This is a genomic window from Bacillus yapensis, from assembly GCF_005280205.1.
Taxonomy (GTDB): Bacteria; Bacillota; Bacilli; order Bacillales; family Cytobacillaceae; genus Robertmurraya; species Robertmurraya yapensis.
The window spans coordinates 1-40,775 of the sequence record NZ_SUND01000026.1 but is presented as its reverse complement, the minus strand read 5'-3'; the positions used below and the strand labels follow the sequence as shown (position 1 = coordinate 40,775).

42 protein-coding genes and 1 rRNA gene are annotated in these 40,775 nt (G+C 39.0%); 29 read left to right on the top strand and 14 right to left on the bottom strand.

Features of this window, described 5'->3' with window-relative positions; translation table 11 throughout:
* Positions 1-150: 150 nt before the first annotated feature.
* Genes FAR12_RS21990 through FAR12_RS21980 form a run of 3 tightly spaced genes read left to right on the top strand, consistent with a single transcriptional unit; the run spans position 151 to position 2,427 of the window.
* Positions 151-513, top strand: a complete 363-nt coding sequence (locus FAR12_RS21990; RefSeq protein WP_126410908.1) for a DsrE family protein — start codon at positions 151-153, stop codon at positions 511-513.
* Between the two features lie 16 nt (positions 514-529).
* The gene (locus FAR12_RS21985; protein ID WP_126410907.1) at positions 530-1,246 is read left to right on the top strand and encodes a sulfurtransferase TusA family protein; all 717 of its coding nucleotides are present in this window, start codon (positions 530-532) and stop codon (positions 1,244-1,246) included.
* 17 nt (positions 1,247-1,263) lie between these two features.
* On the top strand, positions 1,264-2,427 hold the full coding sequence (locus FAR12_RS21980; RefSeq protein WP_126410906.1) for a cobalamin-independent methionine synthase II family protein: 1,164 nt from the start codon (positions 1,264-1,266) through the stop codon (positions 2,425-2,427).
* A gap of 27 nt (positions 2,428-2,454) precedes the next feature.
* On the opposite strand, the gene FAR12_RS21975 is transcribed toward FAR12_RS21980, so the two are convergent.
* The gene (locus tag FAR12_RS21975; RefSeq protein WP_126410905.1) at positions 2,455-3,018 is read right to left on the bottom strand and encodes an MFS transporter; all 564 of its coding nucleotides are present in this window, start codon (positions 3,016-3,018) and stop codon (positions 2,455-2,457) included.
* A gap of 172 nt (positions 3,019-3,190) precedes the next feature.
* On the opposite strand from FAR12_RS21975, the gene FAR12_RS21970 reads away from it, so the two are divergent.
* From FAR12_RS21970 to FAR12_RS21955, 4 genes are all read left to right on the top strand, one after another.
* Entirely contained in the window at positions 3,191-3,370 is a 180-nt protein-coding gene (locus tag FAR12_RS21970; RefSeq protein WP_126410904.1) for a hypothetical protein, read from the top strand.
* A gap of 417 nt (positions 3,371-3,787) precedes the next feature.
* Positions 3,788-4,288 (top strand): DoxX family membrane protein, encoded by a 501-nt coding sequence (locus FAR12_RS21965; RefSeq protein WP_126410903.1) that lies wholly within the window; start codon positions 3,788-3,790, stop codon positions 4,286-4,288.
* 59 nt (positions 4,289-4,347) lie between these two features.
* The gene (locus FAR12_RS21960) at positions 4,348-4,848 is read left to right on the top strand and encodes a DoxX family membrane protein (protein WP_126410902.1); all 501 of its coding nucleotides are present in this window, start codon (positions 4,348-4,350) and stop codon (positions 4,846-4,848) included.
* A gap of 108 nt (positions 4,849-4,956) precedes the next feature.
* Positions 4,957-8,130 (top strand): DEAD/DEAH box helicase, encoded by a 3,174-nt coding sequence (locus FAR12_RS21955; protein ID WP_126410901.1) that lies wholly within the window; start codon positions 4,957-4,959, stop codon positions 8,128-8,130.
* A gap of 29 nt (positions 8,131-8,159) precedes the next feature.
* On the opposite strand, the gene FAR12_RS21950 is transcribed toward FAR12_RS21955, so the two are convergent.
* From FAR12_RS21950 to FAR12_RS21940, 3 genes are all read right to left on the bottom strand, one after another.
* Complete coding sequence (locus FAR12_RS21950) at positions 8,160-8,342, bottom strand: YfhD family protein (RefSeq protein WP_126410900.1); 183 nt, start codon at positions 8,340-8,342, stop codon at positions 8,160-8,162.
* Positions 8,343-8,430: 88 nt separating this feature from the next.
* Entirely contained in the window at positions 8,431-8,559 is a 129-nt protein-coding gene (locus FAR12_RS21945) for a YfhE family protein (RefSeq protein WP_126410899.1), read from the bottom strand.
* A gap of 72 nt (positions 8,560-8,631) precedes the next feature.
* Positions 8,632-9,513 (bottom strand): TIGR01777 family oxidoreductase, encoded by an 882-nt coding sequence (locus FAR12_RS21940; protein ID WP_126410898.1) that lies wholly within the window; start codon positions 9,511-9,513, stop codon positions 8,632-8,634.
* Positions 9,514-9,617: 104 nt separating this feature from the next.
* On the opposite strand from FAR12_RS21940, the gene recX reads away from it, so the two are divergent.
* Positions 9,618-10,427 carry a recombination regulator RecX gene (gene recX, locus FAR12_RS21935; RefSeq protein ID WP_126410897.1) on the top strand — a complete coding sequence of 270 codons (810 nt, stop codon included), beginning with the start codon at positions 9,618-9,620 and terminating at the stop codon, positions 10,425-10,427.
* A gap of 43 nt (positions 10,428-10,470) precedes the next feature.
* On the top strand, positions 10,471-10,791 hold the full coding sequence (locus FAR12_RS21930; RefSeq protein WP_126410896.1) for a YfhH family protein: 321 nt from the start codon (positions 10,471-10,473) through the stop codon (positions 10,789-10,791).
* A 33-nt stretch (positions 10,792-10,824) separates the two neighbouring features.
* Here FAR12_RS21930 and FAR12_RS21925 read toward each other — a convergent pair whose 3' ends face one another.
* Both FAR12_RS21925 and FAR12_RS21920 read right to left on the bottom strand, forming a co-directional pair.
* The gene (locus tag FAR12_RS21925; RefSeq protein WP_126410895.1) at positions 10,825-10,983 is read right to left on the bottom strand and encodes a YpzG family protein; all 159 of its coding nucleotides are present in this window, start codon (positions 10,981-10,983) and stop codon (positions 10,825-10,827) included.
* Positions 10,984-11,010: 27 nt separating this feature from the next.
* A complete protein-coding gene (locus tag FAR12_RS21920; RefSeq protein WP_126410894.1) occupies positions 11,011-11,187 on the bottom strand; it encodes a small, acid-soluble spore protein K in 177 nt (58 codons plus the stop codon).
* A 143-nt stretch (positions 11,188-11,330) separates the two neighbouring features.
* Between FAR12_RS21920 and FAR12_RS21915 the strand changes: the two genes are divergently transcribed.
* A complete protein-coding gene (locus FAR12_RS21915) occupies positions 11,331-11,594 on the top strand; it encodes a YfhJ family protein (protein WP_126410893.1) in 264 nt (87 codons plus the stop codon).
* 224 nt (positions 11,595-11,818) lie between these two features.
* Here the strand turns inward: FAR12_RS21915 and FAR12_RS21910 are convergent, their stop codons facing one another.
* Entirely contained in the window at positions 11,819-12,799 is a 981-nt protein-coding gene (locus tag FAR12_RS21910) for a metal-dependent hydrolase (protein ID WP_126410892.1), read from the bottom strand.
* A gap of 146 nt (positions 12,800-12,945) precedes the next feature.
* Here FAR12_RS21910 and mutY point away from each other — a divergent pair, with 146 nt between their 5' ends.
* Positions 12,946-14,037, top strand: coding sequence for an A/G-specific adenine glycosylase (gene mutY, locus FAR12_RS21905; RefSeq protein ID WP_126410891.1), 1,092 nt, complete (start codon positions 12,946-12,948; stop codon positions 14,035-14,037).
* Positions 14,038-14,488: 451 nt separating this feature from the next.
* On the opposite strand, the gene FAR12_RS21900 is transcribed toward mutY, so the two are convergent.
* A complete protein-coding gene (locus FAR12_RS21900) occupies positions 14,489-14,677 on the bottom strand; it encodes a hypothetical protein (protein WP_126410890.1) in 189 nt (62 codons plus the stop codon).
* Between the two features lie 114 nt (positions 14,678-14,791).
* Here FAR12_RS21900 and fabL point away from each other — a divergent pair, with 114 nt between their 5' ends.
* The 10 genes from fabL to FAR12_RS21850 all read left to right on the top strand — a co-directional run bounded on the left by fabL (position 14,792) and on the right by FAR12_RS21850 (position 24,684).
* Positions 14,792-15,538, top strand: coding sequence for an enoyl-[acyl-carrier-protein] reductase FabL (gene fabL, locus FAR12_RS21895; protein ID WP_170972297.1), 747 nt, complete (start codon positions 14,792-14,794; stop codon positions 15,536-15,538).
* Between the two features lie 72 nt (positions 15,539-15,610).
* On the top strand, positions 15,611-15,814 hold the full coding sequence (locus FAR12_RS21890) for a gamma-type small acid-soluble spore protein (RefSeq protein ID WP_126410888.1): 204 nt from the start codon (positions 15,611-15,613) through the stop codon (positions 15,812-15,814).
* A gap of 190 nt (positions 15,815-16,004) precedes the next feature.
* Positions 16,005-16,256, top strand: coding sequence for a YgaB family protein (locus FAR12_RS21885; protein ID WP_126410887.1), 252 nt, complete (start codon positions 16,005-16,007; stop codon positions 16,254-16,256).
* Positions 16,257-16,420: 164 nt separating this feature from the next.
* Positions 16,421-16,951 carry a nucleoside tri-diphosphate phosphatase gene (gene ntdP, locus FAR12_RS21880; RefSeq protein WP_126410886.1) on the top strand — a complete coding sequence of 177 codons (531 nt, stop codon included), beginning with the start codon at positions 16,421-16,423 and terminating at the stop codon, positions 16,949-16,951.
* Between the two features lie 80 nt (positions 16,952-17,031).
* Positions 17,032-18,780 carry an ABC transporter ATP-binding protein gene (locus FAR12_RS21875; protein WP_126410885.1) on the top strand — a complete coding sequence of 583 codons (1,749 nt, stop codon included), beginning with the start codon at positions 17,032-17,034 and terminating at the stop codon, positions 18,778-18,780.
* A 228-nt stretch (positions 18,781-19,008) separates the two neighbouring features.
* Positions 19,009-19,995, top strand: a complete 987-nt coding sequence (locus FAR12_RS21870; RefSeq protein ID WP_126410884.1) for an ABC transporter ATP-binding protein — start codon at positions 19,009-19,011, stop codon at positions 19,993-19,995.
* Positions 19,995-20,966 carry an ABC transporter ATP-binding protein gene (locus tag FAR12_RS21865; RefSeq protein ID WP_126410883.1) on the top strand — a complete coding sequence of 324 codons (972 nt, stop codon included), beginning with the start codon at positions 19,995-19,997 and terminating at the stop codon, positions 20,964-20,966. The genes FAR12_RS21870 and FAR12_RS21865 overlap by 1 nt, the downstream gene beginning before the upstream one ends.
* A 39-nt stretch (positions 20,967-21,005) precedes the next feature.
* Complete coding sequence (locus FAR12_RS21860) at positions 21,006-22,616, top strand: ABC transporter substrate-binding protein (RefSeq protein ID WP_126410882.1); 1,611 nt, start codon at positions 21,006-21,008, stop codon at positions 22,614-22,616.
* Positions 22,617-22,758: 142 nt separating this feature from the next.
* Complete coding sequence (locus tag FAR12_RS21855) at positions 22,759-23,763, top strand: ABC transporter permease (protein WP_126410881.1); 1,005 nt, start codon at positions 22,759-22,761, stop codon at positions 23,761-23,763.
* 15 nt (positions 23,764-23,778) lie between these two features.
* Positions 23,779-24,684 carry an ABC transporter permease gene (locus FAR12_RS21850; protein ID WP_126410880.1) on the top strand — a complete coding sequence of 302 codons (906 nt, stop codon included), beginning with the start codon at positions 23,779-23,781 and terminating at the stop codon, positions 24,682-24,684.
* A 32-nt stretch (positions 24,685-24,716) separates the two neighbouring features.
* On the opposite strand, the gene FAR12_RS21845 is transcribed toward FAR12_RS21850, so the two are convergent.
* A complete protein-coding gene (locus FAR12_RS21845; RefSeq protein ID WP_126410879.1) occupies positions 24,717-25,799 on the bottom strand; it encodes an FUSC family protein in 1,083 nt (360 codons plus the stop codon).
* A 289-nt stretch (positions 25,800-26,088) separates the two neighbouring features.
* Between FAR12_RS21845 and FAR12_RS21840 the strand changes: the two genes are divergently transcribed.
* Positions 26,089-26,373: a hypothetical protein gene (locus tag FAR12_RS21840; RefSeq protein ID WP_126410878.1), complete on the top strand. Its 285-nt coding sequence runs from the start codon at positions 26,089-26,091 to the stop codon at positions 26,371-26,373.
* A gap of 82 nt (positions 26,374-26,455) precedes the next feature.
* Here the strand turns inward: FAR12_RS21840 and FAR12_RS21835 are convergent, their stop codons facing one another.
* Together FAR12_RS21835 and FAR12_RS21830 are read right to left on the bottom strand one after the other, a co-directional pair.
* Positions 26,456-30,928: a glutamate synthase-related protein gene (locus tag FAR12_RS21835; RefSeq protein ID WP_126410877.1), complete on the bottom strand. Its 4,473-nt coding sequence runs from the start codon at positions 30,926-30,928 to the stop codon at positions 26,456-26,458.
* 435 nt (positions 30,929-31,363) lie between these two features.
* The gene (locus FAR12_RS21830) at positions 31,364-32,659 is read right to left on the bottom strand and encodes a glutamate-1-semialdehyde 2,1-aminomutase (protein ID WP_170972294.1); all 1,296 of its coding nucleotides are present in this window, start codon (positions 32,657-32,659) and stop codon (positions 31,364-31,366) included.
* Positions 32,660-32,810: 151 nt separating this feature from the next.
* Here FAR12_RS21830 and FAR12_RS21825 point away from each other — a divergent pair, with 151 nt between their 5' ends.
* Positions 32,811-33,218: a potassium channel family protein gene (locus tag FAR12_RS21825; protein ID WP_126410876.1), complete on the top strand. Its 408-nt coding sequence runs from the start codon at positions 32,811-32,813 to the stop codon at positions 33,216-33,218.
* Between the two features lie 67 nt (positions 33,219-33,285).
* Positions 33,286-33,756, top strand: coding sequence for a thioredoxin-dependent thiol peroxidase (gene bcp / locus FAR12_RS21820; protein WP_126410875.1), 471 nt, complete (start codon positions 33,286-33,288; stop codon positions 33,754-33,756).
* Positions 33,757-33,793: 37 nt separating this feature from the next.
* Here bcp and FAR12_RS21815 read toward each other — a convergent pair whose 3' ends face one another.
* Complete coding sequence (locus FAR12_RS21815) at positions 33,794-35,794, bottom strand: bifunctional diguanylate cyclase/phosphodiesterase (RefSeq protein ID WP_126410874.1); 2,001 nt, start codon at positions 35,792-35,794, stop codon at positions 33,794-33,796.
* 437 nt (positions 35,795-36,231) lie between these two features.
* Here FAR12_RS21815 and FAR12_RS21810 point away from each other — a divergent pair, with 437 nt between their 5' ends.
* Positions 36,232-36,813, top strand: coding sequence for a hypothetical protein (locus tag FAR12_RS21810; RefSeq protein WP_126410873.1), 582 nt, complete (start codon positions 36,232-36,234; stop codon positions 36,811-36,813).
* Between the two features lie 135 nt (positions 36,814-36,948).
* Here FAR12_RS21810 and FAR12_RS24040 read toward each other — a convergent pair whose 3' ends face one another.
* Positions 36,949-37,077, bottom strand: a complete 129-nt coding sequence (locus FAR12_RS24040) for a hypothetical protein (protein WP_281275709.1) — start codon at positions 37,075-37,077, stop codon at positions 36,949-36,951.
* A gap of 165 nt (positions 37,078-37,242) precedes the next feature.
* On the opposite strand from FAR12_RS24040, the gene FAR12_RS21805 reads away from it, so the two are divergent.
* Positions 37,243-38,193 carry a D-2-hydroxyacid dehydrogenase gene (locus FAR12_RS21805; RefSeq protein WP_126410872.1) on the top strand — a complete coding sequence of 317 codons (951 nt, stop codon included), beginning with the start codon at positions 37,243-37,245 and terminating at the stop codon, positions 38,191-38,193.
* A gap of 114 nt (positions 38,194-38,307) precedes the next feature.
* Positions 38,308-38,745 carry a peroxide-responsive transcriptional repressor PerR gene (perR, locus tag FAR12_RS21800; RefSeq protein WP_170209270.1) on the top strand — a complete coding sequence of 146 codons (438 nt, stop codon included), beginning with the start codon at positions 38,308-38,310 and terminating at the stop codon, positions 38,743-38,745.
* Between the two features lie 119 nt (positions 38,746-38,864).
* Here the strand turns inward: perR and FAR12_RS21795 are convergent, their stop codons facing one another.
* Positions 38,865-39,221: a YgzB family protein gene (locus tag FAR12_RS21795; protein WP_126410870.1), complete on the bottom strand. Its 357-nt coding sequence runs from the start codon at positions 39,219-39,221 to the stop codon at positions 38,865-38,867.
* 152 nt (positions 39,222-39,373) lie between these two features.
* Here FAR12_RS21795 and FAR12_RS21790 point away from each other — a divergent pair, with 152 nt between their 5' ends.
* Together FAR12_RS21790 and FAR12_RS21785 are read left to right on the top strand one after the other, a co-directional pair.
* Positions 39,374-40,249 (top strand): nucleotidyltransferase-like protein, encoded by an 876-nt coding sequence (locus tag FAR12_RS21790; protein WP_126410869.1) that lies wholly within the window; start codon positions 39,374-39,376, stop codon positions 40,247-40,249.
* Between the two features lie 311 nt (positions 40,250-40,560).
* Positions 40,561-40,775 (top strand): 16S ribosomal RNA (locus tag FAR12_RS21785); the annotation flags it as partial.

Below are 40,775 nucleotides of genomic sequence, written 5' to 3'. Positions count from 1 at the left end.
AAAATTCACTGCCATTAACTAAAGTAATAGAAAAATTAACACACAAAAATAGAGAAAGGTGAATTTGAGTACCCTCAAATTCACCTTTCTCATTATTTGAAGCTAGTTATGTCCCAGCCTCGTTTAAAAATATATTTTGGAGGAATGAATATGTCAGGGAAATTTTTAGTAAGTGTAACAAATGCGAAAAATGATACAGATAAAGCAACAGTTGCTTTCGTTGTGGCAAATGCAGCGGTCGCTTCAGGACAAGAGACAGTCGTGTTCTTGAATGTAGAAGGAGCATATCTTGCTTCAAAGGGTTATGCAGAGGATATCCATGAAGAAGGCTTTGCGCCATTAAAGCAGCTAATGGATCAATTTTTAGAAGCTGGTGGAATTCTTTGGGTATGTAGTCCGTGTTTTAAAAAGCGTGGATTTGAAGAGGAAGACTTACTAGAAGGAGCAAAGATTGTTGGCGGAGCAAAAGTGGTTGAGTTCTTAAGTCAAGGAGCTGCTTCGATTACATATTAAGCGAGGGGAGAAGCGTATGTACAAGTCCCAAGCAGTGTGTGATGGTGGAGATTTAGATTGTGGGTCAGGCTTATTGTTAATTATTAAAAAAAGCATGGACCCACTTGCTGAAGGTGAAATTCTCGAGGTTCGTAGTCGAGAAAAAACAGTAGAAGAAGACTTACCGGCTTGGTGTCGGATGGTTAAACATAGTTTTCTAGGTTCTGAGCCAGGTGATAATACTACCTGCTATTTTATCCGAAAGGGGAACGGAGCTCAGAGCGATTTGATAAAGGATTTAGAAGCAGCCAAAGGGTATCAATGGAGTGTGCGCGTACAAGGGAATGAGAATTTGACTGCTAAGATTCATGCTCGAAATCATACCTTATTAGCTGGTCAGCCAGCTGATTTTAGTGCAAAGGTAGAAGCTCCAAGTGCGATTGACTTTTTCCTAGGGTCTCTAGCTTCATGTCTTATTGTTGGATTTAAAGCTCAAGCCTCAAAGCGGAATGTGACAATAGACAATGGTGAGCTAACATTAAAAGCTAGCATCGATAATGTTCTCTATCATATGGAGCTTGAGGATGAGGGCAGTCCGAAAATCAGTAAAATCTCAGGAACCTATTATCTCTCATCCCCAGCAGATGAAGGACTTTTAGAAGAGATTTGGAACAATACACTGAAGCGTTCTCCTATTTACCAAACCTTGAGAGAGACTGTGGAAATAGATATTAAGCTCAGTATTGTTTTTTAGTTGGGAGAGGAAATAAGGTGAGTCATAATCATTTTCTAACGAGTGTTATAGGAAGTTGGCCAAGAACGAAGGAAGTACAAAAGGCGATGCGTGATAAAAAGGCTGGACGAATATATGAAACCGAATTTAATAAAATTGCAGATGAGTCCATTTTGAGAATCCTCAAATGGCAAGAAGAAGCGGGGATTGATTACGTTTCTGATGGTGAACAAAGAAGAGATAATTATATCTCCTTTGTTGCGGAACATTTAAACAATGTACGCATGCTCTCTGTTTCGGAATTGCTCGATTATATTGAGGACAAAGCAAGCTTTGAAGAAATACTAGGAACGCTTGATGTTCCGGCTTTTTCAATGACGAATCCTGCTGCAACAGGCAAAATAAGCCGTAAAAAACCACTTGCATTGAACGATTATTTATTTTTAAAAAGACATACGGATAAAGCAGTGAAGGTATCGTTGCCTGGTCCTTATTTATTAACAAGATCGATGTGGGTAGAAGGTCTATCTAAGGATGCCTATCCAACGAAGGAAGATCTAGCGGTCGATATAGTCCAGGTGTTACGGGAAGAACTAGAGGATTTAATCGCTGCAGGTGTGGATTTCGTTCAGTTTGATGAACCAGTTTTAACAGAGGTTGTTTTTACTAAGAAGAACGCGAATCGTACCTTTATGTGCGGGGCGCTAACGGCGAAAGCAGATGCAGAGGAAGAAATAGCGTTTGCATTGGATTTAATGAATCAGGTAACGAAAGAGATGCTTGGTCGTGGCACAAAAATAGCTGTTCATGTTTGTCGAGGGAACTGGAGCAAGGAGGAGGAAGTTCTTCTGCGCGGGCCTTACTATCCGTTAGTTCCTTATCTGGCGAATGTAGACGTGGACCAGTTGGTTCTTGAATATTCTACTCCTCGTGCCGGAGAAATTGAGGTTATTCGTGAATTCGGTGACAAGGAATTAGGCTTTGGTATCGTGAATCCACGAACGGATGTTGTCGAGACGGTCGAAGAGATGGTGGAGCGAGTCCAGGCTATTCGAAAATTTCTTCCTGATCATAAAATCTACTTAAATCCTGATTGCGGGTTCGGTACATTCGCACAGCGTCCAATGAACGGTGATGAGATTGCATTTTTGAAATTAAAGAACATGGTAGAAGCAGCTAGAGTGCTTCGTAGCCTACCATAAAAAATAACCTCAATTTGAGGTTATTTTTTATGGTTCATCCACTAGCGACAGCTCTGGAAATAAATTATATTCGGCCAATTTCATCCCAAATTTATCGGATTTTTCCCGAAAATAAGCATTGTCATCTAATCTTGCACGATTTCCATCCTTGAAAACTAATTCAAATTCAGAGTAGCTTCCGGTTTCTGTACGATAATGAATGACTCTATCAATGTCTTCCCATTGGTAGGTATGCTTCTTAAATTCGAACAGAGAGCTATAGGAAATTTTTTCGTTGGATAATGAAACAAATGACTGAGAACCAATATAGAAGGTAAACAATCCAAAACATAAAAAGATGATACTTAAGGCAATCGATAATTTTCGTATATTTAAAAAGAAAAGGAGAATCGAGGCGATGAAGAGAAAACCGCAACCTACGGCAAATGAAGTAAAATTCTCTTGTGGAGTCGATACATACCAGGTGTCTTCTTTATAATGGATAACATCTCCTACAGTTTGTGGAACAAAAAAATAGAAAATAGGCGAAAGTATAGCTATTATAATGGCGATGGTAAAATAGATATGTCTTGTTTCATAGTTTTTTTCCATTCGAAAACCTCCTTCCAAATTAATCCTTTTTTATAATTGAAGCAAAAATCATACCTTTTGTATACTGAAAATTGTTAATTTTTATCAAATGATAGGAACGCATTTAATAATAGAAGGAAAGAGAGTATGATTGAGTAAAATATCTCGTTTCATTTGGATGGAGTGGTAAGAGATGAAAACTTTTCGAATTACGTGGTACGCAGTTGTGGAGGATGATTCTGTATTAGAAGGACGTAGCCTCATTTCAGCGGAAACAGAGGAAGATGCAATAAATGAACTCATTTCCAAAAAAGCAAACGAATATCGACTAAAACCATATATGATCAAAATTCAGTCAATCCTTGAGGTATAAGAGGAAACTGCGTTTTATCCACAGGGATATCCACAAAAATATGTGACAGCTACAACGTTTGTTAAAGTTACTCACACAATTAACAAGTGAAGAATGAATTTTTATACACAGAGAACGAGGTTGGTTCAAACCTACAAAATCATTGATATTTAAATGGTTATTAACATTACCCACAGCCCTGTGGGTATCTTTGTTCACAATTCTGACATCTATAAAAGAAAAATTGTGAAATAAATGTGACAGCTATTGTATTCACTATTTGTAAGGTATATATTATAAGTGTAAAGAGAAAGTGAAAAACTTCACAAAGTAAATTAATTCTCTTTACCACAGAATAAGCGGGCCAGCTTAAATAAGAACTTATAATAAAATTTTTTACAATGACATGTGAATAATTTCACAAAGGAGAGATTTATCATGAAATGGTTTAATAACCCTAAAATAGCAGTTGCTTGGACAGTATTGAGAGTATGGTTAGGAATTCAATGGATTGAAGGTGGCTTAGGCAAGATAACTGGCGGAGGATTCGATGCTAGTGGCTTTATAAAAGGTGCAATTGCTGGAGCAGGTGGCGAACATCCAACCGTACAAGGCTGGTACGCAGCATTCCTTGAAGGAGTAGCATTACCAAACGCAGAAATTTTCAGCTTCTTAGTACAATGGGGCGAAGTTTTAGTAGGACTTGGACTTATTCTCGGAGTTGCGACAATCCCAGCGTTAATCGCAGGTGCGTTTATGAACTTAAACTTCATGTTAGCAGGAACAACTAGCACAAACCCAATTTTATACACAGTAGCAATGATTCTACTATTCGCAGGAACAGCAAGCTACTATTACGGAGTAGACAGATTCGCAGTACCATTCCTTAAAAAGCAATTAAACAAAAACGAAAATAATGACGTTTTAGCAAACAATTAATAATCAAACAAAATTTTTTACAATAATATGTGATTTAATTCACAAAGGAGAGATATATCATGAAATGGATGAAAAACCCAAAAGTAGCAGTTGCTTGGACAATATTGAGAGTATGGTTAGGCATTCAATGGATTGAAGGTGGCTTAGGCAAAATAACTGGCGGAGGATTCGATGCTAGTGGCTTTATAAAAGGTGCAATTGCTGGAGCAGGTGGAGAACATCCAACCGTACAAGGCTGGTACGCAGCATTCCTTGAAGGAGTAGCATTACCAAACGCAGAAATTTTCAGCTTCTTAGTACAATGGGGCGAGGTTTTAGTAGGACTTGGACTTATTCTCGGAGTTGCAACAATCCCAGCGTTAATCGCAGGTGCATTCATGAACTTGAACTTCATGTTAGCAGGAACAACTAGCACAAACCCAATTTTATACACAGTAGCAATGATTCTCTTATTCGCAGGAACAGCAAGCTACTACTACGGAGTAGACAGATTTGCAGTACCATTCCTTAAAAAGCAATTAAACAAAAACGATGACAATGAAGTTTTAGCACATAACTAACATTATTTTAAAACAAGAGGGCGGAGCCAAAAGGTTTCGTCCTCTTGTTTTGCCTTCAAATCGTCTATAATATATAGATATGATTGCCTCGGGAAGGAGTCCTGCATTTTGGCTATCAAATTAAGTCCGAAAATTATTAAAGAAATGTGTGGAGAAATCTCCTTCAAGCGAGGAGAAGCGTTTTATCGTGGGAATAAAGTTCAATTTCAATCCTATACACCTCATTCTTCCGAAGCGATCGTCAAAGCTGGAGAAGATTTTTATGTAAAAATAGAAACGAACAAAAACGGTGAAATTCAAACGAGCTGTAGTTGTCCAACACTTGCGTCTTTTCAAAAGGATTGTCAGCATATCGCGGCAGTCTTGATTGCGATTTATGAAAAACAACAAAGTAGAGTAGACTCTTTTAACAAGCCTGAGGACTCAAGCTTAGCAGAAGGACTGCTAACGATTTTTCAGGAGCAACCGAAACGTTCTAGTGGGCATCAGCTCCATTTTGAAGATAGGCAAGTTCTAAATGCAAGATTTATTTGTAAAGTGCTGCAAATGGACAATGGTGAGCGAATGTTTGGTATTAGTATTGAGATTGAAGAGACGTCTGTCTTCAATATTCGCCGTTTCTTGGAGGATGTGAGAGATGGGAATCAAAGTGTGTTATCACCGATCTTCACCTATGATCCGCGCATCCATTGTTTTGACCGCTCGGTGGATGAAATTCTTCATCAACTCATGCAAAACAATCATAAAAAGAATCCTTCATCCTATAAAAGCACATTAGCCATTCCAGCATCCGGATGGAAGAGGCTAGTGCCTTTACTCGTAAAAGAACCCAACGGAAGAATCGAGTATTATGGAGAAGCGTTTGAGGGACCAAAATTAGCGGTGGAAACACTCCCGTTACACTTTGATTTTCAAACTGAATCAAGTGGCTACCACCTTTCAATCAAGGGCTTTGAGCAGATTGTCATCATGGATTCATATGATTGTGTTCTTTATTGTGGGAACGTGATTCCTTTAGAACATGCCGATTGCAAGAGACTGTTAAGCTTAAAGGAAATGCTCGATAGTTCTGGAAGGAATCGAATACCTATTCCAAAAGACCAAATGGATTTTTTCCTAGAAAAAGTATTGCCTGGTTTGAAAAAGCTAGGAGTTGTAACAATTGCGGATGAAATAGCAAAAAGGCTCGTTCAAACTCCGCTTATACCTAAGCTTTATTTAGATCGCGTGAAAAACCGTTTGCTTGCTGGCTTAGAATTTCATTATGGAAACATCATGATTAATCCGGTCTCCAATGATAAGGAATTTGCTCGAGCGTTGCTTGTTAGGGATGACCGAAAAGAGGATGAAATTCTTCAATTAATGGACGAGAGTGAATTTGCGAAAACAGATGGAGGATATTTTTTACAAAACGAAGATCTTGAGTATGAGTTCTTGCATCATATCCTGCCAAAGCTACAGAAGCTTGTTCAGGTATATGCAACGACAGCGATTCGCAATCGGATTTTTAAAGAGAATTCTCACCCGAATATCAAAGTAAAAGTGAAAAAAGAACGGACCAATTGGCTTGAATTTAAATTTGAAATGACCGGCATTCCAGAAAACGAGATTCGGGATTTGCTGCAAGCCTTAGAAGAAAAACGAAAATATTATCGATTGGGTGACGGTTCGCTTCTTACGTTAGAAACGAAAGAGTTTGAAGAAATGGACCGATTTTTAAGGTCACTTCCGATCGATTATGATGAAATCGAAAAAGGGCTAGAAATGCCTGTCCTAAAGGGAATCACTTTTCTTGATTCGATTATGGACAGCGAAGTGTTTTCTCCCGAGGAATCTTTCCGACAATTTATAGAAGAGATAACAAACCCGTATCAATTTGAAGTGCCAAAAAGTTTTGAGTCGATTTTGAGGGATTATCAAAAGCACGGATATCGATGGCTGAAGACTCTTGCCAGCTATGGATTCGGAGGAATACTCGCCGATGACATGGGGCTTGGAAAAACAGTTCAGAGTATCGCCTATATTGAATCTGTTCTTTCAGAGGTAAAAAAGGATAGTCGACCTGTCCTGATTGTCTCTCCATCCGCTGTTACCTACAACTGGCTTCATGAATTCATTAAGTTTTCTCCTGAGACAAGGGCAGTTGTGGTAGATGGCGTGAAAAAAGAGAGGCAGAAGGTGTATAAGGAAATCGATGAAATAGATGTCTTGATTATTTCTTACACGCTACTCCGGAAGGATATTCATTGGTTCGAGAGCCAGGAATTCCATACAGTGTTCTTTGATGAAGCTCAAGCCTTTAAAAATCCGATTACGCAAACGGCTAAGTCTGTTAAGAAAATAAGGGCTAACCATCGCTTTGCCCTAACAGGGACGCCGATAGAAAATTCCCTTGAGGAGTTATGGTCGATTTATCATGTCGTTTTTCCAGAGCTGTTTCAAGGCCTTAAGAATTACAGTCAGCTGACACGAAAACAAATTGCGAAAAGGACGAGCCCATTTCTTCTACGACGAATCAAAGCAGATGTTCTTCAGGAGCTTCCGGAAAAAATGGAACTGCCAGAGTATGTGGAACTCTATCCAGAGCAAAAGAAGCTTTATGCTGCGTATTTAGCGAAGCTTCGTCATGACACATTAAAGCATTTAGACAAGAACACGATTCGAAAAAACAGAATCAGAATATTAGCAGGCCTAACGAGACTGCGACAAATTTGTTGCCATCCCGCTCTGTTTGTCGACGGGTACAAAGGAAGCTCAGCGAAGTTGAATAAGCTGATGCAAATTGTTGATGAAGCCAATCAAGCAGGAAGAAGAGTGTTGATTTTCTCACAATTCACGAAAATGCTCGAACTGATTGGGCGGCAATTAGCGTTAAAAGGGTTAACGTTTTTTTATCTTGATGGACAAACTCCTGCTGAGGAGCGAGTTGGATTATGCGACCGTTTTAACAAGGGGGAGCAAAGTTTTTTCCTCATCTCCTTGAAAGCCGGGGGTACAGGCCTAAATCTAACTGGAGCGGATACGGTTATCCTTTATGATCTATGGTGGAATCCTGCTGTAGAGGATCAGGCGGCCGACCGTGCTTACCGGATGGGGCAGGAGAATACGGTAAGAGTCATCAAGATGATTACCAAGGGTACTGTTGAAGAAAAAATGGATGAACTGCAGGACAAGAAGCGAAATCTTGTTCAAGAAATCATCGATACAAAGGAAAGCAATGCATCCACGTTAACAGAGGATGATATTCGTGAACTTCTCATGATTGAACATGCGACTAGGTGAATCCACTTCGGATTCACCTAGAATGCATGTTATTTTTTCTTTTTCGCTCGCTTATCTGCTGCATTAGAGCGAGCCATTGCTTCTAAATCAGCATGGTCTGCTAAATCACGGTCAAACTCTACATCGCGGCCATCTGATTTCATGTTTTTTGGCACTTGTGGAAGACTTGCTTTATTTTTGTCTCTTGTTTTTCGGCCTTGTCCACGTCCCAATCGTAAAACTCCCTTCAAAATGAAAAGTACGAAAAAACATTTACGTTTTTCCGTACTTATTTTTCACGATGTTCAAGGAATTTATGAATTAATGTCTCGCCTTCTTCTTTGTGAACCCTCCAGCTTGGTCAGCCACTTTAAACTCGTGTGAATAATTCATTTCCTGCATACTGGACAATGTACTTTTGGACTTATCTTTCCGTTTCTTATCAGCCATTCGCAACATCCTCTCTTCACAAATTAATAAGACTACACTTCCTATTTTTCCCTTATTAAAAAAGATTGATACTCAAGCTTGATAAATATTTGCTAATGCTTCGTCAATTTTTTCATAAAGAAATCGGTAGCCTGCTTGTTGCAGTTTTTCTGGAAGAACTCGTTGTCCTTCTAAAACTAACAAACTCATTTCACCAAGGGCCATTTTTAGGGCGAGTGAGGGTGCAGGTATCCAATGAGGACGCTCTAAAGCCTTACCAATGGCTTGACCTAACTCCTTCATCGAGATTGGATTGGGAGCAGTGAAATTAACAGGACCTACGATCTCTTCATGCTCCATTAGAAAAAGAATCGCTTCGACAACATCTTGAATATGTATCCAAGACATCCACTGCTTTCCGTCCCCAACGGTTCCGCCAGCAAAAAACTTATATGGTAATGCCATTCTTGGCAAAGCTCCCTCTGTTTTGTCTAAAATAATCCCAAATCGGCACAAAATCGTGCGAGTGGTGGACTGTAAGGCTAGTTCTTCCCAGTTTTTGACGGTCGTCGCTAAAAAATCTGTTCCCGCTGCTTTATATTCTTCTGTAAAAGTTTCCGTTAAGGATGTGCCGTAATAACCGATTGCGCTAGCATTAATGAATGTCTTTGGAGGATTATTTTTCATGAGGGCAAGCACTGCTTCTGTTGCTTCAATGCGACTGGAGAGAATCCGTTCTTTTCGAGCTGTCGTCCAACGTCCACTACTAAGAGATTCACCGGCTAAATTAATCATGACGTCAATATCTTGAATAGAGGAACTGCTACCCCCTGTTAACCATTGATGGAAAGTCGGGTTTCCTCCAGTTTGTGATCCTTTTCTTGTTAAAATAATGACCTTGTGTCCTTTATCTATTAATCGTTTTGTTAAGGCTTTTCCTACAAAGCCGGTTCCGCCTGCAATCACAATTTTCATGTGCATATCACCTCTATAGAGTAATTAGCGTTTTATCATGGAAAACCCTGTTTTCGAGCGGAGATTTTTCAAACAATGTGGTACATTTATAGGGAGGTGAGGATATGGCTACGATTACAAAAATCACCGTCCAAAAAAAGAACACGGATCGATATAATATCTTCTTAGATCATGGAAAAGGTGAGGAATACGCTTTTAGTGTCGATGAAGATGTATTAATTAAGTTCAACTTGAAAAAAGGCATGGAGTTAGATGACTTCGCCCTAATGGAAATTAATTATCAGGACGATATCCGAAAATCCTATAATTTAGCGATTCATTATTTAACACGTGTTATGAGAACGGAGTTTGAGGTAAGAAAGTATTTAGCTGATAAGGAAGTTGAAGAACCTGTCATCCAAGAGGTGATCCATAAATTATACGATTATCAATTTCTTGATGATGAAGAATACGCGAATGCTTACGTCCGAACACAAATAAATACGTCCGATAAAGGAATTGTCGTCGTCCGAAAAGACCTTCAGGAGAAGGGAGTTGCCGCACCACTCATTGAGAAAGCGTTAAAGCAGTATTCTTTAGAAAAACAGATTGAGAAAGCAAAAGGACTTTGGGAAAAAGCAGTGAATAAGAGCGCCAAAGAATCTGAACGAATCTTGAAGCAAAAGGCTGAGCAGTTTTTGCTCAGAAAGGGCTATCCGTTTGAGGTCATTTCAATTGCCATGGAAATGGCAGAATCCAAAAAAGACGAAGATGATGAAATGGAAGCTTTACGATATCAGGGGGAAAAAGCACATAGGAAGTACGCTCAATTAGAAGGCTATGAATACGAACAAAAAATGAAGCAGGCTTTGTATCGAAAAGGATTTTCGATTGAGAAAATCGAACAATTTTTAGCTGAGGAAAAAGACGATTAATATAGTAAAATAAGGTTATGAACATCATAAGGGGTGAGCAAAGGTGGAAGAGAAACGTTATAGTACAATGACGGAGTATGAGCTGAAGCAAGAGATCGCTAAGCTCCATGAACAAGCACGTAAAGCAGAGCAAATGGGAATGGTAAGTGAATTTGCTGTATTAGAGCGAAAAGCAATCATGGCCAAGTCTTATTTGTTAAACCCAACGGATTTTAAGAAAAAAGAAATCTACGAAATCGACGGAGACCCAGGTAAGTATTTTCAGATTGAGTATATGAATGGTGTATTTGCATGGGGATATCGATTAGGAGAGAGCAAAGAGACGGAAGCTTTACCGATTTCCATGCTGAAAGCACTTAAGTAAACCAGAGCCCCAAAAAGGCTCTGGTTGTAAGATTTACGAATTTTTTCTGATTTGGTTATGGAGAATAATAATGTCTTGCGTTTCCTTGGTTTCCCCGTTTACTTGAGAATGGGCATGCTTCAAACGAACATTTGGTGAAGTAAATGGGCTTGAGTAAGGATTGTTGTCAAAGAATTTTTTACTTTTTCCCATTTTATCCAGCCTCCCGTAGTAGTTTTTCTACTCAAAAAGCTCTGATGTGTCAGATTCTCGGTTCGTTGAGGCTCTCATCCGTTCTTGTGGATGAGTATTTGTCGTGCCATTTGCTCTTTTAGAAGCATACTCCGCTTTTGCTCGAGGTTCACCCTCGAATTTATTTTCTCCTTCATATGGGAAATTCTTTGCTTTATTTCGCAATACAAGACCCTCCCTAACAAATCAATTACCAACGTGATAGGCACTGCAGAGCAATGCTTATCACGTACACATAGTATGAACCCAATTAGGCTGAAGTATCATTATTCATCATGATAAAAAGTTGGCAAAAGAGGTGAAAAAGTTTGAATGAATATCAACAAAAGCTAGTGGAATTATTACTGGAAAAGAACAGCTCATTATCTGTTCATCAGGCGCAAACTTGGGTCGAACTGCTATGGGATGACTTTGAAACAACTCGAGCAAAAGCTGGGAGAGAATATAAAGGCAGTGAAATGACAGAACGAATCGTGCGCCAGTTGATTGAAAATCATGGGGCAAGACTTCACGAATTTTTTGCTACAAATCCAAAGTACAAGCATTTATTTGAAAATGGCCAGGGACATTAATAAAGGCTCTTTTCTCAAACTTTGTTGCTTTTAGAGCAAAAAATCAATGAATTTATCTATGTTTTCAATAATAATTGGTTGTAAATCAAAAGAGAAAAGAGCTTGCAAACTAGTTACGATGCACCAAATGGATATTTCTACGTTAAAATCGGCAGTAGGATTTTAACAACTATCTTTAGGAGAACAGACTTAATAAAAAGCGAGGGCAGAGCACCTCGCTTTTTTCATCCTGGTAGTATCTCTAATTTTTTTCTAAGTTTCTCTTCACTAAAAATCCAGCCTGTGTAAGAGGATTGAATATTCAAGTCTAGGTCCAGCTGAACAACAGCCACAAAAGGATAATGGTCCTTGCTTCGATAACGCAAGTCAATGAATTTCACTTCATAATAATCATTGTATTCGTCAACTTCCCAGCGATAGACAGGTGAAAAGGATAGGAAGGCAGATAAATTTTTATCTTTTTTCGCAGCCTCAATCACAGGGGAAGAAGGGACCTTCACGCGATTAAATTGGTCAAGGATGGTCACATCATTCTTGTATGCCCGCCCGACAAAAAATTGATGTTTATTCATGACCGCAATGCGCCACTGAGAAAATTTCATCGTCGGCGAGATGATGATATCGGTTGCGTCTGGTATTAATGTCTTTACCTCTTGAACAACCTTTCTTTGTGCAAAAAAGCGGATAATGTAGTAGGCGACAAGAACGGCATAGACAACTAAAAAGGTGAATCCAGGGTGTGCGCCTAGTCCCCAAACAATTAATCCAAGGACATGCAAGCCAAAAATAATCGGATCAAACGTATTGATCATGCCTAGAGCAACCCATTTTGGAGAAAAAGGACGCAGCGCTTGCGTGCCATATCCATTAAAAATATCGACGAAAACGTGTAGAAATACAGCTAAAAAGGTCCAAAGCCATAGATGTAATAAATTTGCTTCAGGAAAAAATGGATAAATCACTGCTGTTATTCCAATTGGCCATAGCAGGACGGCTGGAATAGAGTGGGTGATTCCACGATGATTCCTAATATATACAGCGTTGTTTCGAAGTTTAAGTACTGTATCGATATCCGGAGCTTGTGATCCAACAATGGTTCCAATCATGACAGCTGTTGCAGTTGTTGAATTTGCAGCAACTTCTGGATCTAATGTTGAGAGACCAGCAAGGGCAAGCCCCATAACTATGTGAGTACCTGTGTCCAAAAGGTAGAACCTCCTTAGAATAGGCTGATGTTGGTTTAATTTTATCAGCAAATGGGTTGTAAATGTTGAATTAAATCGATATTTTAGAAAGAGTTAAAAAATGTTCACATGGTTTATTTATATGTTTAACAGCAGGCGGTGTAATCATGACAGATTCCTTAAAAAATCTAAAATTAGTTAACAAAAATGCCTTTCAGCACGATTTGATCGAATGGTTTTCAAACGAGCAAAGAGATCTACCGTGGCGTAAGGATAAAAATCCATACAAAGTTTGGGTTTCGGAAATTATGCTTCAACAAACGCGAGTGGATACGGTTATTCCGTATTTTAACCGGTTTATTGAACAGTTCCCGACCATCAACGATTTAGCAGATGCAGAGGAAGAAAAGATTTTAAAAGCATGGGAAGGGTTAGGATACTACTCTCGTGTACGAAATTTACAATCTGCAGTGAAGGAAGTAAAAGAAAAGTACGGCGGTAAAGTCCCAGATACGAAAGAAGAAATTTCAACTTTGAAGGGTGTAGGTCCTTATACAGCAGGGGCGATTTTATCAATTGCTTATGGGGTTCCCGAGCCAGCTGTGGACGGAAACGTGATGAGGGTGATTTCACGTATCTTGTCCATTTGGGAAGACATTGCGAAGCCTTCAACTAGAAAGACATTTGAAACGGCTATTTATGAACTCATCTCTCATGAAAATCCGTCTTATTTCAATCAAGCATTAATGGAGCTAGGGGCATTGATTTGTACACCAACTTCGCCTTCATGTTTGCTCTGCCCAGTACGCGAGCATTGTCATGCTTTCCATGAGGGAGTAGAGAATGAACTCCCTGTAAAAACGAAGGCAAAAAAGCAAAGACAGGTGCAATTAGCGGCCGTTGTTATTCGTGAAAGTGAAAAGACAGTCATTCATAAGCGCGCAAGCAGTGGATTACTCGCAAATATGTGGGAATTCCCTACAGTCGAAGTAACCTCACCTTTTATGTTTGATAAAAGTTATGTCGAGGCTCTTATGATGGAGGAGCTCGGAATTGAGGTTAAGCTAGGACAAGCTGTCGGTAAAATTGAACATGTTTTTTCTCATTTGAAGTGGGATATTCAAGTATTTGACGGAGTATTAAAAGCTCCAATCAAAGAGGATGAGAACTTAAAAATGGTCTCTCCTGAAGAAATCGTAGAGTATCCTTTCCCGGTGCCACATCAGAAGATTATGAAGCAGTTTTATAATGAGGAATAAATGGTTTGGGGTTTTCGGGAGAATACGTGACAGAATTGCTTGTGGCAAGCTAAATTTTGTCACTCAAAACAGGAATGAGTGACAGAATTACTGGTGGAAGGCGAGATTCTGTCAGTTAAAGCAAGAATGAGTGACAGAATCGTTGGTGGAGAGAGAAAATCTGTCACGCAAAGCAAGAATGAGTGACAGAAATGTTGGTGGAGAGCGAAAATCTGTCACACAAAGCAAGAATGAGTGACAAAATCGTTGGTGGAGAGAGAAAATCTGTCAAGCAAAGCAGGAATGAGTGACAGAATCGTTGGTAGAGAGAGAAAATCTGTCACGTAAAGCAAGAATGAGTGACAGAATGCCAGGTGGAAACTCAAAATCTGTCACCCATATCAAAAATGCAAGACAGAATCTCAAGTGCAAGCAAGTTCCGTCCCAAAAGCAGGCACCCATCAAAACAAACTCATTGATCACCCTTAATTCCACCACGATTTTCAATCTCCTCGATGATTTCAAGATGGATGCTGTGACCCTCTGAATTTAAATACGGCATAATTTGCTGAAATGAATGATGAAAGTAAGCTAATTCGTTATCATTCCAATCTGCTTTGGACATCATCGAAAGTTCTGTCATATCTCGTCCGGAATACATTCAAGAAACCTCCTCGAACTCATTTATTCTAAGGATATTGTATGTATTCCATGTTGATATCTATTCATTTAATGTCTAAAATGAATACAAAAGAGAAGAAAGGAATCAAACATCATGACAAAGGTTGCATTAGTTACAGGTAGTAGTCGTGGAATTGGGAAAGCTACAGCCCTTCGATTAGCAAAAGAAGGTTACGATATTGTTGTCAATTACGCACGAAGCAAAACAGCAGCATTAGAGACAGCAGCTGAAATTGAAGCGCTTGGTCGTAAAGCGCTACTCATAAAGGCGAACGTAGGAGACGTAGAAAAAATCAAGCAAATGTTTGTAGAAATTGATGAAGCATTTGGACGTCTCGATGTATTTGTGAGCAACGCTGCTTCAGGTGTTCAACGACCTGTAATGGAGCTTGAAGAATCCCATTGGAATTGGACAATGAATATCAATAGTAAAGCCCTTCTTTTTTGTGCCCAAGAAGCGGCGAAGTTAATGGAGAGAAACGGTGGCGGAAAAATCGTCAGCATCAGTTCCTTAGGGGCGATTCGTTATCTTGAGAACTATACAACAGTTGGTGTTTCTAAAGCAGCTGTTGAAGCTCTTACACGTTATCTAGCTGTTGAATTAGCGGAGAAAAATATTGTCGTCAACGCGGTTTCTGGTGGAGCTGTTGACACAGAAGCCTTGAAATCCTTCCCGAATCGAGAGGAACTCCTTGCCGAGGCAAGAGAGAAAACACCTGCGGGAAAAATGGTTGAAATTGACGATATTGTGAATTCTGTTATGTTCTTAATTAGCGATCAAGCAAGTATGATTAGGGGCCAAACGATTATTGTTGACGGTGGAATTTCTTTGCTTGTCTAACTAATTTTTTCCAAAAAAATAAATGGATAGTAATCTCTACGCATGGATAAATTAATATGCGTGGAGGTGATAATGATGGCAAAGCCAAACAATTCTCAATCTGGAACTAACATTCAACAAGTGCGTCAGCAAAATGCTCAATCAGCATCAGCTGGTTCACAAGGTCAATTCGGTACTGAATTTGGTAGCGAAACAGACGTTCAAAAAGTAAAACAAGCGAACCAACAAGCAGAAGCTAAAAAATCTCAAGGTTCCGGCCAAGCTGGTCAATCCTAACGAGAACATATACTTAGAAGAGCGAGCCCTTTCTTTCAACGTTGAAAAGGGCTCGCTTTTAATTTTGTTTCACTACAGAAAAATCGACAAAACTTCCATTAACCTTACATAACTAGTCAAAGGAATAGTGGTTCATCCCTCGAATATATTAAAAGCGTGGAATGAATACGACTATAGGGCGGTGTGAAACATGAATAAGTTTAACCGTTTAGTAAATGAACAAATGGAGACAATGGAAAAATTATTATTCCTTCAATCAGAAATAGAACGTTGCCAAGCTCTAGAGGATGAACTAAAAGCTCTTCAACAAGAGACAAAGCTAGAAAGTATCCAGGAAGATATCGCGAGAATGAAGGCAGAATTGAAGGAGATTCACGAAACATTTGAAAAACAAACTGAGGAATTGATTGAATCTTATCAAGAAGTAAGTACAGTAGGATAATCGCAACCAATAGGGTGATAAAAGGTAGTCATTGAAATATTTCAATGGCTCTTTGTTTTAAATTCTGACTTTTACCGTTATAATATATAGAAAGAGAAACTGGACAGGCCGATTTTAAAAATAAAGGTTTTAGAGTGTTCGGAGAATGAAAGTAGGGAGAAACAATGGACGTACCTATGGAGGGTGAACCAATACAAATTCATAGTTATAAGCACAATGGACATATTCATCGAGTATGGGATGAGACAACGGTTCTAAAGGGATCACAAAATTTAGTCATTGGTGCAAACGATCGGACAATCGTAACAGAATCTGATGGCAGAACGTGGGTCACAAGAGAGCCTGCGATATGTTATTTTCATTCCCAGCTATGGTTTAACATCATTGGGATGATTCGTGAAGATGGAATTTATTATTACTGCAATCTGAGCTCTCCATTTATTTTTGATGGGGAAGCATTAAAGTACATAGACTACGACTTAGATATAAAAGTCTTTCCTGATATGACTTTCAACTTGCTTGACGAGGATGAATATGAAAGACATCGTAAGGAAATGAAATATCCAGAAGTCATTGATCAAATATTAAAGGCAAATGTGGATAAATTGATTCGTTGGATCCGTCAAGGGAAAGGACCGTTCGCACCGGATTTTATCGACATTTGGTATGAACGATACTTAACTTACAGACGCTAAATAAGTAGTAAAAAACGCCTGTTGATCTTGATTCAACAGGTTTTTATTCGTAATTTTATTTTCAACTAGGGGGGAACAGGTTGGACAGCATACGCAGGTACATGAATTTTGTTAAGCCATATAAGGTCCAAATTTTTGGAACGATACTTATTGGGATCGTCAAATTTGCAATCCCATTGCTGATTCCGTTGCTCATCAAGTTTGTACTTGATGACATTGTGCAAAATCCTGAGCTAACAGCTGATGAAAAAACGGGCAAACTCGTGATGGTCATGTCCATTATGGTCGTTATTTTTCTCGTCTTACGACCGCCGATTGAGTATTACCGCCAGTACTTTGCTCAATGGACCGCGAGTAAAATTCTTTACGATATTCGTGATCAGCTTTTTACACATATTCAAAAATTAAGCTTTAAATATTATGCCAACACAAAAGCGGGAGAGGTCATCTCTCGTGTCATTAATGATGTGGAGCAGACGAAAACCTTTGTTATTACAGGACTTATGAATCTTTGGTTAGATGTTGCCACGATTGCGATTGCTGTGGCTATCATGATGACGATGGATATAGAATTAACGATTGTTTCCCTTATACTCTTTCCGTTTTATGCTTTTTCTGTGCGCTACTTTTTTGGCAATTTAAGAAAGCTGACGAGAAAAAGATCACAGGCCCTTGCGGAGGTTCAAGGGTATTTACATGAGCGTGTTCAAGGGATGCCGGTTATTAAAAGTTTTGCGATTGAAGATGAAGAGCAAAAACGATTTGATGCGCAAAACAACAATTTCTTAACAAAAGCAATCGATCATACGAAGTGGAATGCGAAGGCTTTTGCTGTCGTTAATACGATTACCGATATCGCTCCGTTACTTGTTATCGGCTTTTCCGGGTACCAAGCGATCCGAGGAGATTTATCGATCGGGGAAATGGCCGCATTTATCGCCTATATTGATCGTCTTTATAATCCATTAAGACGACTTGTCAATTCATCGACAACCTTAACCCAATCAATTGCCTCGATGGACCGTATGTTTGAATTAATTGATGAAAAATATGATATTGATGACAGTCCTAACGCGATTCCTTGTGAAAATGTACGAGGGCATATCCAGTTTGAAAATGTGAGCTTTTCTTATGAAGAAAATGAAGAGACGATTTTAAAAAATATTTCCCTTGATGTAAAGGAAGGGGAAACGATTGCCCTGGTGGGAATGAGTGGCGGAGGAAAGTCTTCGTTGGTGAGTCTGCTTCCGAGATTTTATGATGTTACTGAAGGTAGGATTCTTCTTGATGGAACAGATATCCGTTCATTCAAGGTTCGTTCCTTAAGGGATAAAATTGGGATGGTTCTGCAAGACAATATTCTATTTAGTGAATCCGTTAAATCGAATATTTTAATTGGAAAACCAAATGCGACTGATGAAGAAGTGATTGAGGCAGCAAAGGCGGCTAATGCGCATGATTTTATAATGAATTTGCCTCAAGGCTACGATACAAAAGTTGGTGAACGTGGCGTGAAGCTCTCTGGTGGGCAGAAGCAACGTGTTGCGATTGCGCGAGTATTTATTAAAAATCCACCGATACTTGTTCTAGATGAGGCAACATCAGCACTGGACCTCGAAAGTGAGCATTTAATTCAAGAGGCACTTGAAAAGCTTGCGAAGGAGCGAACAACCTTTATCGTTGCCCATCGTCTATCCACGATTACTCATGCTGATCGAATAGTCTTGATTGAAAATGGAGAAATTGTCGAGATTGGTCGTCATGAGGAACTAATGGCGAAACAAGGAAATTATCATAAGTTGTTTCAAATTCAACAATTAGAGCACTAATTTTTAGCACCCAAATCGGGTGCTTTTTATTTTGGAAAAAAAGTTTATTGCAATAGTATTTTAAAGCGATAAAACCTAACAATGATAGGGTTTTCCCTTAAAAATTATATTAATAAGAAAATTTGTTATTTAATAATAATTCAGATAAATAGTAGACGAATTGAAAATTTTTTTATAAAATGGACAATATTAGAAAAATCAGAAAGCAACAAAGGAAGGAGTAAAAGTGTGACTCAAGCTCCAGTTTTAGATGTAAAAGAACTAAAAACCTCTTTTTTCTCTTCAGATGGTGAAGTTCCTGCAGTAGATAATATTAGTTTCTCTGTAAATAAAGGAGAAATCCTCGGGATTGTTGGCGAATCCGGATGTGGAAAAAGTGTAACATCCTTATCGATTATGAAGCTCATTCCTCAGCCTCCAGGAAAAATTGTTGGCGGAGAAATCCTCTTAAATGGTGAAGATATAGTACCTGCTTCTGAAAAAAGAATGCGTGAAATCAGAGGAAATGACATCGCGATGATTTTCCAAGAACCAATGACCTCTTTAAATCCATTGTTCACAATTGGGAATCAGCTCGTAGAAGGAATTATTTTACATAAAAAAGTAAACAAGAAAGAAGCCTTCAAAATCGGGGTAGAGATGCTAAAGCTCGTTGGTTTGCCAAGAGCAGAGCAAATCATGAAGGAATATCCACATCAGTTATCAGGTGGAATGCGGCAAAGGGTCATGATCGCGATGGCTCTTTCATGTGACCCGAAGCTCTTGATTGCTGATGAACCAACAACCGCATTAGACGTAACCATTCAAGCTCAAATTTTATCCTTAATGAAAAACTTAAATAAAAAACTCGACACAGCGATCATTATGATTACCCATGATTTAGGGGTTGTGGCGGAAGTATGTCAACGAGTTATTGTCATGTATGCTGGCAAAGTGGTGGAAGAGGCAAGTGTCCGAGACATTTTTAAAAATCCAAAGCATCCGTACACAGTTGGTTTACTAGAATCAATTCCTGATGTACGAGAGAAAAAGGAAAGACTTTATTCGATTCCAGGGAATGTGCCGAAGCCAGGTGCTATCAAGCAAGGCTGCCGCTTTGCAGCGCGATGTGCGAATGTACACGACCGTTGTTTCGTTGAAGATCCACCTTTATACAAAGCTGCTGATGGGCATCATGTCCGTTGCTTCCTCCATGCAGCAGGAGGTGAAAATTAATGTCTGAGGTTTTATTAAAAGTAGATAATTTGAAAAAATACTTCCCGATTACTGGCGGAGTTTTAGGCAGAAAAGTTGGAGAAGTGAAGGCTGTTGACGATGTGAGCTTCTTTGTTAAAAAAGGAGAGACACTTGGCTTAGTTGGTGAATCTGGCTGTGGAAAGTCGACGACTGGTCGAGTTCTAATGAGACTACTAGAGCCAACAGAAGGAACAGTCGAATTTGAAGGGCAGGATCTAACTAAGCTGAAGGCAGAAGAAATGAGACGAATGAGAAAAGAAATCCAAATGGTGTTTCAGGACCCATTCGCTTCATTAAATCCACGTCATACCGTGGAGAAGATCCTTGAAGAACCACTCATTGTTCATGGGGTGAAAGATAAAGAAGAGCGAAAACGGAGAGTAAGAGAAATGCTTGAGGTCGTTGGCTTGAATAGCTACCATGCGAAGCGTTATCCGCATCAATTCAGTGGTGGACAAAGACAACGTATTGGGATCGCTCGTGCGTTAATGACGAAGCCGAAGCTCATTATTGCCGATGAACCAGTATCTGCGTTGGATGTTTCCATTCAATCACAAGTTTTAAATTTACTCGAAGATTTACAAAAAGAATTTCAATTAACCTATATATTTATCGCCCATGACCTTGGTGTCGTGAAGCACATTAGTGATCGAGTCGGGGTGATGTATTTAGGTAGATTAGTAGAAATTACGGAAGCAGATAAACTCTATGAAAATCCTTTGCATCCATATACGAAGGCACTTCTAGCTTCGATTCCAATTCCAGACCCAGATTTGCAGCAGGAAAAGGAGCTATTAAAAGGAGATCTACCAAGTCCAGCAAATCCTCCACTAGGTTGTGCGTTCCATACGAGATGTAGTGCATGTATGGAAGTATGTAAAACGACTAGACCAGAATTGGTGGAGATTGAGCCAGGTCATTTTGCTGCTTGTCACTTATATAACAAGTAAGCATTGATGATAAAAAATACTATAAATTGGGGGAATATCATGAAACAGCTTAAAGGTATTTGGGCATTAGTATTGATGCTGCTGATTTCATTAGCGTTAGTTGGCTGTAATTCATCAGCGGGTACAGATGATGAGCCTGCAGAAGATGGAGATGCAGCTGAAGAAACAGAAGCAACTTCTGGTGGACAATTAGTTTTTGCTCGTGGGGGAGACTCAACTTCTCTTGATCCGGCAATTACGACTGAAGGTGAAGCATTTAGGGTAACAGATAACCTTTATGAAACACTGGTCAACTTTGGTCCTCAGGACACTGAAATTGAACCTGGACTAGCAACAGATTGGACACCAAGTGAAGATGGTTTAACACACACTCTTAATCTTCGCGAAGGCGTTAAATTCCACGACGGAACAGATTTCAATGCCGAAGCTGTTGTATTCAACTTCGAACGTTGGAAGGCAGGAGATGCAGAGCAATTTGCTTATTACACATCTCAATTCGGAGACAAGATTGATTCTGTCACAGCGGTAGATGAGTATACAGTTGAATTCAAATTAAATGCACCAATCGCACCGTTCTACAAAAACTTAGCAATGTCACCGTTCGGAATTGCGAGCCCGGCTGCGCTTGAAGAATTTGGTGATGATTTCTTCAAGAATCCAGTTGGTACTGGTCCATTCAAGTTTAAAGAATGGAAAGAAAATGATCGAATCACAATTGTTAAAAATGAAGATTATTGGCAAGAAGGTCTACCAAAGCTAGATGAGGTTATCTTCACAGTTATTCCTGAGAACTCTGCACGCTTAAATGCTTTAGCTACAGGGGAAGCGGATTTAATTGATGGAGTCAACTTCAGCGATAAAGCAACAATCGAAAGCAATCCAGATCTACAAGTTATTGAACGTCCATCTTTAAACGTAGGTTATCTTGGATTAACTTCTACACGTGGACCATTAAAAGATAAGCTAGTACGTCAAGCATTGAACTATGCAGTTAATAAGGAACAAATCATTGATGCATTCTATGCTGGAGCTGCAGATCCTGCGGTTAACCCAATGCCTCCAGTTATTGCTGGATATAATCCTGATGTTGCAGATTATCCATATGATCCTGAAAAAGCAAAAGAATTACTTGCAGAAGCTGGATACCCAGATGGATTTGAGATGGAACTATGGGCTATGCCAGTTGCAAGACCATATATGCCTGAAGGACAAAAGGTAGCAGAAGCTCTACAAAAAATGTTTGAAGCTGTTGGTGTAAAAGCCAAGATTGTTACTTATGAGTGGGGTACTTATTTGGATAAAGCGGCGAAGGGAGAAGCGGATACATTCTTACTAGGATGGACTGGTGATAATGGCGATGCTGATAACTTCTTATATGTATTATTAGACCAAGATTCAATCGGTTCTAACAACTATTCTTACTATCAGAACGCTGAAGTTCATGAGCTTTTATTAAAAGCACAAGCAAGTTCTGACCAAGCTGAGCGTGAAGAACTTTATAAGCAAGCACAGGTCATTATTAAAGATGATGCACCATGGATTCCTTTAGTTCACTCTACGCCATTACTTGCGGCCAGTAAGAATGTAATTAACTTCTTGCCACATCCAACAGGTTCAGATTTATTATCATCTGTTGAAATCAAACAATAGGTAAGGTATGAGGAGGGGGGAGCTCGATTTTGTGACTCCCTCTTCGTTATCCTACTCTTATAGAAGGCTATTTTTCCAAGCAAAACGTTTTGAAAAAGAGCTTTCTATAAGAGTCTCATTCCCTTGCAAGAGAGGTGTATATATGTTTTCTTATACAATCAAACGACTCTTGTCATTGATTCCGGTATTATTAGGACTTACATTAATCGTCTTTTTCATGATTCGTGCGATTCCCGGAAATCCTGCTCAAATTATATTGGGACAATTAGCGACAAAAGAAGCAGTCGCGGAATTAACAAAACAGCTTGGACTCGATCAACCGTGGTACACACAATTTTTTCAATATCTTGGTGGCCTATTTACCGGGGATTTGGGAGAATCATTAAGAACAAAATCACCGATTAACGAGGAAATTTGGCCATTCCTTGCTGCAACTGCTGAGCTTGCCTTTTGTGCCATGATTATTGCGATTGTAATCGGAGTGAATGCAGGGATTATCAGCGCCTGGTTCCAAAATTCTTGGTTCGATTATGTGGCGATGATTCTAGCATTAATTGGTGTTTCGATGCCGATATTCTGGCTCGGATTAATGGAGCAATGGGTATTTGCCATTAATTTAGAATGGTTGCCGACTTCAGGTAGAGAAAATGTACGAGCTCCGATTGAATCAATCACGAACTTCTATATTCTTGATACATTGATACAAGGAAGGATGGATCAATTCTGGGAAGTTGTGAAGCATTTGGTGATGCCAAGCTTTGCCTTGGCAACGATTCCAATGGCGATCATTGCGCGTATTACCCGTTCTACGATGCTTGAAGTAATGAAATCTGATTTCATTCGTACTGCACGAGCAAAGGGTTTAAGAATGTTTTGGGTTGTGTACAAGCATTCCTTGAAAAATGCCATTATTCCTGTATTAACAATTATCGGTCTGCAAACAGGACTCTTACTCGGAGGAGCGATTTTAACAGAAACGATTTTCAGTTGGCCTGGAATCGGACGATATATTTATGACGCAATTAACTACCGTGATTATCCAGTCATACAATCTGGTATCTTAATTATCGCTGTTATTTTCGTGACGATTAACTTAATTGTCGACCTGCTCTACGCCGCAATTGATCCAAGGATTAAATACAATTAGTAAGGGGGAGAGAATATGGAACTTTCAACGAATAAAGAAATTCAGGTACCAATCGAACCAGCTGAAGATAAAGCTGTCTCCCCTTGGCTAGAGGCATGGAGGAGCTTTCGTAAAAATAAATTAGCGGTGATCGGGACTTTCATTGTATTATTTTTCGTCCTTTTAGCGATTTTTGCACCATACATTGCGCCAGAAGGAATCAATGAACAGAAGCTAACGGCCAGCGATCGATTACAAGCACCTTCAAGTGAGCATTGGTTTGGAACAGATGACTTTGGACGAGATGTTTTTTCGAGGGTCGTTTATGGATCAAGAATTTCACTCTGGGTTGGATTCTTAGCAGTAATGGGTTCTATTGTAGTCGGTTGTTTATTAGGAATTATTGCTGGATACTATGGCAAATGGGTCGATTCAGTGATTTCAAGATTTTTTGATATCTTGTTGGCATTCCCAAGTATTTTATTAGCGATTGCCATTGTGGCAGTGCTTGGACCATCCTTGAGAAATGCTTTAATTGCGATTGCGGTCATTAACATACCGAATTTTGGTCGGCTTATTCGCTCGCGAGTATTAAGTGTCAAGCAAGAGGAATACATATTTGCAGCAAAAGCAGTGGGTATGAAAAATAGTCGGATTCTATTTCACCATGTTATGCCGAATAGTATAGCACCAATTATTGTTCAAGGAACTTTAGCGATTGCAACTGCGATTATTGAAGCAGCAGCACTAGGTTTTTTAGGACTAGGAGCAGAAGCTCCAAATCCTGAATGGGGGAAAATGCTTTCTGATGCTAGAGCATTTCTTACTCAAGCACCATGGACATTGTTTTTCCCTGGTTTAGCGATTGTGCTAACTGTACTTGGATTTAACTTAATGGGAGACGGGTTGCGAGACGCACTCGATCCACGTATGAAAAATTAGAACACAAAAAAGCAGCTGAAAATTCAGCTGCTTTACTCTTGCACAGGTTCCTCGATATTGACTTCATTTTCCTTCTTATGATAAGACTTGAAGCTCGTCACTAAGACATCTAAATGATCCAGATGCTCATCGTACTCGATAATAAAGGAAATAAGCTGCATGATATGAAAGAACGTTACATCGTATTCATAATCAATTTCTTTCTGCTTTGCTATAAAAAGACCAAATAATTCCTTACGGTTCAAGCAAAGTCGATCATCATCATTTGCCGTCTGTGGCTTAACTTTACCTATAAACTTCAGCATTATTTGCTCATGGCGATCAATTAAATAATCAAGCTGATGCTGAATTTCTAAATGAAAGTCTTCTGGTAAGTTCGTGACATCATTCTCAAATCGATGTAGTCGCTTTAGAATCTCAATCGCCTTTTTTGTTGTGGCAATCATATGTCTGTAAATAACCAGCTTTCGCATCTTCGCAATCGTATTCCGCTTGAAATAGCTTCGTTCCTCTTTATACATGAGATAGAGCTGATTAAGCTTCGTTAAATCGTCCTTAATTCTCTCGATATCCTTTTTTAAAAAAGTATGCTCTGACGCATGTCGAGAATTAATTCGGATCCACTTTGTTGCTTCCTCGGTAATATTGGCAATTCTAAAGTATAGCTTGTTTTCATATTTTGGAGGTAAGAACACTAGGTTCACAACAAAAGCAGATAGAATTCCAAGCATAATCGTTAAGAATCGAATAATCGCGAACTCAATGAATCCATCTCCAGGAGCTTCCATTATCGCGATTAATGTAACGAGGGACAAGCTTATCGTATTCGAGATTTTTAATTTTAAGTTAATGGTAATAACAATAATGGCTGCAAGACCAATCATCGCAACGTTATTTCCTAACGTAAGTACGAAGGTAACAGCAATAATGGCACCAATAATATTACCCTGTATCTGCTCAATAATCGATAGATAGGATCGATAAATGGTTGGCTGAACCGCGAAAATTGCAGCAATCCCAGCGAAAATAGGTGAGGGTAGTTCAAACACCTCAGCTAGTAAAAGAGATAAAACAATTGCAATTCCCGTCTTAAATATGCGGGCACCAAGCTTCATAAATAAATATATCCTTTCTTTTACACAAAAATAACACTTCCCAAGGTTGAGACGTGTATACATACTTTAAACCATTTTCCATTGTTAAACAATAGAAAAAATTTCTCAATGCATGAAGATAGTACTATTTACGTATTTGTGTTTTTAATAATGTTTCCGAATTTTGGGGAATTGAGTCATTGGGTAATTTTGTAGGTTGGCCTGATGGTGTATAAAATGGCCTAGGTTTGTTGGTTTGGGAGGGTTTGTACGCCAAGATGATGGAGAATCTGTTTGAGCTGACCGACAAATGTGGTTTGTACGCCAAGATGAGGGTGAATCTGTTCGAGCTGACCGACAAATGTGGTTTGTACGCCAAGATGAGGAGGAATCCGTTCGAGCTGACCGACAAATGTTATTTGCACGCCAAGATGAGGAGGAATCTGTACGAGTTGACCGACAAATGTTATTTGCACGCCAAGATGAGGATGAATCTGTACGAGTTGACCGACAAATCAGGTTGGTTACCAAGATTCACCTAAAGGCAACTATAGCTGACCGACAAATCAGACGGATCCCAAACGACACCCTATAAGTCTCACCGCGCCCACCAAAATCAACAAACAAAAAACGCCCGCACATTCAAATGTGCGGGCGCTCAACTAAATCATCAAATATCACTCTGTAGAAACTGATGGGTCTGCTTGTTCCTTCACTGGTACTACTTGAACAAAGTGTTCTTCAGGTGTTTGAAGGAGAAGAGCTAATTCTGCTGCTTCTTCAACTTGACCTTGTGCTTTTAACATATCTACGTATTGACCAAGAAGCTCAGTTACATCAGAAACTCCTTTTTCCGTTAAACCTGTAAGGGAAACTTTTGCTCCCTTGGCAATACGTCTTTGTAGGGCATCCTTTGTTAAGCCTAATTCAGGTTGATGTCTTAAGTAAACGACACCACCGGTCATCCCAGCACATAGCCATGGACCTGGATCTCCTAATACTAAGCCACGACCATTTGTCATGTATTCAAAGGCGAATCCTTTAATGTTTGCTCTTGAACCAATGTTCCCTTGTTCAACAGCCGGAATTGGATTCTTCACTTGGCCACCGATAATGATATCAGCTCCAGAAAGCCTAATTCCTGCACGAGCATCGGCATTTCCTTGGGCAACTAATAAACCATGCTGTGCACCATAACCGAATCCTTTCCCAACGGAACCATTATAGTATTGGCCATTTTTTCCTTTAGACTTGAAGATAAGAATCTGTCCGCCAAAGGAAGTCTTACCAGTACCATCTTGAGAACCACCAGCGACTTCGATTTTGATACCTTCACTGTTGTAAGCACCAAGGCCGTTTCCAGGAATAGAACCGTTCTTATACTTAAGCTCTACAGCAGGTAAGTTCTTGTAGGAGCCATCAAGACGTCCGCGTACACGGTGGCAAGAAACACGGCTTCCTAAAACTCTTTGCTCGGAAGTAACGCTGTGATATTCGCGAGATTGTTGAAGCTCACCAACATTGGCATCTAAAAATTCTGCGCCAACTGCCATTTGCAGCTGTGTTGTTTCAGAAGCAGCAGCTGCTTCTTTTTGTTCAAATTGGCTAATATCAAGAGTCTTCAACAAGTAAGTTAAGTTCAGCTGGTCTTGACCTTTTACTTGCTCAAGTAAATCGGAACGACCAACGATATCTTGTAAATTTTTATAGCCTAATGAAGCTGTAAGCTCCTTTAACTCATTACCAAAAGCAGTAAAGAGATTCATAATCCCTTGAACTGCAAGGTCTAATTGTCTTGGAACGAATCTTCTTAATCCATGATCCTTCGCTTGAGCTTCAGACTCGATTTGCGTTGCGATACCAACGTGACAAGTATCTAAATGACAGCCTCGACATGTTGTACAGCCAATCGCAATCATCGATAAAGTACCAAAGCCAATTCGGTTTGCACCTAGTAGCATCACTTTTAAGACGTCACTGGCACTCTTGATCCCGCCGTCTGCCCAAAGCTCAACATTACCGCGAAGTCCAGCTTCAAGTAATGCATTATGTGCAGCTTTTACGCCGATTTCAACTGGAAGACCAACGTATTGTAAGGCATGAATTCTAGCTGCCCCAGTACCGCCATCGAAACCGCTGAGGGTGATGATATCTGCTCCTGCTTTTGCAATACCGACAGCAATCGTTCCGATGTTTGGAACAACAGGAACTTTGACGGAAACCTTTGCCTTATCATTGGCAGTTTTTAACTCATGAATCATTTGTGCTAAATCTTCAATGGAGTAAATATCATGGTTATTAGATGGTGAAATCAAGTCAGAGCCGATTGTAGCATTTCTCGCTTCTGCAATTTTTTCCGTCACCTTAGAACCAGGTAAATGTCCACCTTCTCCAGGCTTTGCTCCTTGACCGATCTTAATCTCTAATAGATTAGATGAGTTCAAGAGTTCAGCGTTGACACCAAAGCGACCAGAGGCAACTTGCTGTCCACGTGTTCTTGGATATTTTCCAAGCATATCTTTAATTTCTCCACCCTCACCGTTGAGGCTGACCATGTTAAGACGGTCTGCACCTTCTGCATAAGCACGGAAGGCAATCTCATTTTGTGAACCAAATGACATGGATGAGATGATAAATGGTAAGCTATGCTCGCCAACACTAATATCTACATCATTTACAGAAACAGCTGAACTAGATTGTTTAAACCCCGTTAAATGACGAATCGTTGTAGGATTCTCTGTTTCTTGCTCTGTGATTTTTTCACGATAAGCCGTGTAATCTCCACTTGTAGCAACATCGCCAATCGCTTTCCACACACGTGGGAAAAGGTTGAAAGACTTTCCAACTCTTTCTTTCTCGTTTTCGTAATCCACGCTTCTTGCAATCGCGTCTTCTTTCATGGTCTCAAAATTATAGCCAAGCTCATCGGAACCAAAGAAGTTCACGATATTGAGTACATTCGATACTTCTTCATTTAATCCAATCGCTGAGAACAGTCTGCCGTAGCCACGAAGCTCATGGATTCCGATCGTAGAGATGACTTTTTCTAAACCTTTAACTAAAGCAGAATATAGATTCATTAGTGGTTTCGTAGATTCATCAAGTACGGTCATGAACATAAAATATGGGCTAATTAAGTCGGCACCAAGTCCGAACGCTAGAATAATATCATGTAGAGAGCGAATTGCTGCTGAACGTAATAAAATTGAACAATCGCGTCGAAGCTCTTCCTTCACTAACGCTTGATCAAGAGTAGAAATCACTAAATGTGGGTCAAGCCATAATTGGTCATCCATATGGGCACGACCATCATCTACAACGATTAGTGTTTTACCATCTTTTACAGCAGATACGACTTCCTTTTGAAGACGATCTAAAGCTTCCTGAACGGTTTCTTCTTTATTAAGAGTCGCAGATAAATAGGCAGATAGATTTTCTTTTTGGAAAAGAGCTGTTACTTGATCATAGCTAGGCTGTTGCAATTCTGCTGAACATTCAAATCCTGCTGCACCCTCAACGAGAAGAGGGGAAGTAAGTTCAATCACTGTACCTGGGTCATTTTTCGCAAATAAAGTAGGGCGGCGACCGATAATGGTACGAGTTGAGAAATGTTCAGATTCGCGATCGCGGTCGATCGCAGGGTTTGTAACAACGGCTACACTTTCCTTGATAAAATCAGCGACGTTTTTCCGATTTGGATTGATTGCAGCAAGTGGTGAATCCGTACCAAGGGAACGAATAGGCTCGACGCCTTTTTCAGCCATTTGTTCAAGCAGCTGAATATGATCGCGCTCCCAACCAAATGCTTTGTATTGTCCGTTATGGATTTTCTTCGGATATGTGACAGATACCGTCTTTTCTAATTTCGGAACGGAAAGTCTCTTTCTAGCATTCTCAAGATTCACTTTTTGTGCAAATCTCTCATATACAGTCGCTTGATAATCATTCTGCTCATATACTTTTAATACATCGCCATCCCATTTAAAACCGACTTTTTCCCCAGGAGCAAGTGGTTTCGGATCATTGACGTATTCGCTTGAAGGAATGATCCCTGGCTCTGACGAGAACAAATAAGATTTTTCCGTTTCAAGCATCCAAAGCGGACGTAATCCGAGTGCATCAACGCTAAATACAGCCTCATCGCCAAAGCGAGAAATAATACCCGCAGGTCCTTGAGCAAAATGTCCCCATGCTTCACGCATATATACATATAAATCTTGAAGGTGAGTAGGGTATGCTTTAATTTCGTTAATAATCGGTGGGAAAAGTAAATCCAACGCTTCGAATAAAGTATAGCCATCACGACAGATAAGCGTTTCAATCGTTCTGCTTAAATCCTGTGAGTCACTGCCATCTTTGACAAGCGGCACACCAATCATTTTTGCCTCATCACGAAGCTTGGCAATCGTATTGATTTCCCCATTATGTCCAAGGATTGTGAAAGGCTGTACACGATTGAAGCTTGATAATGTATTTGTTGAATAGCGGTTATGTCCTAATGTAATCGTTGAAGCTACGATTGGATTCGCAAGGTCTTCATAATATTTCGGTAAAATGTCTCCAGCACCCATTACCTTATATACAGCATGGTACTGACTGAGTGAAGCCACGTGAACAGCTTCATCTAATTCCATTTCAACAGTTAATTCAAAAAGCTTTTTAGAAAGCTCTTGACCAGTCACATCGCTTAAGCAGGCAATCTGCCAAAAAACAGGGTTCTCCTGAATGGCAATAGGTCCTAGTGCAGAAGCATCTGTTACTTCTTCAGATTCAAAAAGAATGTCTAGATTATAGTTTGCAAGCTTAGTAGTTAATTGATTCTTAATACTTTGAGGATCATCTTTTCTACTAATAAAGATGTGACCAACGACAAATCCATCCTGATCAACAAGACTTGGGTCACTACCGTTCTTTGTTAGTTTTTCTTTCCATAGGGCTCTTGGGATATCGACGTGAATTCCAACACCATCGCCTTCGCCGTTAATAAAACCAGCGCGATGATTCATTGTGACAAGAGCATTAATACAATTAAATATATTTTCGCGAGTAGGAGTATTGTTTTTTTCTAGAGAGGCAACAATTCCACAAGCATCGTGCTCTTGGCGGTGAAATTCTTTAAAAAGTGAGGGGCTCCATTGTTGATTAGTCATTAAAAATTGGCTTTGTTAAGGATGAACCTTAATAGCCTTTCACCTCCTGTAAAAATTCTTAACAAGGTCGACTGTTTTATTCGGATCATTTTGTAAGAAAATCTTACAAAAATCTTCAAACCAATCTCTTATAAAATCCAGTCAGACCAGGGGTTAAATGAGAGTATACATATTGAAAGCTGTAAAAAACCTTTGCTCTCACTTTTGAAGGTTGTTAAATAGAAAAAACAACCTAATCAAAAGTAGCCAAATAATATTCCTATTATATCATGAGAATTTTCAGAAATCAATTAATTATACAAAAAGATGGATAATTTTTTCTTTAAAAACAGGTAATAATTCCCTATAAAAACCCACTATGTAAACGGTTTCAATGTATAAAGTTTTAAAAAAACGGAGCGATAACACGCTCCGTAATGTATAAAATATGAATATTTATTCTCCTGCTAGTTCAGAAAATGCATGATCAACAGCATGGACGGTTGCCTCAACATCTTCTGCTGTATGGGCAATTGTTAGGAACCAGGCTTCGTATTTAGAAGGGGCAAGATTTATCCCGCGATGAAGCATAAGCTTGAAGAACTTTGCGAACATTTCTCCGTCTGTATTCTCGGCTTGCTCGTAATTTTCGATTTTCTCGTTTGAGAAATAAACAGTAAGCGCGCCTTTTAAGCGATTGATGGTAATAGGAATATTGTGCTTCTTCGCTGCAGTTGCGATGCCTTCCTCAAGCATCGCTCCAAGTTCATCTAAATATTCGTATACACCGTCTTGTTTTAATACTTCTAAACAAGCGATTCCAGATAAAATGGAGGCAGGGTTTCCGGCCATAGTACCTGCTTGGTAAGCTGGACCAAGTGGAGCGACACTTTCCATGATTTCTTTCTTTCCGCCGTAAGCTCCGATTGGAAGACCGCCGCCGATAATTTTACCCATTGCTGTTAAGTCAGGTTGAATGCCTAATAAATCTTGTGCACCACCGTACATAAAACGGAATGCCGTAATTACTTCATCATAAATCACAAGTGCTCCAGCTTCGTGAGTCAGATCATTAACCTGTTGAAGGAAACCTTCCTTAGGTTCAACAATTCCGAAGTTCCCAACAATTGGTTCAACTAATACCGCTGCTACTTGGTCGCCCCATTTGCTAAGAGCTTCTTTAAATGGTTCGATATCATTGAATGGTACGGTAATAACCTCTTGAGCTATACTTTTCGGAACTCCAGCAGAGTCAGGCGTTCCTAATGTAGATGGGCCAGAACCTGCCGCAACTAAAACTAAGTCTGAATGCCCGTGATAGCAGCCAGCGAACTTAATAATTTTATCTCTTCCAGTGTAAGCGCGAGCCACACGGATTGTCGTCATCACTGCTTCTGTACCTGAATTAACAAAACGAACCTTTTCTAAATTCGGCATTGCTTCCTGAAGCATTTTTGCGAATTTTACTTCGTGAGGTGTTGGTGTTCCATATAAAACACCAGACTCGGTTGCCTTTTTAATTGCTTCCGTAATATGTGGATGGGCATGTCCTGTGATGATTGGACCGTAGGCAGCTAGATAATCGATGTACTGATTGCCATCTACATCCCAGAAATAAGCACCTTTTGCTCTTTCCATTGCAACGGGAGCACCGCCGCCAACTGCTTTATAAGAACGTGAAGGGCTATTCACCCCTCCAACTATGTATTGTAAGGCTTCTTCATGTAGCCGTTCGGAATTTGTGAAATGCATATTGATCCTCCTAAAAATAATATCCATGAACCATTTTAGCACTTTTTTGTGAAGAATGTTTTGACAGTGCCTTAAGAGACAAGCAGTTCTATAAAAAAGAATAGGTACGTATAAATAAAAGAGATAAATTTTGCATGAGATGAGGGATAGGATGGTATTTTACACCTCGTTAATCTTAATCATCATTTGTATCGCGAGTAGTGTACGGCTTCTTTTTACACCGTATAAAATAAAGGGAAAACGAGTTTCCTTAGAAAACTTCTTCTTTTTAGCATCCATTTATGCCACGGTTATGATTAGTTTCGGATTGATGTATATCATGTTGGAATTGCATGGTTATGCTGTTTTAGATGATGGCTACATTCCATCTGAGAATATCTTTTTGGCTCGTTTAGAGACGGGTCTCTATTTTAGTGCGATTACATTGTTCTCAGTTGGCTATGGAGATATTGCTCCCATTGGAATTGGTCGAATTATTGCTGTGTCAGAAGCGTTAATTGGCTACACGATTCCTGCCGCCTTTGTGGCAAGAACGGTGTGGGATATGGAGAAGTCCTAAATGCTTGTGTTTCCTCTCTCATTTCGATACGCTAAAAAATATCGTAATTCGAAACGGAGGAATACATATGACGATTGAAAAAGGTCAGTTAGCACCAGATTTTGAATTGCCTGCAAGTGATGGAAAACTGGTCAAGCTCTCCGATTATCTCGGGAAGAATGTTGTGCTCTATTTTTACCCGAAGGATATGACACCGGGCTGTACGACAGAGGCTTGCGATTTTCGGGACCAGCATAAAAGCTTCGAGGAATTAGATGCGGTTGTATTAGGTGTGAGTCCAGACCCAGTCGCTCGCCATGAAAAATTCATCGAGAAGTATGGTTTACCATTTACTTTGCTCGCAGATGTAGATCATGCAGTAGCAGAGCAATACGGTGTATGGAAGCTAAAGAAGAACTTCGGTAAAGAATACATGGGTGTTGAACGTTCTACTTTTATCATTGATAAAGAAGGAAAAGTAGCTGGTGTTTGGGAGAAAGTAAAAGTCAGCGGACATGTAGAAGAAGCGCTGCAATTTATTAAGGAAAATCTATCATAAAAAACGAAGCTATCCGATAAGGGGTAGCTTCGTTTTTCTATTGGAGTACTCTTGATTTAATCCACGGGTCGATTTCTTCGACTTTCATCGGCTTACTATAATAATAGCCTTGCATGATGTTACACCCTAGTTCAGTTAAGGACTCAATTTGTTTCTGGCTTTCAACACCTTCTGCAATAACATCCAAATTCAGTTCGGCTGCCATTACTAGGATGGCATTAATAATTGCTCGTTTACTAGAGGTCTCAAGATCATTGGTGAAAAGTCGATCTAATTTTAGGGAATCTATAGGAATTCGATCTAGTAAACCGATTGATGAATATCCTGTACCGAAATCGTCCATCGAGACTTTCACTCCAAGTGAACGGATGGCATGAAGCTGGCGGATGATATCATCAATATCTAGGAAAACCATGGATTCAGTGATTTCTAATTCTAAAAGCTGAGGAGCTAATTCAGTTTTTTCTAATACATCTTTTACGAAATCTATTAAAGTATCGGTTTGAAAAAGTCGTATGGAGATATTAACCGATATCGGGTTAACAGATCCTTGACTTTCCCATTTTCTACATTGACGGCAAGCTTCGTCTAATGTCCATTTGGTTAGGGAAACAATCAGACCTGTTTCTTCGGCAATAGGAATAAATTCACCAGGAGAAACCACGCCTAATCTTGGGTGGTTCCAGCGGAGTAAGGCCTCAAAGCCTACTAGACTATTTGTTTGCACATTCCATTTTGGTTGATAGACAACGTAAAACTGTTCAGCATCCAAGGCCCACTGCATATCTTTTTGCAATTCCATTTTTCGAATCTCGGTGTTACCAGATTGCTCATTGTACACTTTGTATTGGTTTTTTCCTGAGTTCTTAGCAGTGTACATGGCTGTGTCTGCAGTCTTGAGCAACATCGAACGATCTGTTTCTTTGATTGAACTAATACTAATCCCAATGCTTCCGGTAATATAAAGTTCATTTCCCTCAATTCGATAGACTTCTTTGATACTTTTCAGAATGTCAGTAGCTAAATTCTCTGCTTGTTTTTGATCGCCATCTTCAACGATTAACAAGAACTCATCGCCGCCTATTCGATAAACTTGCTGCCCGTTTCGCAAAAACTTACGTAAACGACAACCGACTTCTTTTAAGAGAATATCTCCTATATTGTGGCCCAACGTGTCATTAATTACTTTGAATTGATCCAAATCGATAAATAATACAGCAAAACGTTTGTTTCCGACATACGTATCGAAAAAACGATTCATTTCATTGCGGTTTGGTAAACCAGTTATATTATCCTGATAAGCCATTTTCTCTAAAACAGTTCGGTCGAAGAATATGGCAGCCCGAGAGATAAGTAAGATTAACACTATCGTTATAGTAACTCCGTACAATAAAAAAAGATTCACAGAGGAGCTGGAATCCATTGCTATCTCATGATGTGAATGAAATTTTGTTGCTTTCATTCCTGTATAATGCATCCCGCTGATCGCGAAACCCATGGTAATGGCGGATAACCATTTTAACCAACTAGCTGATGATTGGTTTCGGAAACGCAAAAACAAGAATAAAGCTGAATAAGAAGCGACTAAAGCGATAATTGCGGACAGTATCCATAGATTTCGATCATAAGTCATTTCCATCGGCATAATCATTGCTTCCATGCCCATATAATGCATCGTCACAATACCGCTGCCCATTATGAACCCGCCGAACACCATTTTGAGCCAATTGTTTTTCGGTTCTTTCGTAATATAAAAGGCAATAAACGAAGATAGGAAGCTAGTTAACATGGATAGGGCAGTAAGGACCCCGTCATATTTAACGGTCATAGGCACGTGGAACGCGAGCATTCCGACAAAATGCATAGACCAGATGCCACCACCCATCGTTAGGGAGCCGCCTAATAACCAAAAAAGTCGATTTTTTTCTCTTGTATGAGCCACCTTTGCTGAAATACTTAAAGCTGAATAAGATGCTAAAATTGCGATTGCTATTGATAAGATGACAATTGAGTAGTTGTAACTTCCTTCGAAATACATTCCGTTTTCTCCTTGTTGATTCATTTCTTTCTATATCTATATAAGTATTAAACTAAAAAAATAGTACAAGTTATTTTATGTCATACTTTCGAACTAAACAATTGTTTTTCATTTTGAGAAGGCAAAGACAAAGATGTAAAGCCCTTTTGTGTATAGGTATTTATCAAATTGATGCTATTATTTGCCACCATTTTTAACAAAAATTAAATAAACAAGCGTACGAATCGATGTTATCATTAAGAAAATTGAAGTGCTCAGGGAATGTGGATAGACTAGTATCGGACATGCTACTGATGGTCTAGGAATTTCGCAGCTGAGCAAACTTCATGAATTTTTTTAAGGATTTTTTCAAAAAAATGAAGTAATTAGGGCATTTCATACGTCTATTAATTATGTACTTATTTATTCTTGTAAAAATTATCTAGGTAGGTGAAAAAGTGGCCGAAAAAACAGTCTATATTCTTCTAACAGATACAGGTACTTGGTTTTCGAAAATGATTAAGCTCTATACGAGATTTCCTTATAATCACGTCTCAATCGCCTTGGATGAGGAATTGAACGATATTTATAGCTTTGGCAGAAAGGTGTATAATAACCCTTTCTCTGCTGGATTTGTGAAAGAACGGATGGATCAAGGTGTCTTTTTTCACCGGAAGGAAACAAGATGTGTCTTGTACAAGCTCACAGTTAATGAGGAGCAGTATACTCGCTTATTAAAGATTATTTACCAGTTTGAAAGCTTCTCAGCGAATTATCGTTACAATTTAATGGGGATCTTTGCTATCGCGATGAACATGAAACTGGAAAGAGATAACGCATTTACATGCTCGCAGTTTGTGGCCACAGTTTTAAAGAAGAGTGGTTTACATCTGATGAAAAAATGTCCAGAGCTTATACGACCAGATGATTTTGTGGATATTCCGATTTTAGAACTTATATATGAAGGAAAGCTTCATGAATATCCTGCGTTTGAGCAAGAGACAAATACTTATAGAGTATCAAATGTTGTAGGAGTTTAAAGTTATTGCAATTATTGCCTATTTTTCTTATTTTGTGCGTATGTCCACTCCGATAAACAAGTTTTGAATATGTATGTATTAGGGCATACCTCCTCAGACAAATGTTGCTTGCAGGTCATCAATGACCTGCTCTTTTTATGTGAAGGCTGTTTTCGTAAAGGTTGTTGTTAAAATCCTACTGCCGATTTTAACGTAGAAATAGTTATTTGGTGCATCGTAACTAGTTGCAAGCTCTTTTCTCATTGATTTACGATCAGATATCATTTAAAACAAAGTTAAATTCATTGATTTTTTGTACAAAAAGCAACTATCAATGAGAAAAGAGCCTTTGTGAAAAATCTGTTGAGAATTTTGGTGGAAATTTTCTGACCATTTTCACCATTGTTTTAATGCAAACGATTATAATAAAAGAAAAAAGGGGGAGCATCCATGAAGATCGTTTCATCACTTTTACCTGAACAGGCTTTACAAGAAGCCATCCAGAAGAAATTTCCGGAAATACAATTTCAATTTTTTAAAGGAATGAAGAATGCTTTCGAAAGCTTTCAAGAAGCGGAAGTCTTCATGACATATGGAGAGGATTTAACTGAGGAACTCATTCATTCTGCACGCAACTTAAGATGGATTATGGTCATGTCTGCTGGTCTAGAAAAAATGCCTCTAGCTGCTTGTGAGGAAAAAGGGATACTTGTGACAAATGCTCGAGGAGTACATAAGATTCCAATGGCAGAGTTTACACTTGGAGCGATGCTTCAATATGTAAAACAAACAAAGTTGTTGTCGGAGAGAGAAGCGGATGAAAACTGGGACAGAAAAATTCCGATGGCTGAATTATGTGGAAAGACGATCCTCATTTTAGGTGTTGGCGCGATCGGTGGAGAAATTGCTCGATTAGCGAAAGCGTTCCGAATGAATACAATTGGCGTGAACCGTAGTGGCGATCAGGTCGACTATGTTGATGAATTATATACAATGAAGGAAGTGCCTGAAGTAATAGAAAAAGCGGATTTCATTGTATCCGTTTTGCCAAGCACTGACGAAACGTCGAATGTTTTAACATATGAACATTTTCAAGCCATGAAGAATACAGCAGTTTTTATCAATATTGGCAGAGGAGATTTAGTTAAGGACGAGACTCTGTTAAAAGCTTTGGAAAATAACGAAATTGCTCATGCTTATTTAGATGTATTCGAGCAGGAACCTCTTCCGAAAGGGCATTCGTTTTGGAAAATGGAAAATGTAACAGTAACGCCACACTTATCGAGCATTACCAAGAATTATTTACCAAGAGCTTTTGAAATATTTGAGCAAAATCTACATACATATAATAAAAAAGGTGTTAATTATAAAAATCGAATTGATTTATCAAGGGGGTATTAGTGAGATATTGATACTTCAAGGGTTGATATTATTGACAAATACAGTTGTTTCCTAGTACACTATTTATAAATATTATAAAGTAAGAATTTATACTAGAAAAGAGGTGGCATGGCGGTGTCACATAATGAATTAAAAGAAGCACTTGATACCTTAAAAGGAACTGGAGTGAGAATAACTCCACAACGTCATGCGATACTTGAATATTTAATAAGCTCGATGTCGCATCCAACTGCTGATGATATTTATAAAGCGTTGGAAGGGAAATTTCCGAATATGAGTGTGGCAACAGTTTACAACAATTTAAGAGTATTTCGTGAAGTTGGACTAGTGAAAGAATTAACGTATGGGGATTCTTCTAGTCGGTTCGATTTTATTACCACTCAACATTACCATGTTATTTGTGAATCTTGCGGTAAAATTGTGGATTTCCATTATCCTGGTCTGGATGAAGTGGAACATCTTGCTTCACACGTAACTGGCTTTAAAGTAAGTCATCATAGAATGGAAATTTACGGAACGTGTCCTGATTGTTCAGCGAAAGACGCGCATTAACTGATAGTTGAAGCTATCAGTTATTTTTTTAGTGATTGAGGAAAATGGAAACACGATATAAAAAAACAACTCGGGGCATTGTACCGAGTTGTTTTCTATTTTACGAACAAACTATATGATTAGGATTCAACATTCTTTTTGCTATTATATTTTTCGTCAAATTCTACACCTTCAAGGTTCGGATCGAGAGTTAATGGTTCGTTGCAATGCATGCAAATATCTACTCGACCAAGAATCTTAGTAGGTTTTTCACAGTTTGGACATTTAACCTGTACAGTTCTAGTCGAAAGCATGCCGATCCAAAAATAAACGACTGTACTTGCAATAATGGATAGTAGGCCTAATAACATAAAGATTGTCATTAAAATAGCTGATTGTCTAAAAAATATCCCTAGATACATAACGATGAATCCAACAAAAACTAAACTTAATGCGAATGTGCGGATTTTATTAATTTTACTTGAATATTTAGCCATGATCGAACCCTCCTAAAACAATACTATACCATTTCAAAGCATTGAAATAAATGGTAATGAGGTGGGGGTGTCGAAATATGTCTAGAATTTAAGCAGGAAATCAATTAGAATTGTCGAAGATATAGGCTAACAATAAAATGGGGGGAATGATGATGGAAGGCATTCTTCGTCCGATATATCAAGAGCGGGCAAGTCATCCGAACACACTTGGTGTATTAACAATAGAAAAGAACCAACATTCAATACCAACAACTGATACATTTGATACCGTCCTATTAATCATTGTAAATGAAGCAGAACAACCGCTTTTTGTTAAACATTACACGTATGAAGGCAAGAAAGCTGCACTTCATATCATAACTGAGAAAAAACTAAGAGAGTGGATTTTGCTTGGCTCGAACAGAAGAATATTTGATTGGTTGTATAATGGAAAAGTAGTGTTTGATCGAAATGAATTTTTAGCTCAATTAAAAGAGGAAATGAAAGAGTTCCCTTTTTATGGTCGTAAAATTAAGATGGGCTTAGAATTTGCAAAACTCATCCGCAGATATATGGATGGGAAAGCATTTTTTGAAAACCAACACTATTTAGATGCGTATAATCATGTCATTCATTCTTTACATCACTTAGCAAGATTGTCTGTGATTGAAAATGGGTTCCACCCAGAGGTCACGGTCTGGAATCAAGTAAAGCAAATTGAACCTGAAATTTACAAGCTTTATGTGGAGCTAGTAAACAGTGATGAAACAATGGAGAAACGACTTGAGCTTCTTTTCTTGGCAAGTGAATTTCTTATTTATTCGCGTACAAAGGCAGGAATCACTCATTTAATAGAAGTTCTTGAGGAACGTGAATTCTGGGCGTTTAATGATATGATCACACATGAAGAGCTTGTAGAGTATTCTGTGGATCTAGGGATATTACTTGAGTATTTAATAGACCGTGGATTCATTAATGTGAAGAATGTAGAAACCAAAGGGCAGGGTGTATTTCATCGATATTATTTCGTTGCAAAAAAATTATCCTAAAAAAACATCAAAAAGTGTTGACCTTTGCAAAAATACTTGTTATATTAATATCCGTCGCTACGAAATGTATTGAAAATTACTTTTCTAGACGACGGATTTCTTTTTAAAAAGATGTTGACAGTAACAACGTCACATGTTATATTAAGAAAGTCGCTTCTGAGCGATGAGGAAATTAAAGGATGACAATTTCTTAACGGAAATTATCCTATTTGCACTTTGAAAACTAAACAAATCATACGTCAACGTTAGTTTTATTTTAATGAAAAATATTTTCGCTAACGCGAAAAAATTTAAGAGCTAATTCTTACTCTTTATTGGAGAGTTTGATCCTGGCTCAGGACGAACGCTGGCGGCGTGCCTAATACATGCAAGTCGAGCGGAGAATTAAAAGCTTGCTTTTAATTCTTAGCGGCGGACGGGTGAGTAACACGTGGGCAACCTGCCTGTAAGACTGGGATAACTTCGGGAAACCGGAGCTAATACCGGATAATGCTTTTGAACTCATGTTCGAAAGCTGAAAGATGGT

Bases quoted from the DNA above. Each gene is read 5' to 3' on its own strand.
- FAR12_RS21990 (WP_126410908.1), top strand. From the start codon at position 151: ATGTCAGGGAAATTTTTAGTAAGTGTAACAAATGCGAAAAATGATACA.
- FAR12_RS21985 (WP_126410907.1), top strand. From the start codon at position 530: ATGTACAAGTCCCAAGCAGTGTGTGATGGTGGAGATTTAGATTGTGGG.
- FAR12_RS21975 (WP_126410905.1), bottom strand. From the start codon at position 3,018: ATGGAAAAAAACTATGAAACAAGACATATCTATTTTACCATCGCCATT.
- FAR12_RS21970 (WP_126410904.1), top strand. From the start codon at position 3,191: ATGAAAACTTTTCGAATTACGTGGTACGCAGTTGTGGAGGATGATTCT.
- FAR12_RS21965 (WP_126410903.1), top strand. From the start codon at position 3,788: ATGAAATGGTTTAATAACCCTAAAATAGCAGTTGCTTGGACAGTATTG.
- FAR12_RS21960 (WP_126410902.1), top strand. From the start codon at position 4,348: ATGAAATGGATGAAAAACCCAAAAGTAGCAGTTGCTTGGACAATATTG.
- FAR12_RS21945 (WP_126410899.1), bottom strand. From the start codon at position 8,559: ATGGCTGATAAGAAACGGAAAGATAAGTCCAAAAGTACATTGTCCAGT.
- FAR12_RS21940 (WP_126410898.1), bottom strand. From the start codon at position 9,513: ATGAAAATTGTGATTGCAGGCGGAACCGGCTTTGTAGGAAAAGCCTTA.
- recX (WP_126410897.1), top strand. From the start codon at position 9,618: ATGGCTACGATTACAAAAATCACCGTCCAAAAAAAGAACACGGATCGA.
- FAR12_RS21925 (WP_126410895.1), bottom strand. From the start codon at position 10,983: ATGGGAAAAAGTAAAAAATTCTTTGACAACAATCCTTACTCAAGCCCA.
- mutY (WP_126410891.1), top strand. From the start codon at position 12,946: ATGACAGATTCCTTAAAAAATCTAAAATTAGTTAACAAAAATGCCTTT.
- FAR12_RS21900 (WP_126410890.1), bottom strand. From the start codon at position 14,677: ATGTATTCCGGACGAGATATGACAGAACTTTCGATGATGTCCAAAGCA.
- fabL (WP_170972297.1), top strand. From the start codon at position 14,792: ATGACAAAGGTTGCATTAGTTACAGGTAGTAGTCGTGGAATTGGGAAA.
- FAR12_RS21890 (WP_126410888.1), top strand. From the start codon at position 15,611: ATGATGGCAAAGCCAAACAATTCTCAATCTGGAACTAACATTCAACAA.
- FAR12_RS21885 (WP_126410887.1), top strand. From the start codon at position 16,005: ATGAATAAGTTTAACCGTTTAGTAAATGAACAAATGGAGACAATGGAA.
- ntdP (WP_126410886.1), top strand. From the start codon at position 16,421: ATGGACGTACCTATGGAGGGTGAACCAATACAAATTCATAGTTATAAG.
- FAR12_RS21865 (WP_126410883.1), top strand. From the start codon at position 19,995: ATGTCTGAGGTTTTATTAAAAGTAGATAATTTGAAAAAATACTTCCCG.
- FAR12_RS21860 (WP_126410882.1), top strand. From the start codon at position 21,006: ATGAAACAGCTTAAAGGTATTTGGGCATTAGTATTGATGCTGCTGATT.
- FAR12_RS21855 (WP_126410881.1), top strand. From the start codon at position 22,759: ATGTTTTCTTATACAATCAAACGACTCTTGTCATTGATTCCGGTATTA.
- FAR12_RS21850 (WP_126410880.1), top strand. From the start codon at position 23,779: ATGGAACTTTCAACGAATAAAGAAATTCAGGTACCAATCGAACCAGCT.
- FAR12_RS21845 (WP_126410879.1), bottom strand. From the start codon at position 25,799: ATGAAGCTTGGTGCCCGCATATTTAAGACGGGAATTGCAATTGTTTTA.
- FAR12_RS21840 (WP_126410878.1), top strand. From the start codon at position 26,089: ATGTGGTTTGTACGCCAAGATGAGGGTGAATCTGTTCGAGCTGACCGA.
- FAR12_RS21835 (WP_126410877.1), bottom strand. From the start codon at position 30,928: ATGACTAATCAACAATGGAGCCCCTCACTTTTTAAAGAATTTCACCGC.
- FAR12_RS21830 (WP_170972294.1), bottom strand. From the start codon at position 32,659: ATGCATTTCACAAATTCCGAACGGCTACATGAAGAAGCCTTACAATAC.
- FAR12_RS21825 (WP_126410876.1), top strand. From the start codon at position 32,811: ATGGTATTTTACACCTCGTTAATCTTAATCATCATTTGTATCGCGAGT.
- bcp (WP_126410875.1), top strand. From the start codon at position 33,286: ATGACGATTGAAAAAGGTCAGTTAGCACCAGATTTTGAATTGCCTGCA.
- FAR12_RS21815 (WP_126410874.1), bottom strand. From the start codon at position 35,794: ATGTATTTCGAAGGAAGTTACAACTACTCAATTGTCATCTTATCAATA.
- FAR12_RS24040 (WP_281275709.1), bottom strand. From the start codon at position 37,077: ATGATATCTGATCGTAAATCAATGAGAAAAGAGCTTGCAACTAGTTAC.
- FAR12_RS21805 (WP_126410872.1), top strand. From the start codon at position 37,243: ATGAAGATCGTTTCATCACTTTTACCTGAACAGGCTTTACAAGAAGCC.
- FAR12_RS21795 (WP_126410870.1), bottom strand. From the start codon at position 39,221: ATGGCTAAATATTCAAGTAAAATTAATAAAATCCGCACATTCGCATTA.
- FAR12_RS21790 (WP_126410869.1), top strand. From the start codon at position 39,374: ATGGAAGGCATTCTTCGTCCGATATATCAAGAGCGGGCAAGTCATCCG.